Source organism: Amycolatopsis sp. NPDC051106, from assembly GCF_040682775.1.
Lineage (GTDB): Bacteria > Actinomycetota > Actinomycetes > Mycobacteriales > Pseudonocardiaceae > Amycolatopsis.
Genome location: NZ_JBFBBQ010000066.1, coordinates 1 through 47,237 on the forward strand (window position 1 = coordinate 1; position 47,237 = coordinate 47,237).

General features: G+C 69.7%; 47 protein-coding genes. 19 read left to right on the top strand and 28 right to left on the bottom strand.

Features of this window, described 5'->3' with window-relative positions; all coding sequences use genetic code 11:
* Positions 1–55: 55 nt before the first annotated feature.
* Positions 56–1,348, bottom strand: a complete 1,293-nt coding sequence (locus tag AB0M83_RS35225; RefSeq protein WP_364523789.1) for a PhoH family protein — start codon at positions 1,346–1,348, stop codon at positions 56–58.
* A gap of 724 nt (positions 1,349–2,072) precedes the next feature.
* Here AB0M83_RS35225 and AB0M83_RS35230 point away from each other — a divergent pair.
* Positions 2,073–2,321 carry a hypothetical protein gene (locus tag AB0M83_RS35230; protein WP_364523791.1) on the top strand — a complete coding sequence of 83 codons (249 nt, stop codon included), beginning with the start codon at positions 2,073–2,075 and terminating at the stop codon, positions 2,319–2,321.
* 49 nt (positions 2,322–2,370) lie between these two features.
* On the opposite strand, the gene AB0M83_RS35235 is transcribed toward AB0M83_RS35230, so the two are convergent.
* Complete coding sequence (locus AB0M83_RS35235; RefSeq protein ID WP_364523793.1) at positions 2,371–3,147, bottom strand: isoprenyl transferase; 777 nt, start codon at positions 3,145–3,147, stop codon at positions 2,371–2,373.
* 80 nt (positions 3,148–3,227) lie between these two features.
* Here AB0M83_RS35235 and AB0M83_RS35240 point away from each other — a divergent pair, with 80 nt between their 5' ends.
* Positions 3,228–3,899, top strand: coding sequence for a hemolysin III family protein (locus AB0M83_RS35240; protein WP_364523795.1), 672 nt, complete (start codon positions 3,228–3,230; stop codon positions 3,897–3,899).
* A gap of 27 nt (positions 3,900–3,926) precedes the next feature.
* On the opposite strand, the gene AB0M83_RS35245 is transcribed toward AB0M83_RS35240, so the two are convergent.
* The 8 genes from AB0M83_RS35245 to AB0M83_RS35280 all read right to left on the bottom strand — a co-directional run bounded on the left by AB0M83_RS35245 (position 3,927) and on the right by AB0M83_RS35280 (position 10,460).
* Positions 3,927–5,162: a site-specific integrase gene (locus AB0M83_RS35245; RefSeq protein ID WP_364523797.1), complete on the bottom strand. Its 1,236-nt coding sequence runs from the start codon at positions 5,160–5,162 to the stop codon at positions 3,927–3,929.
* A gap of 25 nt (positions 5,163–5,187) precedes the next feature.
* Positions 5,188–5,373: a helix-turn-helix domain-containing protein gene (locus AB0M83_RS35250; protein ID WP_364523799.1), complete on the bottom strand. Its 186-nt coding sequence runs from the start codon at positions 5,371–5,373 to the stop codon at positions 5,188–5,190.
* Positions 5,374–5,385: 12 nt separating this feature from the next.
* Complete coding sequence (locus AB0M83_RS35255; protein WP_364523801.1) at positions 5,386–6,993, bottom strand: replication initiator; 1,608 nt, start codon at positions 6,991–6,993, stop codon at positions 5,386–5,388.
* Positions 6,993–7,379 (bottom strand): hypothetical protein, encoded by a 387-nt coding sequence (locus AB0M83_RS35260; RefSeq protein WP_364523803.1) that lies wholly within the window; start codon positions 7,377–7,379, stop codon positions 6,993–6,995. Before AB0M83_RS35260 ends, AB0M83_RS35255 begins: the two co-directional genes overlap by 1 nt.
* On the bottom strand, positions 7,376–8,929 hold the full coding sequence (locus AB0M83_RS35265; RefSeq protein ID WP_364523805.1) for an FtsK/SpoIIIE domain-containing protein: 1,554 nt from the start codon (positions 8,927–8,929) through the stop codon (positions 7,376–7,378). Before AB0M83_RS35265 ends, AB0M83_RS35260 begins: the two co-directional genes overlap by 4 nt.
* Before the next feature lie 333 nt (positions 8,930–9,262).
* Positions 9,263–9,514, bottom strand: coding sequence for an AMED_5909 family protein (locus AB0M83_RS35270; protein WP_364523807.1), 252 nt, complete (start codon positions 9,512–9,514; stop codon positions 9,263–9,265).
* Complete coding sequence (locus AB0M83_RS35275; protein WP_364523809.1) at positions 9,495–9,761, bottom strand: hypothetical protein; 267 nt, start codon at positions 9,759–9,761, stop codon at positions 9,495–9,497. The genes AB0M83_RS35270 and AB0M83_RS35275 overlap by 20 nt, the downstream gene beginning before the upstream one ends.
* Before the next feature lie 246 nt (positions 9,762–10,007).
* Positions 10,008–10,460: a hypothetical protein gene (locus AB0M83_RS35280; protein WP_364523811.1), complete on the bottom strand. Its 453-nt coding sequence runs from the start codon at positions 10,458–10,460 to the stop codon at positions 10,008–10,010.
* A 483-nt stretch (positions 10,461–10,943) separates the two neighbouring features.
* Between AB0M83_RS35280 and AB0M83_RS35285 the strand changes: the two genes are divergently transcribed.
* Positions 10,944–11,687: a DUF5919 domain-containing protein gene (locus tag AB0M83_RS35285; protein WP_364523812.1), complete on the top strand. Its 744-nt coding sequence runs from the start codon at positions 10,944–10,946 to the stop codon at positions 11,685–11,687.
* Between the two features lie 8 nt (positions 11,688–11,695).
* Positions 11,696–12,166: an NUDIX domain-containing protein gene (locus AB0M83_RS35290; RefSeq protein WP_364523814.1), complete on the top strand. Its 471-nt coding sequence runs from the start codon at positions 11,696–11,698 to the stop codon at positions 12,164–12,166.
* A gap of 621 nt (positions 12,167–12,787) precedes the next feature.
* On the opposite strand, the gene AB0M83_RS35295 is transcribed toward AB0M83_RS35290, so the two are convergent.
* Together AB0M83_RS35295 and AB0M83_RS35300 are read right to left on the bottom strand one after the other, a co-directional pair.
* Positions 12,788–13,690 (bottom strand): hypothetical protein, encoded by a 903-nt coding sequence (locus AB0M83_RS35295; protein ID WP_364523816.1) that lies wholly within the window; start codon positions 13,688–13,690, stop codon positions 12,788–12,790.
* A 644-nt stretch (positions 13,691–14,334) separates the two neighbouring features.
* The gene (locus AB0M83_RS35300) at positions 14,335–14,808 is read right to left on the bottom strand and encodes a carboxymuconolactone decarboxylase family protein (RefSeq protein ID WP_364523818.1); all 474 of its coding nucleotides are present in this window, start codon (positions 14,806–14,808) and stop codon (positions 14,335–14,337) included.
* 295 nt (positions 14,809–15,103) lie between these two features.
* Between AB0M83_RS35300 and AB0M83_RS35305 the strand changes: the two genes are divergently transcribed.
* On the top strand, positions 15,104–15,940 hold the full coding sequence (locus AB0M83_RS35305; protein ID WP_364523820.1) for a PRC and DUF2382 domain-containing protein: 837 nt from the start codon (positions 15,104–15,106) through the stop codon (positions 15,938–15,940).
* Positions 15,941–15,983: 43 nt separating this feature from the next.
* Here AB0M83_RS35305 and AB0M83_RS35310 read toward each other — a convergent pair whose 3' ends face one another.
* The gene (locus tag AB0M83_RS35310) at positions 15,984–17,873 is read right to left on the bottom strand and encodes an acyl-CoA dehydrogenase (protein ID WP_364523822.1); all 1,890 of its coding nucleotides are present in this window, start codon (positions 17,871–17,873) and stop codon (positions 15,984–15,986) included.
* 151 nt (positions 17,874–18,024) lie between these two features.
* Between AB0M83_RS35310 and AB0M83_RS35315 the strand changes: the two genes are divergently transcribed.
* Together AB0M83_RS35315 and AB0M83_RS35320 are read left to right on the top strand one after the other, a co-directional pair.
* A complete protein-coding gene (locus AB0M83_RS35315) occupies positions 18,025–19,149 on the top strand; it encodes a DUF6745 domain-containing protein (protein WP_364523824.1) in 1,125 nt (374 codons plus the stop codon).
* Positions 19,150–19,167: 18 nt separating this feature from the next.
* The gene (locus AB0M83_RS35320) at positions 19,168–19,611 is read left to right on the top strand and encodes a hypothetical protein (protein WP_364523826.1); all 444 of its coding nucleotides are present in this window, start codon (positions 19,168–19,170) and stop codon (positions 19,609–19,611) included.
* 122 nt (positions 19,612–19,733) lie between these two features.
* Here AB0M83_RS35320 and AB0M83_RS35325 read toward each other — a convergent pair whose 3' ends face one another.
* The 11 genes from AB0M83_RS35325 to AB0M83_RS35375 all read right to left on the bottom strand — a co-directional run bounded on the left by AB0M83_RS35325 (position 19,734) and on the right by AB0M83_RS35375 (position 29,529).
* The gene (locus AB0M83_RS35325; RefSeq protein ID WP_364523828.1) at positions 19,734–20,291 is read right to left on the bottom strand and encodes a hypothetical protein; all 558 of its coding nucleotides are present in this window, start codon (positions 20,289–20,291) and stop codon (positions 19,734–19,736) included.
* Between the two features lie 86 nt (positions 20,292–20,377).
* Complete coding sequence (locus tag AB0M83_RS35330) at positions 20,378–22,345, bottom strand: thioredoxin domain-containing protein (protein ID WP_364523830.1); 1,968 nt, start codon at positions 22,343–22,345, stop codon at positions 20,378–20,380.
* A 22-nt stretch (positions 22,346–22,367) separates the two neighbouring features.
* Positions 22,368–23,090, bottom strand: a complete 723-nt coding sequence (locus AB0M83_RS35335; RefSeq protein WP_364523832.1) for a hypothetical protein — start codon at positions 23,088–23,090, stop codon at positions 22,368–22,370.
* Positions 23,090–24,235 (bottom strand): hypothetical protein, encoded by a 1,146-nt coding sequence (locus AB0M83_RS35340; RefSeq protein WP_364523834.1) that lies wholly within the window; start codon positions 24,233–24,235, stop codon positions 23,090–23,092. The genes AB0M83_RS35335 and AB0M83_RS35340 overlap by 1 nt, the downstream gene beginning before the upstream one ends.
* A gap of 1 nt (position 24,236) precedes the next feature.
* Entirely contained in the window at positions 24,237–25,508 is a 1,272-nt protein-coding gene (locus tag AB0M83_RS35345) for a hypothetical protein (RefSeq protein WP_364523837.1), read from the bottom strand.
* 16 nt (positions 25,509–25,524) lie between these two features.
* Positions 25,525–26,397: a hypothetical protein gene (locus AB0M83_RS35350; protein WP_364523839.1), complete on the bottom strand. Its 873-nt coding sequence runs from the start codon at positions 26,395–26,397 to the stop codon at positions 25,525–25,527.
* Positions 26,398–27,945 carry a hypothetical protein gene (locus tag AB0M83_RS35355; protein WP_364523841.1) on the bottom strand — a complete coding sequence of 516 codons (1,548 nt, stop codon included), beginning with the start codon at positions 27,943–27,945 and terminating at the stop codon, positions 26,398–26,400. It lies immediately after the preceding gene.
* A 14-nt stretch (positions 27,946–27,959) separates the two neighbouring features.
* Positions 27,960–28,109, bottom strand: a complete 150-nt coding sequence (locus AB0M83_RS35360) for a hypothetical protein (protein WP_284750608.1) — start codon at positions 28,107–28,109, stop codon at positions 27,960–27,962.
* Positions 28,110–28,168: 59 nt separating this feature from the next.
* Positions 28,169–28,585, bottom strand: coding sequence for a hypothetical protein (locus AB0M83_RS35365; RefSeq protein WP_364523843.1), 417 nt, complete (start codon positions 28,583–28,585; stop codon positions 28,169–28,171).
* A complete protein-coding gene (locus tag AB0M83_RS35370) occupies positions 28,582–29,058 on the bottom strand; it encodes a hypothetical protein (RefSeq protein ID WP_364523845.1) in 477 nt (158 codons plus the stop codon). The genes AB0M83_RS35365 and AB0M83_RS35370 overlap by 4 nt, the downstream gene beginning before the upstream one ends.
* Before the next feature lie 48 nt (positions 29,059–29,106).
* On the bottom strand, positions 29,107–29,529 hold the full coding sequence (locus AB0M83_RS35375) for a minor capsid protein (protein WP_364523847.1): 423 nt from the start codon (positions 29,527–29,529) through the stop codon (positions 29,107–29,109).
* 124 nt (positions 29,530–29,653) lie between these two features.
* Between AB0M83_RS35375 and AB0M83_RS35380 the strand changes: the two genes are divergently transcribed.
* A complete protein-coding gene (locus AB0M83_RS35380) occupies positions 29,654–31,021 on the top strand; it encodes a 3' terminal RNA ribose 2'-O-methyltransferase Hen1 (protein ID WP_364523849.1) in 1,368 nt (455 codons plus the stop codon).
* Positions 31,018–33,504: a polynucleotide kinase-phosphatase gene (locus AB0M83_RS35385; RefSeq protein ID WP_364523851.1), complete on the top strand. Its 2,487-nt coding sequence runs from the start codon at positions 31,018–31,020 to the stop codon at positions 33,502–33,504. The genes AB0M83_RS35380 and AB0M83_RS35385 overlap by 4 nt, the downstream gene beginning before the upstream one ends.
* Positions 33,505–33,668: 164 nt before the next feature.
* Here the strand turns inward: AB0M83_RS35385 and AB0M83_RS35390 are convergent, their stop codons facing one another.
* Both AB0M83_RS35390 and mca read right to left on the bottom strand, forming a co-directional pair.
* Positions 33,669–34,001: a hypothetical protein gene (locus tag AB0M83_RS35390; RefSeq protein ID WP_364523853.1), complete on the bottom strand. Its 333-nt coding sequence runs from the start codon at positions 33,999–34,001 to the stop codon at positions 33,669–33,671.
* Positions 33,998–34,909 (bottom strand): mycothiol conjugate amidase Mca, encoded by a 912-nt coding sequence (gene mca, locus AB0M83_RS35395; RefSeq protein WP_364523855.1) that lies wholly within the window; start codon positions 34,907–34,909, stop codon positions 33,998–34,000. The genes AB0M83_RS35390 and mca overlap by 4 nt, the downstream gene beginning before the upstream one ends.
* A 136-nt stretch (positions 34,910–35,045) precedes the next feature.
* Between mca and AB0M83_RS35400 the strand changes: the two genes are divergently transcribed.
* From AB0M83_RS35400 to AB0M83_RS35410, 3 genes are all read left to right on the top strand, one after another.
* Positions 35,046–35,489, top strand: a complete 444-nt coding sequence (locus AB0M83_RS35400) for a DUF4307 domain-containing protein (RefSeq protein WP_364523857.1) — start codon at positions 35,046–35,048, stop codon at positions 35,487–35,489.
* A 195-nt stretch (positions 35,490–35,684) separates the two neighbouring features.
* Positions 35,685–36,188: a transcription elongation factor GreA gene (gene greA, locus AB0M83_RS35405; protein ID WP_020641255.1), complete on the top strand. Its 504-nt coding sequence runs from the start codon at positions 35,685–35,687 to the stop codon at positions 36,186–36,188.
* Between the two features lie 49 nt (positions 36,189–36,237).
* Positions 36,238–37,050 (top strand): MBL fold metallo-hydrolase, encoded by an 813-nt coding sequence (locus AB0M83_RS35410; protein WP_364523860.1) that lies wholly within the window; start codon positions 36,238–36,240, stop codon positions 37,048–37,050.
* A 56-nt stretch (positions 37,051–37,106) separates the two neighbouring features.
* On the opposite strand, the gene AB0M83_RS35415 is transcribed toward AB0M83_RS35410, so the two are convergent.
* Complete coding sequence (locus AB0M83_RS35415; RefSeq protein WP_364523862.1) at positions 37,107–37,580, bottom strand: Lrp/AsnC family transcriptional regulator; 474 nt, start codon at positions 37,578–37,580, stop codon at positions 37,107–37,109.
* A gap of 121 nt (positions 37,581–37,701) precedes the next feature.
* On the opposite strand from AB0M83_RS35415, the gene hppD reads away from it, so the two are divergent.
* The 6 genes from hppD to AB0M83_RS35445 all read left to right on the top strand — a co-directional run bounded on the left by hppD (position 37,702) and on the right by AB0M83_RS35445 (position 45,535).
* Positions 37,702–38,901 (top strand): 4-hydroxyphenylpyruvate dioxygenase, encoded by a 1,200-nt coding sequence (hppD, locus tag AB0M83_RS35420; protein WP_285476518.1) that lies wholly within the window; start codon positions 37,702–37,704, stop codon positions 38,899–38,901.
* A 124-nt stretch (positions 38,902–39,025) separates the two neighbouring features.
* Positions 39,026–39,577, top strand: coding sequence for a YbaB/EbfC family nucleoid-associated protein (locus AB0M83_RS35425; RefSeq protein ID WP_364523865.1), 552 nt, complete (start codon positions 39,026–39,028; stop codon positions 39,575–39,577).
* A 10-nt stretch (positions 39,578–39,587) separates the two neighbouring features.
* Positions 39,588–39,896, top strand: coding sequence for a type VII secretion target (locus tag AB0M83_RS35430; RefSeq protein ID WP_364523866.1), 309 nt, complete (start codon positions 39,588–39,590; stop codon positions 39,894–39,896).
* Positions 39,896–43,837, top strand: coding sequence for a hypothetical protein (locus AB0M83_RS35435; RefSeq protein WP_364523868.1), 3,942 nt, complete (start codon positions 39,896–39,898; stop codon positions 43,835–43,837). The genes AB0M83_RS35430 and AB0M83_RS35435 overlap by 1 nt, the downstream gene beginning before the upstream one ends.
* Positions 43,838–43,862: 25 nt before the next feature.
* Positions 43,863–44,687, top strand: a complete 825-nt coding sequence (locus tag AB0M83_RS35440; RefSeq protein ID WP_364523870.1) for a hypothetical protein — start codon at positions 43,863–43,865, stop codon at positions 44,685–44,687.
* A gap of 2 nt (positions 44,688–44,689) precedes the next feature.
* Complete coding sequence (locus AB0M83_RS35445) at positions 44,690–45,535, top strand: ferredoxin (RefSeq protein WP_364523872.1); 846 nt, start codon at positions 44,690–44,692, stop codon at positions 45,533–45,535.
* Here the strand turns inward: AB0M83_RS35445 and ilvA are convergent.
* Positions 45,520–46,722 carry a threonine ammonia-lyase gene (gene ilvA, locus AB0M83_RS35450; protein ID WP_364523874.1) on the bottom strand — a complete coding sequence of 401 codons (1,203 nt, stop codon included), beginning with the start codon at positions 46,720–46,722 and terminating at the stop codon, positions 45,520–45,522. The two genes, AB0M83_RS35445 and ilvA, sit on opposite strands and share 16 nt — an antisense overlap.
* A 95-nt stretch (positions 46,723–46,817) precedes the next feature.
* Here ilvA and AB0M83_RS35455 point away from each other — a divergent pair, with 95 nt between their 5' ends.
* On the top strand, positions 46,818–47,090 hold the full coding sequence (locus AB0M83_RS35455) for a hypothetical protein (RefSeq protein WP_364523876.1): 273 nt from the start codon (positions 46,818–46,820) through the stop codon (positions 47,088–47,090).
* The last annotated feature ends 147 nt before the right edge of the window (positions 47,091–47,237 follow it).

Below are 47,237 nucleotides of genomic sequence, written 5' to 3' on the forward strand. Positions count from 1 at the left end.
TGAAGGCCTCCTTACCGGCCTTGAGAGCCGGTAAGGAGGCCTTCACGGCTTGGGTCTAGCCGTGGTCCTCCAGCATCTCCGTCACCAGGGCGGCGATCGGCGAACGCTCCGAGCGGGTGAGGGTCACGTGCGCGAACAGCGGGTGGCCCTTCAGCTTCTCGATCACCGCCGAGACGCCGTCGTGCCGGCCGACGCGCAGGTTGTCACGCTGGGCGACGTCGTGCGTGAGCACCACCCGCGACGCCGTGCCGAGCCGCGAAAGCACCGTGAGCAGGACGTTCCGTTCCAGTGATTGCGCCTCGTCGACGATGACGAACGTGTCGTGCAGCGAGCGGCCGCGGATGTGGGTCAGCGGGAGCACCTCGAGCATGCCGCGGTCGAAGACCTCGTCGAGGACGTCCTGGCTGACCAGCGCGCCGAGGGTGTCGAACACCGCCTGCGCCCACGGCTGCATCTTCTCGCTCTCGGACCCGGGCAGGTAGCCGAGGTCCTGGCCGCCGACCGCGTAGACCGGGCGGAACACCACGACCTTGCGGTGCTGACGGCGTTCCATCACCGCCTCCAGGCCGGCGCACAGCGCGAGCGCCGACTTGCCGGTGCCGGCGCGGCCGCCGAGGGAGACGATGCCGACGTCGGAGTCGAGCAGCAGGTCGAGCGCGACGCGCTGTTCGGCGCTGCGGCCGTGCAGGCCGAACGCCTCGCGGTCGCCGCGGACCAGCCGGATGCGCTTGTCCGCCGTGATCCGGCCCAGCGCGCTGGACGTGCCCGCGAGCAGCCGCAGCCCGGTGTGGCAGGGCAGTGCGGCCAGCTCGTCCATGCCGTACTCGACCGGGTCGACCGTGCCGCCGCCGAACAGCGTGTCCAGCACGTCCTGCTCGACGTCCACGTCCGCCATGCCCGTCCAGCCCGACGGGGTGACCTCCTGCGCGCGGTACTCGTCGGCCTCCAGGCCCACGGCACCCGCCTTGACCCGCAGCGGGATGTCCTTCGTCACCAGGGTGACCGCCGGGAACTCCGCCGCCAGGTTGAGCGCGCAGGCGAGGATGCGGTGGTCGTTGGAGTCGGTCCGGAACCCGACCGGGAGCACCGTCGGGTCCGAGTGGTTCAGCTCCACCTGCAGCGTGCCGCCGTGGTCCCCGATGGGGAGCGGCGCGTCGAGCCTGCCGTACTGCCGGCGCAGGTCGTCGAGCATGCGCAGGGACTCCCGGGCGAACCAGCCGAGCTCCGGGTGGTGGCGCTTCGCCTCCAGTTCACTGATGACGACCAGCGGAAGCACGACGGCGTGCTCGGCGAACCGAGTGACCGCCCACGGGTCCGACAGGAGGACCGACGTGTCGAGCACGTACATGTGCTGCTGGGATTCGGGCGAGGTCGAGGCTTTCTCCGGGCCAGGAACGGCACCGGTCGAAGAACGGCCAGAGGCCTTACGGGGCAAACGCTGCGCAGTCACGACGGCATCTCCCTCGAGGGCGTGTGCACCTCACGCCCGCACTCGCTGGGCCGGGCACCTCCCTGGCTGGACCACTCCCTCTGACCGGTGGGTCAGGTGGCGCGGCCACGAGGGCCGGGTGCCGGCCCCCTCGTGCGTCTCGTGGGCGGCTGCGCCGCCCCCTCGATCACCGTCACGACCAGGGCCTCCCGCGAGGACCCGCACTGATCGCGCGCCCTCACTTCGGAAGGTACCCACGAATGCCGGATCGCGCAGGGAGCCAACACGGTGATTCGCCAGATCGTCACCTCACTGTCGGTCGCCCGACATCGACACCCCGTGACAGTCACTCTGCGTCATCGACCTCTCGATCGATACCAACCCGCCGAGATGATCTTGGCGAAATTGCTGACCCGCTGTATTCACAAGATCGTTTGAACGGCTTCTACCACGGTTTGTCGCAGCATGCATTTTGCTTCACCGAAAGAGGACCGGTCCGAGTGAAAGCACCTGCATCCGACTCACACAATCGGCGTACAAGCCGTACGAGCCGCCCGATAGGCGGGTAATTTTCTCACTACGGGACACACCGCCGGTTCACCCGGTGCCCGGACCCCAACAGTTCTACCTAGGAGTGTGCCAAGTGCTGAAGAAGGCTGGTTTCGTCGCCGCCACCGCTGCGGGCCTCATGATGGTCGGCAGCACCGCGTTCGCCGCGACGAGCGACACGACGGGCACCCCGGACCCGACGTTCGGCGACGCCTACGCGACGTTCATCGAGGGCGGCGGCGCCCTGGGCTACGGTGCGGCCTCCCTGGTCGCCGGCGCCTACACGGGCATCGCGACCACCCCGGCGCTGATCCTGCACTCGCTGGAGCACCACCACCACTGAGTGCGGGTCGCGAAGGGCCCCGGAGTTCGCTCCGGGGCCCTTCGGCGTTTCACGAACCGAATCGCCGGTGGCGCCAGGCGTAGTCGCGGATGGCGCGCAGGAAATCCACGCGGCGGAAGGCCGGCCAATACGCTTCGGTGAACCAGAATTCCGAATGTGCGGACTGCCAGAGCAGGAATCCGGAAAGCCGTTGTTCGCCGGAGGTGCGGATGATGAGGTCCGGATCCGGCTGCCCCGACGTGTAGAGGTGTTCGGAGATGTGGTCGACGTCGAGGATTTTCGCGAGCTCGTGAATGGTCGTGCCCTCGTCGGCGTGCTGCAGCAGCAACTTGCGGACTGCATCGGCGATTTCCTGGCGCCCGCCGTAACCGACCGCGACGTTGACCTCCATCCCGGTCCGGCCCTCGGTTCGCGCGGCGGCTTCGCTGAGTCGCTTCGCGACCTCGGCGGGTAGCAGGTCGAGGGCGCCGACGATGCGCAGCTGCCAGGTCTTGCCGGGCGCGGCGAGTTCGTCGGTGACGTCGGTGATGATCTTCAGCAGCGGCGTGAGCTCGTCCGGATCGCGGTTGAGGTTGTCGGTCGAGAGCAGCCACATGGTGACGACCTCGACGTCGGCCTCCTGGCACCAGCTGAGGAAGTCCGCGATCTTCTTCGCCCCGGCGCGGTGGCCGTCCGCTACGTCCGAAAAGCCCGCTTCCCGAGCCCAGCGGCGGTTGCCGTCGAGCATGATGGCGATGTGCCGGGGATGCCGCCCGGCCGCCTGCTGGATGAGGCGCCGGCCGTAGGCGCTGTACACGACGTCGGACAAGAACGAGCGAACACTCACGTCGAGGAAGAGTACGCACCCGGTGTGAGGCGCGTGACTTGACCGCTGCCGGGCAACCTACGTCGCCGTAACCTGGAACGGTGAGCTCGACGACCGAACCCCGGCCCCTGGTGGACCCCCGCCCCCGCCTGCGCGGGCACATCCACTTCTGGACGTTCTTCGGCGCCCTCGCGGCCACGGCGGCGCTGATCAGCATGGCGGCGTCCACAGTGTCCCCGATCGCGACCCTGGCGACGTCGGTGTACGGCCTGACGGTGCTGGGGCTGTTCGGCGTGAGCGCGCTGTACCACCGCCGCCTGTGGAGCCCGCGCGCGTACAAGTGGATGAAGCGCGCCGACCACTCGATGATCTTCCTGTTCATCGCGGGCACGTACACGCCGTTCACATTGCTGGCGATGTCCAAGCCGACGGGGTACGTGATCCTGTCGATCGTGTGGGGCGGCGCCATAGCCGGCGTCGCGCTGAAGATGCTGTGGCCGCACGCGCCGCGGTGGCTCGGGGTACCGATCTACATCGCACTGGGCTGGGTCGCGGTGTTCGTGTTCCCGGAGCTGCTGACGCACGCCGGGGTCGCGGCTTTGGTGCTGCTGTGCGTGGGTGGCCTGTTCTACACGCTGGGTGCGGCTTTCTACGGCTTCAAGTGGCCCAACCACTGGCCGGATACTTTCGGGTACCACGAGTACTTCCACGCTTGCACCGTGCTCGCGGCGATTTCCCACTACATCGCGATCTGGCTGGCCATGTACGTTTAGCTGCGGTTTTACCCTTGTGGATCTTCCTTAGGCCGCCGTCAGGCCGTCTCGGAACAGGGCGTCGACGGCGTTGCGGGTCCGCTCGTGGCTGGTCGGCAGCAGGTGCGTGTAGACGCGCAGCGTGAAGCCCGGGTCGGAGTGGCCGAGGTAGCTGGACAGGGCCTTTATGGACTCGCCCGCGTCGAGCAGCACCGAGGCGTAGAGGTGACGCAGCGCGTGCATCCCGTCCGCCCGGGTCGGCTTCTCGATGCCGGCCTTCTTGAGCGCCGGTAGCCAGACGCTCAGCCGGAAGCCGCCGCGCCGGAACGGCAACCCGTCGTAGTCGACCATCAGCAGCTTCACGGTGACCGGCTTGCCCCCGGGGTGGACCCACGGGAGCGTGATCTCGGTCGCCGGGAACTGCTCGGCGTACTCGTCCAGGGCGGACAGCAGCTCACCACCGATCGGCACCTCACGAGTCTTGCCCCGCTTCGGCGGCGCGAAGCACAGAATGTTGTCGACGATCCGGACCTGACGCTCAATCTGGGCGATGTTCCGGTCCCGGTCGACGTCATCTAGGGAGAACCCGAACACCTCACCCTGCCGCAGCCCGAGCCCGGCGGGAATCCGTACGACAGGCTTGAACCGGACAGACAGCGCGTTCAAGACGGCTTGCGCCCGCTCCGGACGCCAGGGCTGCACTTGCCGCAGATCCGCCCGAGGACGAGTCACGCTCGACGCCTGGGCCGGGTTGCTCACGATGAGCTTGTCCTCCTTCGCGAAGCTGAGAATGGACACGAGGTGGGTGAAGTACAGAACCCGCGAGCGCGTACTCACGCCGCGATCCTGGAGCCAGCGGAGCCACGCTTGGACGTCGCTGGGCTTGATCGCCCCGATCGTCTTCGCCTTGAAGAACGGCTTGTGGTGGTTGGCGAGACGGCTGATCACCCGCTCTCGCGTCGTGTGGTCGAAGGTCTGCGCAGCGACCCACCGATCCGCGACGACGGAGAAGAGCACGCGGCCGGCCTGCGGGTCGACGTACTTGCCCTCCCGCTTGTCCGACTCGACCTCGATGAGGAAATTCTCCGCGCGCTTCTTCTGCTTGTCCGCGAACGACTTCGAACGCTCGTTGTTATCCGGATCGAGGTACCGCACCTTGTACCGCAGCCCGATGCCGTACAGCTCGGACCGCTCCATGACCGGCTTGTCCTTGTCGTTGAAGAGCAGCCGTCCGGTTTCCGGGTGCCGCGCCTGGCGGTACCACCTGTCCTGAATATGTCCCATGTGGACTCTCCTTTCTCGAAACTGGTTACGCGGCTTCGGTAGCCCAGGCCCGCACGGCGGCCGGGTTGTAGCGCAAGTGCCGGCCGATCTTCTTCACCGGCGGACCGTCGCCACGCCATTTCCACTGGTAGAGCGTCTTTACCGGAACCCCGAGGTAGTCCGAGACGTCCTCGACGGACCAGAGGCGTTCGATGCTGTGGACGTTGTTCATTGCTCCCCCTTGTCACGCTGCGAGCTGAGTTGCCGAAGTTTCTGGATCACTCCCCGGTGGCCCAGCGGCCGCGAGTAGTGCCCGGTCGTACTCGGCTCTCCACGTGATCCGCTCCGCGATCGCCCGCATGACCAGGTGCGGCCGGGGCGGGACCTGCGGATCTCCCGGTTCGACCTTCCGCCAGACCAGCCGGGCCGGGTCCGGTTGCGGCTTCTCGATCCCGATCGCCGCCAACGCCTGCGCGACGAACGCCTTCCGGTCGGCTTTGTGGTCGTCGAGGGTCTTGCCCGACCACTTCCGGGAGACCAGCACCCTGCGGCCGGGCAACCCGAGCGTGGTCCGGCGGTGAGCGCGTCCCTTGCAGTGGCCGGGCGTGGTCTTGCTGCCCGCGCCCTTGGGCTGGACCCCGTAGAGCAACCAGACCGCGCAGCGCGGCGAGCACGGCGTGACCGACAGTTCAGCGTGCAGCCGGTCGTGATGGTCACGCAGCCGCGCCGTGTCCGCCTCGACGACCTCACCGGTGGACTTGGTCAGGTACTTCGTGAGGTAGCCGATGTGGCGGCCGGCCTCTTCGGTGCCGCCGAGGATGCCCTTGGAGTGCACCTGTCGCCCGAACGTGACGGCGTGAGCCGGGTCCTCGATCTGGTCCACGGCGTCGTCCCAGGTGGTCAGCGGTTCCCGGGTGTCCGGGTCGAGGAACGCTCGGGCGTCTGGGTCCCAGGCCGGCAGCCGATCGACGTAGATCACCTGGTCGTGGTTGGGCCACCAGACCTGGTGATAGGTCGCTTCGGTGACCTGCCGGATGACGTCGTGCGGGATCGCCCCGCGGATCGCCGCGTGCAGGTGCGGAGCGGTCCGCTTCTGCGGCTCGACGGTGGCGAAGTACTGCGCGTCCCAACCCACGACCCGCCGCAGGTTCTGCCACCACCGGTCCACCAGCGCCGAGAAGTGCACCGCGTCCCGGGCCGCCCGCCGGTAGTCATATCGACTTGGGTCGACCGGTGAGCCGTCGCCACGGACCGGGCCGTAGGTGTCGCAGGTCAGGGTCACGAACATGGACGGCCGGAACTTACCCGCGTACTCCCGCCCGACCGTCGTCTTCGCCACCTTCCGCCGAGGGAGGTCCGGAGCGTCCTGCCGACGCCGGGTCGACCGCTTCACGGTCCGTTTCGTGGGCACGTCGACCGCTGGCAGGCGTCCGCGCATGCCGAGTTGCCGAAGTTCCGCATCCACTCCCGTGATCTCGTCGCGCAGATCCTCGGCTTCCGCCTGGTCGTGCTCGACCACCTCTCGGTACGCGGCTACCAGGTCCGCCCGGTAGGTCAGCAGCTCCTTGTGGTCCTCCGAGGGCGGTTCCGGGGTGAGGTTGGGTTCTTCGGTCAGGTGCCAGCCTTCGCGGCACTGGACTTGTCGCAGCGCCTTCGCCTTCCGCGCACACGGCAGGCACACCGACTCGACGGTAGAGCCGCACGGGACCGGGACGTACCGGAGTTCGCCGGTCGTGGTGTCGCCGACCTCCATCGTGAACGGGCGGACGCAGACGCCGTGCTTCTCCGCCACTGCCCGGATCACGTCGGCAGCCAGCGGGGTCCGCATCCGTTCCGCGCGTGTCTCGGTCATCAGGCCGCCACCTCCTCGGGCATCGACCAGCCGCGCAACAGGTAGACCGGCATGTCCTGCTTCGTTCCGGCTGGGAGGTCGGGGAACGTGCTCGGTTCGAACCGGACCACTCCGTACACCAGGACGGGGATGCCGCAGGGTGTCCGGCCGGTGATCGAGATGTGCACCCACTTGCCCTCACACAGCCGCCACAGCCGCGCCGAGACGTCCTCGAGCGTCTGCGCCCACACCAGCAACGCCCGCGCGACCTCCGGCAGGCCGTCCACGTCCAGCTGGACCGTGATCGGGCTGGACCAGGAATTGACGTCGACCGAGGCGGCCGGCGGAAGCTGGTGGGAGTCGAGGTGATCACGGATGGCGTCGAGGAAGATCATCAGCCGGTTCACGCGGCCACCCCCTCACCGCCGTGTCGCAGATCCGCGACACCGCCGTTGGTCACGTACGCCTCCAGCGCCTTCACGGTGCTGTCGGAAACCCAGCCCGCGCGGATGCGCAGCGGTTCGCGGATGCCTTCGCCCCACACGTAGCCCACGCCAGCCTCCGTGTCACCAATCCGGTTCGCCCAGGCCCCGCGCTCGTATGCGCCGTCACCGAGGACCATCCCGACGTGCGTCTTGGACGTGACCCGCAGGCACACCCGCCGGGTGAACAGCTCCCGGACCGGGACGGTGTCCTTGGTCGGTTCCTGGACGTAGCCACGGACCGAGATCCCCAACGCCCGGCCCTGCGTCGTCAGCAGGGCGACGCGTTCCACAATGGCCTCACGGGTCTTGCGGTCGGTGTACTTGGTCAGCGCGCCGATCTCGTCGAACTCCAGCAGCTCCAACGGATACTCCCTTGACACCGGGATCGTGCGCAGCCGACCAGCGAAGGTCCGCTTGCGGGATTCCATCTCGTCCACCAGGCCGTCGAGGACTTCGACCGCGTCCTTGCCGCCGACCGCGTATCGGGAGAAGATCCCGCGCCCGTAGGCCAGTTCCATGCCCTTCGGGTCGATGCCGGACATGCGCACCACCCGGGCCCGGATCGCCGGAGCAGCGGCCACCAGCGGGCACCACATCACCGAGTTCTTGCCCGCACCCGACGCACCGGCCGTCAGGCAATGCGCACCCGAGCCCACCAGCGGAACGCGCCAGTCACGCCCATACTCCGTCCGCCCCGCCCAAACGTTGCGCAGGTCCACGCTGGTCCGGTCGACGCCGTCGGGGACCTGGGGGCCGGCCACTCCGCCGCTGAGCAGGTCACGGCGCTGGAAGTCGATCGACACCACGTTCGGGGCCAGCTCGCGGACCTGGCAGCGAGCGACCTTCCGCGCGACAGCCAGCGCCCGGGCCGCCTCGTCGAAGTCCTCCGGTTTCTGCCCCGGCACCAGCTCCACCCGCACCTCATCCCACGAGGCACCAGAGCGGACGCCGAGCACCTTCGGCATCCGTGTGCCGGACCGGGTCGACGTCGAGCGGGAAAGAGCACGACGACGGCCGACGAGGTTCACGTTCACCACCACGGGCAACGCCTCGTCCCGCACCGACAGACCGCAGGCGTGCAGCCACTCCGGCAGCTTCCGCCCGTAGACCGCCCACCGTGCCCACCACGAGCGCAGGAACCACCAGCACCACTGGTCGAACGAAACGGCGTCGATCGCCCACCACGCCGCCAAGGTGACCGCGACGCTGCCCAGAATCAGCGCCAGGGAGAGCCAGCCCAGCAGTTCGCACCAGGCGTAGACCGCGACGACGGCGAGGCTGGTCCGCCACCGCGTGACGACCTGCGCAAGCATCCAGACGACGGCCTTGCACAGCCACCACAGGGCCACGAACACCACGGCCGCCGCAGCCAGAGCTTCCAGGATCGAAGCCAGGGCACGGCCGACCTTGTGCAGCACCCACACACCGAGCCCCAACCCAGCCAGAGCCACCACCGCGAAGCCGGGAGACATCACCGACCACCCCGCTTCACCCGCAGGTCCAACGGCAGCATCCCCAAGCACGGGGCGCACTTGGTCTCACCGGGCAGCAGTTTGGCGAATCGTTTGCAGGAGGCGCAGCGCGTTCGGGTGACCCCCGTTGACGCTCGCCCGTTGTAATCGTTTAGCGTTGCCATTGTTCACTTCCGCTGGTTGTGGACAGCGCAGGAGCGGCAAGGTTGGTAGCCAGGCACCGCTTCTGCGCCTTAACGGATCACACGCACCCACATCAGGACGTGCTTCATCGCCGCACGTCATAGCGTGCGTTTTGGGTAATACTGTTGACTTTCGGTCGTCTACATGCGACTAATCCGCGGACTTCCCTTCCCCCTGAAGGTTCGCCGAGATCTCACCTGCCTGCCGTTCCTCGTATCCGGCCCAGTACAACGCCTCGTGGTGATGACCCCGGTCGACGTCCGCGACGGCCTTGTACAACCGCGCGTTGCCGAGCCGGAACGCCAGCCACACCGACGGGTTCGCATCGTTCGGCGGGCGACGGTCCATCACGATCTCGTGGGCGTCCCGCAGCGTTTTCGGCTCAGCTTTGCGCACGGTCACGCCTCTCCGCGCGGGCTTCCAGCAGCGCCGCCAGGTCCTCGGCGTGGTCGCGGAGCTGGCGAAGAAACACCGCGCATCCCGTCCACGCGGCCTGGTCCTCCGGTGGAACCAGCGTCACCACGCACAGCCCACCGGCCAGCACCAGAACCGGCGGATGTGACGCGCCCGTTCCGGTCTCCTCCACCGTCACCTCGGTACCCGCGCCCACCGTCCAGCGCAGCCCCAGCCCGTCCCACGTTGCCGTCATGCGATTCCCATTCCCGGGCCAAGTCGGCGAACCCCTCGGCCGCCGACTCCAACGCCGCCACACACCACCACGGCAACCCGCGCACCTGCGCCAGCTCATGCCACGCCAGCGACACCCGCCGAGCAGCATTCGCCGTGTTCGTCGCACTCACCGGCGACAGCACCGCACGGCCGTGCTCCCACGCGGCCATGTAGTCCCGATACGCCCGCTCCCACGCCTCGACCCGCTCGCGGAAGCCCATCCCTGTCACGCGGCCTTCGCCGTCTCACTGGCCCCACCGGACCGAGACGGCTTCGCGTTGCTGATGGCCTGCTTGAATCCGATCGCGCGGAAGACGTAGGACTGGTACTTGAACTCGCCCTGCCCAGCGACGCGCGGTTCGGCGGTCAGGCCGTCCAGCTCGATCGGCCGCATCCCCGGCAGCGCCTCCAAGGTGGTCGGCACCGGCTGAACGTCGGCGAGAAGCGTGATCTCGAACGAAGCGCGCTTCGCCCGCGTCTCCGCCGGGTCGGTGACCATCACCTTCCACTGCCGCTTACCCGTCACCTCGTCAACCCGCTGCCGCACCGGACGATTGGCAGCCCGGTCCTCACGCGACTGATACTCGTTGTCCGGCGACACCTCACCCACCATCACCAAGCCCTGCGGAAACGCGTCGTCGAAGTCGATCCCGAACCGGTGTCCCTTGTCGATAGCCATGCTGAATCCCTTGTGTCGCCTGTTAGTCGTTAGCTTCTAGCGGTTCTCCGCCTCGTGCCGCTGCGGCGTCCAGTACTGCGCTCACCTCGTCCAGTTCCCTCCGCAGTACGGCGATGGCGTCCGAGTCCACGAGCAGGACCACCGGGAACGCCTTGCCGAACCGGACTTCCGCGCGATTTGCGTACGTCAGCGCCCTAACACGAATCGGCAGATCAGCCGTGACGTGGATCTGAACCGTGTCGCGCATGCCACGCCGCGCCTACGCCGCACATCGGCGAGAGACCGCCCGCTTGTCCCAGCCAGCCGGCCGAACGGCAGTTTCAATGATCACGCCTACCTCCTCGGTGTCCCGGCACCGGGCCTGCCCCGGCAACCTGACACCCAATCTCCGCCAAAACGCGGGACGTGATCACCACGTGGCGGGACATCCCGGGACGTCCCTGGTACCGTCGAAGACGTCCCTACACGTCCCAAGGGGTGACGATGCCGAACGAACGCCTGCGTGACGCGCTACTGCGCAACGGCCTGACCTTGGAGCAGGTAGCCAAGGCCGTCGGCGTCGATCAGAAGACCGTCGAGCGCTGGATCACCAAAAACCGGACGCCCTACCCCAAGCACCGGCACAAGATCGCCGCCATGGCGCGCGAGTCAGAGACCTACCTGTGGCCGGACTCGGTCGCCCCGGAGCGCAAAGCCGAAACGGCCGCCGCCGAGCTGGTGCAGGTCTTCCCGCACCGCAACGCCGTCCCCGTCGAGCTGTGGGACCGGCTGATCAAGGAAGCATCGGAGACCGTCGAGATCCTCGTCCACGCGGCGCTGTTTCTGGTGGAACGCCCGCGGTTCATCAAGGACCTGACGGCCAAGGCAGCGGCCGGCGCTCGAATCCGGCTCATATTCGGAGACCCGGAAGGCGACAGCGTCGCTCTACGCGGAGAGGAAGAGCAGCTCGGCGACGGCACGCTCGCGGCGCGCATCCGCAACGCGCTGGCGTCCTACCGTCCGCTGACTGGGGTCGACGGGGTAGAGATGCGGTTCCACAACACGACGCTCTACAACTCGATCTTCCGCTTCGACGACGAGATGATCATCAACACGCACGTGTACGGGTTCCAGGGAGCTCACGCCCCGTCCCTCCACCTGCGACGACTGTCCGCCGGGGACCTCTTCGAGACGTACTCGGAGAGCTTCGAATCAGTCTGGAACCTCGCCAAGCCAGCCACCTTCTAGGAGGCACCATGACCCGAGTCGACTACTACAACGACCCCAACGCCCCGAAGGCCAACAGCATCGCAGTAGCGGTCTCGGCGTTCATCCAGGACGACGAAGGCCGGATCCTGATGATCAGGCGCACCGACAACGACCTGTACTCCATCCCGGGCGGACAACTGGAACTCGGCGAGACGCTGGCCGAAGCAGCGATCCGGGAGGTTCGCGAGGAGACTGGCATCGAGAGTGAGGTCACTGAGGTAATTGGCCTGTACTCAGACCCGAAGCACGTCATTGCCTACGACGACGGCGAGGTTAGGCAAGAGTTTTCAATCTGCTTTCGCGCCAAAGCAATTTCCGGAGAGCTACACACCAGCAACGAAAGCAAGGAAGTACTCTGGGCTACCACCGAGGGCTTAAACAATCTCAAAATCCATAAGGCAATTAAACTGCGGATCAATCACGCACTATCCAGTGTCGGCAACACTTATTTCAGCTAGACGGAAAAAGATCAGTGACAGCGACCGAGTTTTCATCTCTAGTTACTTCTATATCATCGGCCGCAACTATCTTCACCACCGCCCACAGAAGCCAGAGAAGTCTCATCGCAGAGTGCCCCAGCAGGACGAGCCCTGCCTCCATCAACCACGGGGCAACCAAGTGCCCAGAGGTCAGCTGAGTAACACATGCCAACAAGCTAAGGAAGGTTGCCGCAAAAGGCTCAGCTACAACAGTGAGCCAGAGCCGTTGCAGTGGCTCACCCGCGCGAGTCCGAAATTGACGAATTCTTTGCGCCGGAGAACCCACAGCGAACACAAGCACAACACCCGCAAACCCTGCAATGATTGCAGACGCGGATGCAAGACCAAGGTAGATTGTTATTGGATTACTCGAATTCGGGTCCACGAATGACTTGTAAGGGTTTAGCCATTTTAACCTAATGCTAGATACAGCGTGCGTAGCAACTAAACCAAGCAAGATTGATAGACCAATTTGCGGGCGATCCCGAAAAAAGCCAACGACACGTCGCGACTTCTGGATAGTTGATCTCCGAACAGTCACTCCACGCTCCGGCACGTGCACCCTCCAAGTCGCCCCAGGCCGCGGCAGGACACACCCGCCTACGAGAACTCCCGGCGGAAGCTCTCGATCGCCTCATCTATACCAGTGAGGACCGACATTTCCGAGGGAGGTAAGTCTGCTGGGATGTCGAAGTTCTGCACAGACGTGAACACTTCTTCGATGAGGTCGTACCTCTCCCGCGTGAAGCCGTCTCCGTCCGGCAACTCTAGCGTCACTTTCGCCTGCTTCACCCAGTCAGAGCGAACCCAACGGGCAGCCCCGAGCATCTCCGATTTCGTCTCCGGCGTGCCATGGCGATTCCCCAACGACCAGCCCAATTCGATCATGGTATCCGTCGAAACTTGCCTCGCAACGCGCGCAGCCTCCCCAATGACACCACCACCACTCTCGGGAATCTCCGCGTCAGCTTGTACCTTCACCCGGAAAGCCATTGCCCCTGAAGCTTGCTGAAGTCTTTCAGCCACACGCCGGTTAATGACCGGGATCAATGCATAGCCGTCAATTCCCGACTGCCGGCCCGAAACCCCACTTACCCACGTCTCCAAGGCCGAAACCCGAGGCGAAGAGAACGACATGGAAAGAACAGCAATCTGATTACTCACACCGAAGGGGACCATAAAGGTAGGCTCAATGAGATCTGCGTTCACATCGACCGTCTTGAGGGAGTCAACCTGACCGGTGTCGTCATTGATTGCGTCAGGCCATTCGGATCTGTTCCTTACACCGCCGACATAGAAGTACTTCTTTGCCGGCGACTTACTCTCTCTGCACTCACCGTACAGCTTGCGGCCGCGCGTAGAAATCTTCCTATCCTCATACTGAAGGTTCCCAACCCGAGCACCTAACGCGGCCCAGAAATCACCCTTCACGTCAACCAACGTCTCAACGCCGCGATCTTTCTTGATGCAACGAAGTTCGTAGAACCTCACCGTCTTTCGCATCGACCCTCCCGTACACGTTGCCGAACTTGGCTCTATGGGATCAAGGGCGCGCCGCCGCTGGCGGCGCGCCTGTCGCCTACGTAGCCCCTCGCCTGGGCGGCCGCATCCGCTTCCGACACGGCGGGCTGCCGCTCCGCTTCGCCTGCCGGCCGGGCGGTGCGGCCGCCAGCGGGTCACCTGGCGCAGCGCCGCGCGGCGGCGGCACACGAGTCCCCTGAGCCATCCGGCCTCCTCGACGAGCTACGAGCGGTGGTTACATTCGGGTCGCTTGAGAGTCGATCTCTGTTACGGACCGTCGTAAGAGACCTCCATCCCGACGCCTGATCGTGACAACGGCCGGTAGCACCGCGTCAAGACGATGAAGCGTGTCTTGACCCGGCACCACCGGCCGCGTGGAGGCTTCGTATCGGGATGCAGGGCAGGGTGTGGCGGGGTCCGCCAGGCCGTCTCCAGGCCGTCAGAGGTCAGGAAGAGGCAAGCACCCGCGAGAACTGATGACAGACAAAACCGCAGCTCAGCGTACCTAGAAGTCACCCAAGCGCAGGTCGAGAAGAACCCCAGAGCAGATCATCGCGATCTGGCTGGCCATGTACGCCTAGGCCGCCGCTGGGGACCTCCCCCTGGAAGTCCCCAGCTCGCACCACTCAGCCGAACATCCCCGGCTGGTACTCGCCCGCCGGGTTGCGGACGATCACGTTCAGCCGGTTCCACGTGTTGATCTCCGCCACCAGGCAGACCAGCGCGCCGATCTGCTCGTCGTCGTAGTGCTTGCGGACCTCGGACCACGTCTCGTCGGTCACGCCGGTGTGGTTGTCCGCCAGGCGGGTTCCCTCCTCCGCCAGGGCGAGGGCCGCGCGCTCCGCCTCCGTGAACACCACCGCTTCGCGCCACGCCGCCACCATTGCCAGGCGGACCGCCGTCTCGCCCGCCGCCGCCGCGTCCTTCGTGTGCATGTCCAGGCACATTCCGCAGCCGTTGATCTGGCTCGCGCGGATCTTCACCAGCTCCTGCGTCGCCTTCGGGAGGGACGACTCCTCGATCGGGCGGGACGCCGCGATCAGGCGCTTGAAGAACTTGGTGGTGACCTCGTTCTCGAACATGTTGAACCGTGCTTCCATGACCGTTCCCTTCGTCGGTTTCACCCCCTTGACGACCCGCGCGCTCGCGGTGTGACAGCACCGGACGTGGCGCCGGTCACATGTACACCTTCGCGCCATCACCCGCGCGGCCGATCACGGCGTACACACCCCGCTCGACCTGCGGGGACCTGCCTCGCCTTGCCAGCGGGCGACGGGCCAAACCACCACTTTCCGGGGTCACCCACGGGAGCACCACGACGGTTGCCGTGATCACCAGCGCGGCCGACGGTGGGGCTCAACCGAAGATCCGACGCGCGAAAGGAGCAGCACCGCGATGGCCAAGACCATGCAGCCCCAGGAGCTCATCGACAGTGCCGTGGTCGACCCGGCCGGGAACAAGCTCGGGAAGGTCGGCAACGTCTACCTCGCCGACGCCACGCACCAGCCCGAGTGGATCACCGTCAAGACCGGCCTGTTCGGCACCAAGGAGAGCTTCGTCCCGCTCTCGGGCGCGCACACCGACAAGGACGGCGTGCACGTCCAGGTCGACAAGGACGCCGTCTCCGACGCGCCGCGCATCGACGCCGACGGGCACCTTTCGCCCGAGGAAAGCACGCAGCTCTACCAGCACTACGGCCTGCCCGTGCCGCGGACCTCGGCGGACGGCCGGATGGGCGACCGGACGCAGGGCCGCGACCCGGCCATGGGCGGCACCGGCAAAGGCAAGGCCGGAATGGCCGACGCGGGCCAGGGCATGGCCGGCCGTGGTAAGGCGGCCGCGGGGCGTGGCCGGTCCGAAATGGACGACGACCGCACGATGACCCGCTCCGAGGAACGGCTGAACGTCGGCACCGAGCAGGTCGAGACCGGGCACGTGCGGCTGCGCAAGTACGTCGTCACCGAAGAGCAGCAGGTCACCGTCCCCGTGCGGCACGAAGAGGTGCGCATCGAGCGTGAGCCGATCAAGGACGGCCAGCGCGGCGCCGAGATCGGCGAGGCCGAGCAGGACGTCGTCCTCCACGCCGAGAAGCCTGTGGTGCGCAAGGAAACTGTGCCGGTCGAGCGGGCGCGCCTGCGGACCGAGACGGTCACCGACGAGCAGACCGTCTCGGGCAAGGTCCGCAAGGAGCAGTTCGACGTGACCGACGACGACGGCAAGCACCGCAAGTAGGACCTCGGTGGGTGGCCGGCCCCCGACGCCGGCCACCCACCGGTCAGGACCGCAGCATCGGCGCCGCGAGGAACTGCTCCGGGATCGCGAACGCGTCCACCAACGCCCGCGCGTGGGGGCGCAACTGGGCGCACAGGCCGTTCACCGCCGCGGTGACGGCCTTTCCGCGCGACGCCGTCAGGCGGCCGTGGCCCAGGAACCACGCCAGGTCCTCTTCGATCGCCGACAGCGCGTAGAGATCGCAGACGCGGTCGAGCAGCGTGCGGGCGTCCGGGTCTTCGCACCGCTCGATGGCCGCCGCGAACGCCTCCAGCACCAGCCGCTCCACGTGGACGCGGCCCGCGCGCAGCACGTGGTCCTGGGCCGAGTTGAACACCCCGAACGGGTCCGAAGCCGCCTTGCGCAGGCGCTTCGCCACTCCCTCGACGACGTGCTCCTCGCGGTCTTCGAACAGCTTCAGCTGCCACTCGCGGCGGAAGAAGACGTCCGCGTCGGATCCCTCGGTGAGCGACTCGAGCGCCTTCCGCACCGAGGTCCGCTCCAGGATCGCGCTCATCACCTGGTCGGTGAAGAACCGGGCCGTGGCCAGCGGCGACAGGTCCTCGAACTCCTGCTTGTAGTTGGTCAGCAGGCCCTTCGCGACCAGCTGCAGCAGCACCGTGTTGTCGCCCTCGAACGTCGTGAAGACGTCGGTGTCGGCCTTCAGGCCCGGCAGGATGTTCTCCGCGAGGTACCCCGAGCCGCCGCACGCCTCGCGCGCCGCCTGGATCGTCGCCGTCGCGTGCCAGGTGTTCAGCGCCTTCATCCCGGCCGCGCGCGACTCCAGCTCGCGCTGCTCCTCCTCGGGCGCCGACGAGTCGATGTCGTGCAGCTTGGAGACCAGCTCTTCCTGCGCGAAGGACAGTGCGTACGTCTTCGCCAGCGCCGGCAGCAGCTTCCGCTGGTGCCCGAGGTAGTCGAGGATGACGACCTCGTCGCCGTCCGGCGTCATGAACTGGCGGCGCTGCTCGCCGTAGCGGATCGCCAGGGCCAGCGCGCGTTTCGTCGCGCTGCCCGCGCTGCCGCCGACGCTCACCCGGCCGCGGATCAGGGTGCCCAGCATCGTGAAGAACCGGCGGCTGTCGCTCTCGATCGGGCTCGAATACGTCCCGTCCTCGGCGACGTCGCCGAAGCGGTTCAGCAGGGCCTCGCGCGGGATCCGGACGTGGTCGAAGCTCAAGCGTCCGTTGTCGACGCCGTTCAAGCCCGCCTTCGGTCCGCAGTCCTCGATGGACACTCCCGGCATCGGCGCGCCGGCGTCGTCCCGGATCGGCACCAGGAACGCGTGCACGCCACGGGATTCACCGCCGGTGACGAGCTGGGCGAACACCACCGCCATCCGGCCGTCGCGGGCAGCGTTGCCGATGTACTCCTTCTGCGCCATGGCGTCCGGGGTGTGGACGACGAAACCTCCGTCCACAAAGGTCGCGGTGGTGCGCAGGTGCTGGACGTCGGAGCCGTGACCGTGCTCGGTCATCGCGAAGCAGCCGAGGAGGCTCAGGTCCATGATCGCGCGCAGGTGCGCCGCGTGGTGCCGCTCGGTGCCGAGCAGCTGGACGGCGCCGCCGAACAGTCCCCATTGGACGCCGGCCTTCACCATCAGCGACAGGTCGCCGTAGCCGAGCAGCTCGAACGACGTCACCGAGGCGCCGACGTCGCCACCGCCGCCGTACGCCGGGTCGAAGCCCAGGGCGGGCCGGTCGGTTGCGGCGAGGGCGCGCAGCTGGTCGAGCACCTGGGCGCGGTGGTCCTCCACGCCGAGGTCCACCGGGTCCCGGAACTCGGCGTCGCTCATCTCCGCGCGCACCCCGCGGCGCAGCTCGGCCCAGCGGCCGTCGAGGACGGTGGTCAGCGCGTCCGGATCCACCTTCGACGGCACTTCGGGGATGTCCACGGCTACCTCCGGAAAGGACTTGCTACTCGTTGGTAGTAAGCCTGCCGCAGCCGCGTCGATCCCGCAGGTTCAGTTCGCACTTGCGTGGCGCACGGAACACCTGCCATCCTCGGCTCATGTCGATTCGAAAGGGCGTGCGCGCCCTCGCGCGTTGAGCGCCTCGCGGCGGCCCGGCCGCCGCTTCCCCGATCCCGGACTCTGGTCACGGGCCCTCGAAATCCGGAATTCCTGGCTGAGCCACGCGCTGAGCACCGAGCCGGCCGATCGTCCCGCCGCGGAAGCGGCCATCACCCGCCTTTACGCACTGGCCGGCGCGTCGCCGCCGACGTTTTCGTGGAAGGCTTCGCCGGCCGCCGCGATCGCGGTGATGCCGCCTGCGCAAGCGCTTTCCCTGGGTTGTGATCCGCCGGTCGAAGCGCGCCTCGCGACCCGGGTGACGTCCCTGCGCGAGCGGCTCGACCGGCGGACCGGCGCCTGGAGCGACCGGTACCGGCCGCCGCCGGATCCGACGGCGGTTTCCGTGCGGGCATTGCTGAACGACAGCCTGGGACCCGCGCTGCGGCGGTCGATCCGGGACTGCGTCGCCGGGGTCGTGCGCGGTGAGCTCAAGACGGGAGCCGGGCTGCACTGGCGCGGTCAGCACGAAGCCCACTGGGTCGCGCTGTACGACCTCCACCGCCGGCTGGACGGCGCGCGGTTCGACCCGGACGACGTTCTCGAACTGGATCTGTGGGCCACGCTCGCGCGGTCGTGCGGCTGGTGGTGGCCGCGGGAGGGCGTCTGCGTCGTCGCCGAACGGCCGCTGGTCATGCGCACCGAACGCGTCGACGACCCGCACGGCCCGGCCCGGCTGCACCACGCGACCGGCCCCGCGGTGGCGTTCCCCGACGGCTGGACCGTGCACGCGTGGCACGGGACGCGGGTGCCGTCCTGGGTGATCGACGCGCCGGCGGCCGACCGGATCCTGGTGGAGCGCAACGTCGAGGTGCGCCGGTGCGCGATCGAACGCGTCGGCTGGCCGGCGTTCGTCGAAGGGGCGGGGCTGAAGCTCCTCGACCGCGTCGGCGATCCCGGCAACCCCGGGTGCGAACTGCGGCTTTACGACGGCTCGACGACCCGCTTGTTGCTGGTGGTCAACGGCTCCGTCGAGCGCGACGGCACGCGCCGGCACTACGGGCTGCGCGTCCCCACCGAAATAGACCGTCCTCTGGACGCCGCCGGCTGGACGTACGGGCTCACCGGAGCCCAGTACGCGCAGCTGCGGCGCCGGACCTGAACTCCTCGAGGTGATCCCATGTTTCTCGCAGAACTGCTCGACCGGACCGGGCTGGACGTCCTCGCCCACCTGGACCGGCAGGTCGACGTCCCCGTGATCGACGGCCTCCAGGCTCAAGGTGACCTGATCGTGGTGCCGTCGGCGATGGCCGGCACGGTGCGCTCCCTCGGCGGCTGGCACGCGCTGCCGGCGGAGGGTGCCGAACTCGTGCGCGGCGGCGACGGCACCAACCCGCACACGCTGGTCGGCTCGTGTGAGCTGACGACGCAGGTCGCGGACCCCGAGGGGCTCGCGGTCGCGGCGATCGACAACGCGGCGCCGGTGTACCTGGTGCACCCCGAGCACGGGGCGACGGGCATCGCGCCGGGCCGCTGGATCGTGCGGCGGCAGCGGGAGGCCAGTGGCTTCCGGCGGGCCGGGGCGAGCCTTTACCAGGGTGGGCCGGTGCTGATCGCCGACTGAGGGGCGTGGGGTGCCGCCGAGGGGGCGGCACCCCACGGCCGAAGCCGCGGTTGGCCAGCGGATCGGTCGTGAGTGGGAAAACAGTGTTCCAACCCTGTTCCCCACTCACGACCCTGCCGCGTTCAGGCCAGGTCGGGGCCCTTCGCGCGCAGGTCGTCGACCTTCGTCATCGCTTCCCGCAGCTCGCCCAGCCAGCTGTCCGCGTGCTCGCCCACCAGCCGCACCGCCCAGGCCAGCGCGTCCGAACGGGACCGCGCCACTCCCGCGTCCACCAGTGTGTCCAGCACCAGCCGCTCCGGCTGGCGCAGCCGGGTCATCACCGGGGCCGAATGCGTCGTGAACAGCGCCGTCGTCCCGCCCAGGCGCGCGCCCCACGACACCTTGCGCTGGTAGCGGTGCTCCGCCTGGCGCGCGATCTCGATGCGCTCGTCGCGCGTCTCCTCGCGGTAGCGGCTGATCCGGCCCTCCTCCGCCGCCGCGCGGGCCGCGTCGTCCGCGTACTCCTCCGTCAACGCGGGCAGCTCGCCCACCACGATGATCTCTTCGCGGTCGGCCGTCACCTCCGGCGCGCCGGTGAACCACCCGTCGGGCAGCCGCCCGCCGAACCAGGCCGCCGCGTCGTCCGCCGGGGGCACTTCGGCCTGCTGCCAGCCGCGGCCGCCCTTCCAGCCTCGTCCCATGACTCCACCTCCGCGATTACATGATTACAACGCTGCTGACGCTACGCCGAATCGTCGCGGAAGAGCACCGCGTTCACCCAGGGCGATCAGAGCTGGGCGGCCAGCTCCTCGGCCGTCGTCACCGGCCGGTCGCAGACGTACCCGCGGCAGACGTAAGCCGCGGGCGACCCGTCCACCAGCGGGCGCTCCGCCAGCAGCGGGACGCCCGGCGCGTCCGGCTCGCCGGCCAGCACGATGCCGCCGCCGTGCACGCCCCGCGCCGCCGCCAGGCGCAACGCCGGGTCCGCGCCCACCACCGCGACCTGCACCGGGCCGGCCTGCAGCGCTTCCGCCACCGACAGCCAGTGCCCGGCGAACCGCGGCACCCGCCCGGCCAGCACGCCGACGCGCCGCAGCGCCTGCTCGGCGGCCTCGCGGTACCGCGCCGAGTCGGCGTGCCCGGTCAGCGCCGACGCCGTCAGCAGCGCCCCGGCCAGCGCCGACGCCCCGGCCGGGCTCGCGTTGTCGCCCGGGTCGGCCGGACGCTGGACCAGCGTCTCGGCGTCGTCGGCGGTGTCGAAGTACGCGCCCGGGACGTCCGGGGACGCGAAGTGGGTCAACGCCAGGTCGAGCAGCCGGGTCGCCTCGGTGAGCCACTCCGGCGAGCCGGTCGCCTGGTGCAGGGCCAGGAACCCGTCGGCGACGCAGGCGTAGTCCTCCAGCACCCCGGCGGACTCCCCGACGACGCCGTCGCGCGAACTGCGCCGCAACCGGCCGTCGACGAGGTGCACCCGTAGCAGCAGCTCCGCCGCGGAGACCGCCCCTTCGATCCACTGTGGACGATCCAGCGCGACCCCGGCCTCGGCCAGCGCCGTGATCGCCAAACCGTTCCAGGACGCGATCACCTTGTCGTCCCGGCCGGGCTGCGGCCGCTTCGCGCGTGCCTCCAGCAACTTGACCCGAAGGGGTTCCGGCAGGTCCCCGAACAGGCGCAGCGTCGACGCGCCCTCCTCGAACGTCCCCTCCTCGGTGACCCCGAACAGCTCAGCCGCGGAATCGTCACCGACGACCTCACGCAGCTGCGAAGGCGTCCACACGTACGTCAGACCTTCGACGCCGTCGGTGTCCGCGTCCAGTGAAGACGCGAAGCCACCCTCGGCCGTCCGCAGATACCCGAACAGGAACTCCGCGGTCCCGGACGCGACGCGCAACGCCGTCGCCGAGCCGGTGCGCCGCCGGAGGTGGGCGTAGAACCGCAGGAGCAACGCGTTGTCGTACAGCATCTTCTCGAAATGGGGCACGATCCACGAAGGGTCCACGGAGTACCGCGCGAAGCCACCGGCGAGCTGGTCGTAGAGACCGCCCCGGGCCATCGCCTCGGCGGTCGACTCCACCAGGGAGAGCGCGTCGGCCGAGCCGGTCCGCTCGTGGTGGCGCAGCAGGAACTCCAGCACCATCGACGGCGGGAACTTCGGCGCGCCGCCGAACCCGCCGTTGACCGGATCCGCCTCCTGCTTCAGCTTCGCGACCGCACCGGCGAGCACGGCTTCGTCCACAACGGACTCCTGCAGCGGGCCGGTCTGCTCGGCGATGTGCGCGACGATCTGCTTCGCGCCGTCGAGCAGCTCGTCCGGCCGCTCCCGCCACGCCCCGGCGACCGCCGACAGCAGCTGCCGGAACGACGGCATCCCCGGCCGCGGCGACGGCGGGTAGTAGGTGCCGCAGTGGAACGGCTCGCCGTCCGGGGTCAGGAAGCACGTCATCGGCCAGCCGCCCTGCCCGGTCATCGCCTGCGTGGCGGCCATGTACACGGCGTCGATGTCCGGCCGCTCCTCGCGGTCGACCTTGATGTTGACGAAGTGCTCGTTCATCACCGCCGCGGTCTCGGCGTCTTCGAACGACTCGTGCGCCATGACGTGGCACCAGTGGCACGCCGCGTAGCCCACCGAGAGCAGGATGGGCACGTTCCGCCGCCGCGCCTCGGCGAGCGCGCCGGCCCCCCACTGCCACCACTCGACCGGGTTGTCCGCGTGCTGGAGCAGGTACGGGCTGGTCGCATCGGCGAGACGGTTCATGCCTCCCAGCGTAGGTCCGGGTTCACGTCTGGCGCTGGGTGGCGTCCATCGCGACGCCTACGACGTTGCCGGTGCCGGACGTCCGGCGGTAGTTCACCGCGACCCGCACCTCGCCGGCGTAGGGCCGCCCGGGCAGGGCGTACGGGCCCCGCCGGTTGCGGCCGAGGCCGGGCCCCAGCGACCACGACTCGGCGACGCTCGCCTGCCCGGCGGCGTCGGTGATGACGACCTGGCCCTCGCCGTTGGTCGCGCCTTCGCACCCTTCGACGGTGAACAGCTGGATGAACGGGTGCGTCTTCTGGAAGTTGGCCTCCCACACCGTTTCGAACGAGGCGCTGGTGATCTTCGGCCAGTCGCCGAACCGCACCTTCTCGAACGACACCGGGATCCACGGCCGCGCCAGGCCGCTGCCGGACACGGCGTCGTCGGAGGCGACGATGTCGCTGCCGCCGTCGGTCAGCGCCCAGAACTGCCGCCCGCTGTCGGTCGTGTACGTGTACATCACGTCCGAGCCGCCGTCGCGGCGGATCCGGATGATCTGCTTGCCGTCGGTGCCCGGCCCGAAGTAGAGGATCAGGTGCCCGTCCTGGTCGACCATCCGGATCACGCCGTTGTCCTGCACGGTGAACGTGCCGCCGGAGATGGTCGCGTTGCCGATGCCGACGCGCTTGCGCAGCTCGTCGACCTCCCGGCGCAGCGCCACGACCTGGTCGATCAGGTTCGACGGCTGGTTGATCTGTGCCATCAGGCCGCGTCCTCCAACAGGGGGTTCATGGTCAGCGCCACGCCCTCGCGCCCGTCGTCGCCGACGGTGACGTCGAGCGCGACGATCCGCATCAGCGTGTCGAGCCCGCCGGCGTGGAAGTCGTCCTTGATGACCACCCGCGCGTCGTCGCCCAGCCCGATCTCGGCGACGGTCGGCGGGAGTCCACCGTGGACGGTCAGCGTCGGCAGCACGACGGGCAGCCTGCTCACCGCCTGGTCCGACCGCGCGTGCGAGGCCAGCTGGTCCGGGTCGGTGACCGAGCTGTAGCCGTACTCGGTCTCCAGCAGCGGCCAGCCGTCCGGGTACCGGACGCGGTCCTCGGCGACGGCGACGAGCATGCCGGTCTCGATCCCGTCGCCGGAGGCGAACGTCCGGGTGGCCATCCGGGTGCCGTCCGACGGCCAGCCGTACCCGAGCAGGTTCCCGCCGTACTCCCAGACGTGCGCGGAGCCCTGCTGCCCGAGCCTCGGGGTGCCGAGCCGCATGAGCCGGGTCGGGCGGCCGTCGCGGTCGGGCGGGCCGACGTCGAACATCACGTCGGGGCCGTCGTAGAGCTGGGAAAGCTTGCGCAGCGCGTCGCCGACGCTGGCGTTCTGGTAGCCGAAGTACGTCCGGTCGAGCCGGATCCCGGAGAGGTCGCGGTCGGGGAAGGTGACGCCGATGTTCCCGCCGGGGTGCGACTGCGCCAGCTCGACCAGGTTGCGCGCGATCGTGTTCTGGTCGGTGTTCTTCCACTCGACCTTCTGCTTCGCGACGAAGTGCGGGTCTTCGAACGCGGCCGCCGGGAGCACCGGCAGCACCTTGCGGTGCTCGAAGTACGACCAGAAGTCCGCGCACCCCAGCGAGATCTGCTGGGACTCGGAGTCGAACTTCCGCGTCCACACCAGCCCGCCCCACACCGGGCGGCTGTCGCGCAGCACGTAGACGACCCGGCGGCCCGGCGTGCTCAAGTCGTACGGGTCGATCGCGCGGATCCGCGCGTCGCCCAGGCTCAGCGTCGCGGACAGCGTGCCGGACGCGCCTAGCTTCTTCGAGTACTTGACGCCGGTGAGCGGCACCTCGGCCAGGGTCCGGTTCGTCACCAGGTCCGAGATCAGGTAGGTGTGGACCGGGGCCTGCGCCATCTCAGGCCCGCAGCCAGGTCAGCGAGACGTGGTTGATGTTGGCCCACTCACCGCTGTGCACCCGCCCGGCGTTGTCGGTCCAGAAGATCACGCTCACCGTGGTCCCGGCCGCGAAGAAGTTCGTCGTGGCGCAGCTCATCGTGGCGGGCGAGGTGGCGTACCAGCGCGACATCGTGTTCGTGTAACGGATCGCGGTGTTCGCGCCGTCGCTGATCGCCATGTAGGTGTGGTACTCGCCGCTGCCCATCGGGGCGATCATCCGGAAGGCGGCGTCGATGCTCCAGATGCCGGCCCGGTTGAGCGTGAAGGTGTCGTTGTTCGCCGAGGGCGTGATATCCGGGGACGCGTAGACCGTGGTGGGGAACCTGCTGCGCGTGTCCGTCCCGGAGGGGAAGGTCTGGACGTTCCCGCGTGTCTCGTAGCGCGCCTCGTGCCGGGTGGCCGTCGGGGTGGTGCCGACCGCTCCGCCGCCCGTGGCGACCGAGCCGATCCAGTCCGCGCCGTTCCACCGGTAGACCAGGTTGTCCTGCGTGCTGAACACGAGCTGGCCGGGCAGCGGGTCGGTGATCATCGCGCGGATGTCGGCCAGCGACGTGCACACGGGCAGGCTCGGCACGCGCCACTTCTCGCCGTCGTTGATCTCCAGCCAGCGCTTGTCCTGCCGGTAGGTGGTGATCCCGTTGTAGCTGTGGACGCCGTCGCGGTCGCCGACCCCTCGGCTCGGCATGATCCCGCCGAGCCCGACCACCCAGCCGGGCCGGCGGTCGTCGATCAGGTCCGTCGTGATGGTCCTGGTCCCCGCCGGGACGCGCACCCGCGCCAGCTGCATGTAGTCGCCGCCGGGGGTCGGCTCCCCCGGCGTCGACGACGGTTCGCCGACGATCTGCTTGACCACGAAGCCGTTGGACGTGTCGCCGTAGAACTTGTCCGTCTGCTGGGCGACGATCAGGTCGATCCGCCCGTTGGAGGAGTGCGCCGGGTTGTCCTTGAGCAGGTCGAGCGTCTTGACCGCGTCCAGCGTCTGCACGTAGCTGCCGACCCCGCGGCTCGCGCGCATGAACATCTGGAACGGCTGGATGGTCACCGTTCCGTCCGGTGTCGGCGACGCCGCGGCGACCAGGCCGGGGTTTCCGGCGGTGGGCCGGAGGCCGTTGCGGGACAGCACCGGGCCCGGGCCGGACTGCAGGGCCGCGCTCAGCGCCAGCCGCGCGTCTTCGGTGGTGATGACGCCGTTCGGCGAGTCGGACACGGCCCACGAATTGCGCTCGGCCATGGTGTTCCCCCTCCAGTCAGATGATGGCGTGCCGCCAGCGCCCGGTGAGCGACGCCTTCGGGTCGTAGGACGCGGCGGTGAAGTCGACCTGGACCGCGCCGTTCGCGGGGATCGGGAACCAGCCGCGGGTGAGCAGCCGGTCGCTCCGGTTGACCCCGTTGAGCAGCACCGTCCGCGCGTCGGTGTCGATGGTCAGCACCTGCTCGTCCCCGACGGTGAAGGTGTCGTCGAACACCAGCCGCTCGCCGGTGTCCCGGTTGGCGATCACCGGGCCGGTGACCGGGCCGCGGATCTCCCACACCGGCCAGCTGGCCGCGCCGCCCGCGTTGACCGCGCGCAGCCGGCCGCCCTGCTTGCCGGTGCCGAACACCAGCCGGAAGGTGAGCGGGAACGGCAGGCCGTCGGCCGGGGGCGACGGCAGCGCGGTGACGTCGCGCTGCTCCGCGACCGAGTACAGCCGCGGATCCGTGGCCTGCCACTGGATCGCGCCGGTGGTGTAGCCGAGCGCGTAGTACTTCTCGACGTTGATGGTCCGCCGGACGCACCGGGCGTTCGCCAGCCAGCTCTCGCCGTCGAGCCGCACGACGAGCGGCTCCTCCAGCGGCCGCTCCGCCGGTGCGGTGATCGTCCGCAGGGTCGTGACGACCGCGCCGAACTCGGCCGCCGGCACGCCCTTGACCAGGTAGGACAACGTGACCGTGCGCTGACCGGCCAGCTGGTTGCCCTGGAACCCGCCGTGGCGGCCGGGCCGGTCGGGGTTGTCGGCGCGCATCTCCGGCAGGTCGAGCCAGCCTTCGAGCTTGCTCATCCGGAACGGGCTGCCCGAGCCGAGCAGTGTGCCCCGCCACTCCAGCTGGCCGTCGGCGGTGATCAGGTCCCCCGCGCTCACTCAGCCACCCCCTCGGGACATCCAGTCCAGGTCACCCGCGATGTCGGCCGGGGTCTGGCTGGGTGTGGCGTAGAAGTTCTCGATGTGCACCACGGCCCGGTCCGGCCGCGGCACGTCCGCGGCGAACCCGGCGCCGGCGAAGGCCAGTGCCCGCGGCTGGACGGTCGAGAGGTCCCCGAGCCGGCTCGCCACCAGGCCGGCCAGCTGGGTGGACGCCCGCGCCACCGCGCCGCTGGTCTGCTCGATGCCCTGCGCGAGCCCCAGCGGCACCCAGCGGCCGAGCTCGGCGGCCACCTTCGACGGGGAGTTGATGCCGAGGATCGACTTGATCGGGCCGGGGATGATGTCCTTGATCAGCCCGATGATCTTGTCCTTGATCCACGTGGCCGCGTTCTTGATGCCGTTCCACAGGCCCTCGAGGATCGACCGGCCGACGTCGAGCAGGAGGTTCCCCAGGTTCCCGAGCGCGCCCAGGATCATCCCGGGGAGGCCGCCGAGCCACGACAGCAGCTCGCCGAGCTTCCCGACGGCGCCGCTGGCGATCGAGCCGAACCAGCCGAGCACCATCCCGGGCAGCCGGCCCAGCCAGCCGATCGCGGCGATGACGCCGTTGATCGCGACCTGGATCGCCGCGACGATCGCGTTCCACACCATCACGAGGAAGTCCCAGATGGCCTGGAACGCGGCCTTCGTCCACGCGACGATCGTGTCCCAGTTCGCGATGATCAACGCCACGAGCGCGACGACCGCGGCGATGATGAGCGGGATCGGCCCCATCGCCAGCAGCCACGCCGCGGCCATCTTGGCCCCGGCGATCAGCGATTCGACGCCCATCATGATCCAGGCCCCGACCACCTGGGCGGCGGTGGCGAGCGCGGCCCAGCCCATCAGTCCCCATTGGAAGACCTGCTGGATCATCGTCCCGAGGGAGATCGCGCCGGAGATCGCCGCCTGCGTCGACATGGCGATCCAGGAAGCCACGGTCGTGGCCGCCGAGACCACCGCCGAAGCGGCCATCGTGGCGAACGAGGCGATCATCCCGGCCGCGGCTATCGCGGCCTGGATCCCGACTTGGACGAGCGCGGGCAAGAAGAACGTGAGAAGCGCGCCGCCCACGATCATGATCGGGGTCTTGTTGGCCTCGATCCAGCTCGCCAGGGCCTGGAACACCGGCACCACCGTGCCGGAGATGAACCCGGAAACCGCGGCGAGCGCCGGCTGGAAGTTCTGGGAGATGAAGCCGAGCGCCGCGTTCAAGCCGGCTTGGATTCCCTGGCCCAGCAACGCGATCACGGGTCCGCTGAGGATCGACAGCAGCCCGCCGCCCAGCGCCGTCGCGGCCTGGATCCCGATGTTCGCCGCGGTGCCGACCACCGGGCCGTGCGCCGCGCTCAGCCGCTGCGACACGCCCGCGCCCCAATCGTCGGCGCTCTTGAGCATCAAGTTCTTGGCTTCGTCGAACTTCTTCTGCATTTCGCCGAGCACGGCCTTGAACTGCTCGTCGTTGATGCTCAGGTTCGCGGTGAAGTCACCGATCGTCAACGCCATCGCACACCCCCTCCCTACAGGTTGCCGATCACCGAGCGGGCCGTCTCCCCGTCGACCTCGACCGGCTCGTCCTTGGTCACCTGGCGCCACACGCTCTCCGGGGACAACCCGGAAACGAGCGCGGCGAACTCCCACCAGGACAGGCCGTCGTCGAGGTCGGCCATCAGGTCGCGGCCGTACTCGCGCCGCCAGTCCGCGTAGAGCAGCCGCCAGTGGCGCAGGATCAGGCGGATGGCGTGTTCGCCGTCGCCCCCGTCACGCTCGGCGCGGGGGCCTGACCGTTTCCCGGGTTCTGCTGCCGGTTCTGGTAGAGCTGCTGGCAGGTGCCGAGCACGTCGGGCAGGTCGTCGATCTCCAGGCCGCGGTTGAGGATGTCGACCAGGTTCTGCTCGCCCAGCAACGCGGAAAGCATGTCGAACGCCTCTTCGGCGCTGACCTCGTCCGCGGCCGCCCGGCCGTTCTTCTTCGCGGACACCGCGAACAGGATCAGCTTGGCGGGCAGGGAATGCGGCAGCGTGTAGACCTTGCCGAGGATGCGGATGCGCGGCGCCACGCGGGCCGCCTTGCGCTCGCGCCAGGCCTCGTCGAAGTCGTAGTCGACGGTGAGCTGGGCGTCCGGGACGCCGGTCGGCTCGGTCATTCGCCGTCCTCCGCGACACTCGCGCTGACGGCCGCGGTGGCGGACGGGCCGGACCGGGTGACCGTGGCGACCCAGGCGTACTTGTCGTTGTTGCCACCGCCGTGCTCGCCGAGGCTGAAGGTCGCGTTCCAGACCTTCCACTGCGTGTCCACCGGGTGCCGGAAGCGGATCTTGCCGACGCTGGCGAACCCGACCTGCGTGGCCAGCGCCTCGACGCGCGCCTGCCCCGGGTCCTGCGAGCCGTTCGTGGGGTCCTTCAGCAGGAACCCTTCCAGGGCGAGCGTCGCGCCGCGCTGGATGACCTCCTGCTCGTAGTTGCCCGCCGAGTCGAACGTCGTGGTGTCGACGACTTCTTCGTTCTCGCCGGCGTTCGGCACGGCGGAGTTGAGGCCCCCGATCGGCGTCCAGGTGGTGCCGTTCGTCTCGGCGACCTGGATGATGATGTCCCGGGCGTTGATCTTGACAGTGGGCATCGACGCTCCCCTTTTCGATACTGCTTGTGCGATGCGGAAAAGCGAGGTTCAGGCGCGGTTGCCGACGGGCCGGTGCAGCTCCATCCGCAGCGCGACCGACCATTCGTCGCGGTCGCCCGCGTCGCGTCCGACGTAGACCGGGCCGGCCTGCGTGCCGACGCTGGAGACGAGCCAGGTGTTCCCGGGCAGCCGCCGGTTTCCCAGTCCGTGCACGGCGTCATAAACGGCCTGGGCCTTCGCCTCGGCCGCGACGGCGTTCTTCGCGACACCGCGCACGCGGATCTGGACCACGGGTTCGTCGTAGGGAAGCCGCGCGTCGGACTCGGCGCCGGGAAGCCGGCTCAGGACGAGCGCGGCGTCCGGGGTGGCGGGCATGGCGAGCAGGAAGATGTCCCCGCCGGTTCCGGTGGATTCGTAGTTCCCCAGCCCCAGTTCCTCAAGCAGCGCAGCGACTTCTTCGAGAAACGTCAACTTGGCCCCCCGGCCTCTCCCCCAGTGCTGACGCCAGCTTGCCCGACGTCCGAAGAATCGTCAACTGTCCGTTTCTGCCAAAAAACGGGACGCGCCGGAGACGGTCATCGTCCACACTGGGCACGTGCTGCTCACGATCTCGACGACCCGGAACCCCGCTACCGACTTGGGTTTTCTCCTGCACAAGCACCCGGAGAAAGCGCAGTCGGTCGCGTTGTCGGCCGGTTCGGCGCACGTTTTCTACCCGGAGGCGTCGGAAGATCGCTGCACCGTCGCCTTGTTCGTCGAAATCGACCCGGTCGCGCTCGTGCGCGGGGGCGGGACTTCGCTGACGCAGTACGTCAACGACCGGCCGTACGCCGGTGGCTCGTACCTCGCGGTCGCGCTGCGGGGCGCGTTCACGACAGCGCTCGCGGGCCGCTGCGCCGCGCGTCCGGAACTCGTCGACGAGCTTTTCGAACTGGAGATCCGGGTGCCGTCGCTGTCCGCGCGGGGCGGTGCCGAAGTGGTGCGCAAATTGTTCGAGCCGCTGGGCTGGCGCGTCGCGACCGCGCCGATCCCGCTCGATCCGGAATTCCCGCAGTGGGGCGAGAGCCGCTATGTCGACTTGACGCTCACCGGCACGCACCGCGTCGCCGACGCGCTGCGCCACCTCTACGTCCTGCTGCCCGCGCTCGACGGCGGCAAGCACTACTGGGTCGGGCAGGACGAGGCCGACAAGCTGCTGCGCGCCGGCGAAGGCTGGCTCGCCGGGCACCCCGAGCGGACGCTGATCACCACCCGCTACCTGGAGCGGCGCCGCCCGGTCGTGCACTACGCGCTTTCGCGGCTGGCCGAGGCCGACGACGTCCCGGCGGAGGCCGAGGCGGTGGTGACCGAGGTGCCGGACCGCCCGGAGAGCCTCGCGTCGCAGCGCCACGGCAGCGTGCTCGCCGCGTTGCGGGCCGCGGGCGCGCGGCGAGTCCTGGACCTGGGCTGCGGCACCGGCGCGCTGCTGCGCGTGCTCGAGCAGGACCGGTCGTTCACCGAGATCGTCGGCGTCGACGTCTCCGCGAGCGCCCTGGACGTCGCCGAGAAGCGGCTGAAGGACGGCTCCCGCGTCACGCTGCGGCAGTCCGCGCTCACCTACGCCGACCCGGCGCTGGCCGGGTACGACGCCGCCGTGCTGATGGAGGTCGTCGAACACGTCGACGTGGAGCGGCTCCCGGCCCTGGAACACGCCGTGTTCGGGGTCGCGGCGCCGCGGACGGTGCTCGTCACGACGCCCAACGCGGAGTACAACCGGCTGTTCGAGTTCCTGCCGATGGGGCATTTCCGGCACTCCGATCACCGGTTCGAATGGACGCGAGCCGAGTTCCGCGCCTGGGCGGACGGCGTCGCGACCCGGCGCGGCTACGACGTCCGGTACCTGCCGATCGGACCGGAGGACCAGGAATCGGGACCGCCGACCCAGCTGGCGGTCTTCACCACCCACGAGGAGGTGACCGCGTGAAGCTGACCGTTCCCGACATGTCGCTCGTCGTGCTCGTCGGCGCTTCCGGCTCCGGCAAGTCGACGTTCGCGCGCACGCACTTCGCGCCGACGCAGGTGCTCTCCAGCGACTTCTTCCGCGGGCTCGTCGCCGACGACGAAAACGACCAGTCGGCGTCGGCCGAGGCGTTCGACGCGCTGCACTACGTCGCGGCGAAGCGGCTCGCGGCCGGGCGGACGACCGTCATCGACGCGACGAACGTCCAGCGCGCGTCGCGGGCGAGCCTGGTGAAGCTCGCGAAGGACCACGACGTGCTGCCGACGGCGATCGTGCTCGACCTGCCGGTCGCGGTCTGCGCGGCGCGCAACGCTTCCCGGCCGGACCGCGACTTCGGCGACCACGTGATCCGGCGCCAGCGCGGCGAGCTGCAGCGGTCGCTGAAGTCGTTGGAGCGTGAGGGTTTCCGGCGCGTGCACGTGCTGCGCGGCGAGGCCGAAGTGGCCGAGGCGGAGATCGTCTTCGAGCCGCTGCGCAACGACAAGCGCGAGCTGACCGGGCCCTTCGACGTGATCGGCGACGTCCACGGCTGCGCGGCCGAGCTCGAGGAGCTGCTGGCCGAGCTGGGGTACGTCGACGGCGTCCACCCGGCCGGGCGGACCGCGGTGTTCGTCGGCGACCTCGTCGACCGCGGCCCGGACACCCCGGGCGTGCTGCGGCGGGTGATGGGGATGGCCGCGGCCGGGACCGCGCTGGTCGTGTGCGGCAACCACGAGCAGAAGCTGGTGCGCGCGCTGCACGGGCGGAAGGTCAACGCCGCCCACGGGCTCGCGGAGTCGCTGGCGCAGCTCGACGCCGAGACGGAGGAGTTCCGCCGGCAGGCGCACGAGTTCTGCGACGGGCTGATCGCGCACTACGTCCTCGACGGCGGCAACCTCGTCGTCGCGCACGCCGGGCTGCCCGAGCGGTACCACGGGCGCGCGTCCGGACGGGTGCGGAGCATGGCGCTCTACGGCGACACGACCGGCGAGACCGACGAGTACGGCCTGCCCGTGCGGCTGCCGTGGGCCCGGGACTACCGCGGGTCGGCGATGGTCCTCTACGGGCACACCCCGACGCTCGAACCGGAGTGGGTCAACAACACGATGTGCCTCGACACGGGGTGCGTGTTCGGCGGGAAGCTGACCGCGCTGCGCTACCCGGAGCGGGAAGTCGTCTCCGTGCGGGCGCACCGCGTCTGGTACGAGCCTTCGCGGCCGCTCGACGCGTCGCGGCCGCTGGGCGGGCGCGAGCCGGCGGTGCTGGAGCTGGCCGACGTCACCGGGAAGCGGATCGTGCAGACCGCGCACCACGGCCGCGTCGGCGTCTCGGCGGAGCAGTCGGCGGCGGCACTGGAGGTGATGAGCCGGTTCGCGGTCGACCCGCGGTGGCTGGCCTACCTGCCGCCGACGATGGCGCCGTGCTCGACGTCGTCGCACTCCGACTATCTGGAGCGTTCCGAGGAGGCGTTCGCCGAGTACCGCGCGGCGGGTGTGGAGTCGGTGCTGTGCGAGGAGAAGCACATGGGCTCGCGGGCCGTGGTGCTGGTGTGCCGGGACAGCGGCGTCTCCCGGTTCGGCATCGAGGGCGGCGGCGCGGTGTACACGCGCACCGGGCGGCCGTTCTTCCCGGCTTCGCAGAACGATGCGCTTCTGACCGACGTGCGCACCGCGGCGGCCGGGCTGTTCGACGAGCTGAAGTCGGACTGGCTGCTGCTCGATACCGAGCTGCTGCCGTGGAGTGCGAAGGCGGGCTCGCTCATCTCTTCCCAGTACGCCTCGGTGGGGGCGGCCGCCGAGGCCGTGCTTCCGGCGGCGGTCTCGGCGTTGACGACGGCGTCCGCGCGGGGCATCGACGTCTCGGACCTGTTGGCACGCACGTCTTCCCGGTCGTCCACAGTGGAGTCCTACCGGGACGCGTACCGGCGGTACTGCTGGCCGACGTCGGGGCTGGACGGCGTGCGGCTGGCGCCGTTCCAGCTGCTGGCGTCGGAGGGAGCGACCTACCACGACCGGCCGCACTCGTGGCACCTCTCGGTGCTGGACGGCCTCGCGGGCCCGCGCTTCCAGCGGACGCGGACCCTCGCGGTGGACCTGCTGGACGCCGCGTCGGTGGCCCAGGGGGTCGCGTGGTGGGAGGAGCTGACGGCGTCGGGCGGCGAGGGCATGGTCGTCAAGCCGGCGGCCAACCTGACCCGGGGCACGCGCGGGCTGGTCCAGCCGGGGGTGAAGGTCCGCGGGCGTGAATACCTGCGGATCATCTACGGGCCGGACTACACGCTGCCGGAGAACCTCGAGCGGCTGCGCAAGCGCGGGCTGAACCGCAAGCGCATGCTGGCGCTGCGCGAATACGCGCTGGGGCTGGAGGCCCTGGAGCGCATAGCGCGGGGCGAGCCGCTGTGGCGGGTGCACGAGTGCGTGTTCGCGGTGCTCGCCCTGGAGTCGGATCCGGTGGACCCGCGGCTCTGAGCAGCGCCCCAATGTGGCCTTCGGTGCGTCCAACGCACCCAAGGCGGCCTTCGGTGCGCTGAATCAGCACTGCGGCGCGTAGCGCCTCCGTTGAGGGTGGCGGTGGGGGCATCGGTGGAGCAACCAAGGCCGCCTTGGGGCGCCGGCCGTGGTTGCGCTGTGAGCTAGCTGTCGGCTTTGGTGGCCGGGGAGTCCGCCGAAGCGGGCTTCTCGGCCGCCGCCGGCTCGTCGGCCTTCGCCTCGGGCTGCTCCGCGGCGGTCTCCTCCGCGGGCGGGTCGTCGAAGCTGGCCGGGACGCGCTTCAGGTGCTTCGTCATCGAGCGGACCAGGAACGCCACCGCGATGAGGAACAGGATCAGCACCAGGAAGCCGACCGGAGAGGACTTGCCGAAGTCCTCTCCCTGCCCGCCGTTGTCGCCGTCACCCGGCTGCTGCGTCAAGACCAGGGCCGACGCGGTCACCGGAAGCGCCACGCCGGCCGGCAGCGTCAGACTCATGTGTTCACCTTCTCCTCGATGCCGATGCCGGCGAACAGGTCGTCCTCCGGCAACGTGCTGTCGACCTGCGACTTGACCAGCTCGTACTCCTCGGTCGGCCAAGTCTGGCGCTGGATCTCCAACGGGACGAAGAACCAGCGGCTGTTCGGGTCGATCTGCGTGGCGTGCGCCTTCAGCGCCTCGTCCCGCACCTCGAAGTATTCACCGCACTCGACGCGGGTCGTCACCCGCTCCATCACATCGGCGCGGTCGGGGTCCCACTTCGCCAGCCACTCGGTGTACGGCGACTCGAGCCCGGCCTCCTTCAGCGCCTCGTCGAAGGCCATCATCCGGGCCTTCGAGAAGCCGTGCATGTAGTACAGCTTCAGCGGCTGCCACGGCTCGCCCGCGTCGGGGAAGCGGCTCGGGTCCGGCGCCGCGTCCCACGCCGCCATCGACACCTCGTGCGTGCGGATGTGGTCGGGGTGCGGGTAACCGCCGTTCTCGTCGTACGTCGTGATGACGTGCGGGCGGAACTCCCGGATCACGCGCACCAGGGCCTCGGTCGACTCCTCGAGCGGCACCACCGCGAACGAGCCCTCGGGCACCGGCGGCAGCGGGTCGCCCTCCGGCAGGCCGGAGTCGACGAAGCCCAGCCAGCGCTGGCTCACCCCGAGGATCTTGGCCGCGCGGGCCATCTCCTCGCGGCGGATCTCGCTCATGTTCGCCAGCACCTCGGGCCGGTCCATGGCCGGGTTGAGGATGCTGCCCGCCTCGCCACCGGTGCACGTGACGACCAGCACCTCGTGGCCTTCGGCGGCGTAGCGCGCCATCGTGGCGGCGCCCTTGCTCGACTCGTCGTCCGGATGCGCGTGCACGGCCATCATCCGCAGGCGCGGCTTGGCGGTCTTCGTCAGCTGGTCCACCATGCTGCGAACGACTCCTTCTCTACCCGTATTCCGCGACCCACCTGCGGGCCGCCCACCCAGCGGGCGGATACTCGAAGCCGTACCCGCCCCACCATTGTCCCCACGGGTACGACAAGAACGAGCAGGAGGCCCCGCGTTGGCAGGCGGACCGGCGGAAACGGCAGCGCCCGTGCTGCCCGAAGGCCGGTACGGCACCGCGCGGGCGAAGGCGCCCCGGCGCTGGCGCCGGTGGCTGTTCCTGGCCATCGCTCTGCTGGTCAGCGGCGTGATCGCGTGGGTCGCGTACGTCAACCTCGGGTCCACGCCGATCGATGCCGAGCGCGTCGCCTTCAGCGGCGAACCGGGCAACGCGATGCAAATCACCATCAACGTGACGCGGGACGACGACAACCGGCCGGGCGTCTGCATCGTCCGGGTCCGCGACAAGACCGGCGCCGAGAGCGGCCGCAAAGAGCTCCTGATCCCCGCCGGCGCGAAGTACAGCAGGATGACCACGACGATCAAGAGCATCGGGGAGCCGGTGACGGCCGACGTGTACGGCTGCTCGTACGACATACCAGACTACCTGTCAACCCCATAGCGGCCAACGGGGTGAACCGCGCGCCCAACGCCCACGGCGCGCGGAATTAACGGGCGTCGACCTGTCGCGCCGTGATAGTCTGACCCCTCAGCACGGCCCACGACGGGCCGTGTTTTTCCTTTATCTCAGCCACGCGGGCACCTAGGCCCGTGTGGGCCGGCTTGAACACGCAAGCCTGGCAGGCCCGACGAGGAGATGGTGACCGTGAGCGACACCAAGGTGACCTGGCTGACCCAGGATGCCTACGACCGGCTCAAGCACGAGCTCGACGAAATGATCGAGAATCGTCCGGTCATCGCCGCGCGCATCAACGACAGCCGCGAAGAGGGCGACCTCAAGGAGAACGGCGGCTACCACGCCGCCCGTGAGGAACAGGGCCAGGCCGAGGCGCGCATCCGGCACCTGCAGGAGCTGCTGCGCTCGGCCAAGGTCGGCGAAGCGCCCGCGAACGACGGCACCGCCGGCCCCGGCAAGGTCCTCACCGTCCGCTACGAGGGCGACGACGAGGACGAGAAGTTCCTGCTCGCCACCCGCGAAGAGGGTGCTGAGGGCGAGCTCGACGTGTACTCCCCGGAGTCGCCGCTGGGCAAGGCCCTGCTCGGCGCCAAGGAGGGCGAGTCGCGCGAGTACGAGCTGCCCAACGGCAAGCTGCAGAAGGTCACTTTGGTCAAGGCGGTTCCGTACGCCGACACCAAGTAGTCACGGCTAGCGTGTGCTCCCAGGATTCACATTCTGGGAGGACATTGTCGTGAGCACCGAACCGATTTGCCTGGCCTGCGGCATGCAGTACGCCGTGGCCCGCGACGACTGCCCGGTCTGCGAGGACGAACGCCAATACGTCCCGCAGTCCGGGCAGCAGTGGACGAACCTCGCTTCGCTGCGTGAGAGCGGCACGTACACGCCTCGGATCGAAGAGCAGGGCCCGGGCATCATCGGCGTCGGCTCGAACCCGGGCTTCGCGATCGGCGAACGCGCGCTGCTGGTGCGGGCGCGGTCCGGCAACTTCCTCTGGGACTGCGCCGCCTACCTCGACGACGCGCTGGTCCAGCAGGTTCGCGACCTGGGCGGCATCTCCGGCATCGCGATCAGCCACCCGCACTACTACACGACGATGGTGGAGTGGGCGCACGCGTTCGACGTGCCGATCTACCTGCACGAAGACGACCAGCAGTGGATCGGCCGGCCCGACCCGGCGATCAAGCTGTGGTCCGGCACGACCCTGGACGTCGCGGACGACCTGCGCCTGATCAACCTCGGCGTGCACTTCACCGGCGGGACGGTCCTGCACTGGCCGGACGGCGAGGAGGGCCGCGGCGCGCTGCTGTCCGGCGACATCGTGCAGGTGATCCCCGACCGCACGCACGTGGGCTTCATGTACAGCTACCCGAACCTGGTTCCCGAGCGCCCGCACATCGTGCGTCGCGCGGCCGAGCTGCTGGCGGGGTACCGCTTCGAAGCGATCTACGGAGCTTGGTGGGACGCGATCGTGCGCACCGACGGCTTCGAGGTGGTCCAGCGCTCGGCGAAGCGCTACCTGGCCCAGGTCATCGACGAAGCCTGAGCAGTCTGCCGCGGCTGGTCGTGAGTGTTCAGTCAGGTTCTGACCCGACTCAGCACTCACGACCGCGCGGTGCGCTCCAGCAGGGGTCGGACCCGCGGCGGCACCGGGGTCGACAAAGCGATCGACGTCGACGTCCGCAGCACGTCCGGGACCCCCACCACCTCGTCGATCACCCGCTGCAGGTCGTCGTTGCCCCGCGCCACCATGCGGACGAACAGGTCGCCCACGCCGGTCGTCGCGTGGACCTCGCACACCTCGTCGATCGCCGAAAGCGCTTCCGCCACCTCCGCGCGGCGGCCCTGGGCGATCTCCAGCACCGCGAACGCCGTCAGGCCGTAGCCCATCGCCGCCAGGTCGAGCTCCGGCGGGAAGCCGCCGAGGATGCCGCGCTCGGTCAGGCGGTCCAGCCGCGCCTGGACCGTCCCGCGCGCCACCCCCAGCCGGCGCGCGCTCTCCAGCACCCCCAGCCGCGGGGAGTCCGTCAGCAGCAACAGGAGACGCGCGTCCAATGCGTCGAGGTTCTCCGACATCGCTCTCTTCCCTGCACAAGTTGTCCACGATGACAGCCGATGTCCGGCATCCACTGAGCATATTGTTTAGCGAAATCTGAGTCCATTGCGCATTTTGCCGTACAGGATGATCCTTCGAGGTATGACCCAGACTGCCGAACCTCAGGGCGCGCTCGACGACGTCAGCTATGACCAGCTGCGTCAGCTCGTCGGGCTCGTCGACCACGACGCCTCGACCGACCCGTTCCCGGTCAAGGCCATGGACGCGGTGGTGTTCATCGCCGGCAACGCCACCCAGACCGCCTGGTACTACCAGATCGCGTTCGGGATGCAGCTCGTCGCGTACTCGGGCCCCGAGACCGGCGACTTCGAGCGCAAGTCCTACGTCCTCAAGTCCGGCTCGGCCCGGTTCGTCATCACCGGCGGCGTGCGGCCGGACTCGCCGCTGCTGGACCACCACCGCAAGCACGGCGACGGCGTCATCGACCTGGCGCTCGAGACCACCGACGTCGACAAGTGCGTCGAACACGCCCGCGCGCAGGGCGCGACCATCCTCGAGGAGCCGCACGACGTCTCCGACGAGCACGGCACCGTCCGCATGGCCGCCATCGCGACCTACGGCGAAACCCGCCACTCGCTGGTCGACCGGTCGCGCTACACCGGGGTCTACCTGCCCGGCTACGAGCCGCGCGAGAGCACGATCAAGCGGCCGGAAGGCGCGCCGAAGCGGCTGTTCCAGGCCGTCGACCACTGCGTCGGCAACGTCGAGCTCGGCAAGATGGACTACTGGGTCGACTGGTACCACCGCGTCATGGGCTTCGTGAACATGGCGGAGTTCGTCGGCGACGACATCGCGACCGAGTACTCCGCGCTGATGAGCAAGGTCGTCTCGAACGGCAACCACCGGGTCAAGTTCCCGCTGAACGAGCCCGCCGTGGCGAAGAAGAAGTCGCAGATCGACGAGTACCTCGAGTTCTACGGCGGCGCCGGCTGCCAGCACATCGCGCTGGCCACCAACGACATCATCGCCACGGTCACCGCGATGCGCGCCGCCGGCGTCGAGTTCCTCGACACCCCGGACTCCTACTACGACGACCCCGAGCTGCGCGCCCGCATCGGCAACGTCCGCGTGTCGATCGAGACGCTCAAGGAGCACAGCATCCTGGTCGACCGCGACGAGGACGGCTACCTGCTGCAGATCTTCACGAAGCCGATCGGCGACCGCCCGACCGTCTTCTACGAGCTGATCGAGCGCCACGGTTCGCTGGGCTTCGGCAAGGGCAACTTCAAGGCCCTGTTCGAGGCGATCGAGCGTGAGCAGGAGCGTCGCGGCAACCTGTAGTTTCACGAAACGGCGAAGGCCACCATCGGGCACCTCCGGGTCCCCTATGGTGGCCTTTGGCGTATTCGGGAACCGCGGGCGGCTCGGATCCGTCAGTGGGGAGAAGCAGAGAGAAGGGGCCGGGATGCCGGACAGCATCGACGCCAGCGACGCGATGATCGACAACTGGACCAAGCGGCTCGAGGAGAACGCCGCCCGGTACCAGGCGCTGGCCGATCGCATGCAGGGCCAGTCGGTCACCGAGCGGTCGAAGGACGGCACGGTCCAGGTGACCGTCGATTCGCGCGGCCTGCTGAAGAACCTCGTCATCGCCGAGACGGCGGCCGGCAAGCGGATGGCCGAGGTGTCGGCGCAGGTGATGCAACTGGTGCAGCGCGCGCAGGCCCGGATCCCGGAACTGCTGCAGCAAGCCATGACCGAGACCACCGGCACCGGCGACCAGGCCGCGGTGGAGATCGTCCGCGAGGCGCAGAGCACCTTCCCGGAACCACCGCCGGAGCCCGAGCCCGCGTTCCCGGAGCCCGACCGCGTCCGCCGGTTCCTGCCGGAGGACAACGACGAGCAGCCGCCGCCGCGCACTCCGCCAGCACCTCCGCAGCAGCAACAGCCACCGCGGCGCCGTCGCCCGGTCGACGACGGCGATGACGACGACTTCGGCGGACCGATTCTTTCCTGAGGGGGAACCGATGACGGATGTGGAACTCAGCACCGACCTGACGGCGCACGCGAAGCAGCTCGACGCCATCGGTGACGGGCTGCAGCAGGCCGTCGACGCGGCGAACCAGGTCAGCATGCCGACCGACGCGTACGGCATCCTCTGCCAGCCGTTCCGGATGATGCTGGACCCGGTCGAGCAGTACGGGATCGACGCGCTCAAGGACGCCGTGCAGGCGATGACCGCCGTCTCCGGCAAGGTCCGCGAAGCCGCGGCGGCCTACCACAAGTACGAGGCCGGGGTGGCCGACGACCTGAACAAGTCCGCGGGCGGTGCGTGATGCCCGAGGGCAACCCGCTCGTCGCCGACGCCAAGCAGGACCCGGACGGGCCGGGCGCGTTCACCGCCGGCAACGGTGACTACGGCTGGGCCGGCGGAATCGGCATCGCCGAGTCGTCGATGGACGCGTTCAACGGCATCAAGGACGGCGACTGGGTGTCCGGCGGGCTGGGCGTGCTCAGCCTGGCCGGGGAGATCGCGGGCGCCGCGATCGACCCGTTCGGCTACCTGATGTCGTCGGTGGCGTCGTTCCTGATGGAACACATCCAGCCGCTGAAGGACATGCTCGACTCCGTCGCGGGCAACCCGCCGGTGATCCAGTCCTACGCCGACACCTGGGGCAACGTCTCGAAAGCGCTGGGCGAGCGCAAGACCGACTTCGACAACGCGGTCAAGAACGGTACGGCCGGCTGGACCGGCCAGGGCGCCGACGCGTACCGGAAGTTCGCCGCCGAGCACAGCGACGCCCTTTCCGGTGCGGCGACGGTGGCCGGCGCGATCAGCACGGTCACGATGATCATGGGCCAGGTCGTCTCGTTCGTGCGCGAGACCGTCCGGCAGCTGATCGCGGACCTGGTCGGCAAGCTGATCGCCTGGGTGATGGAGGAGGTCTTCTCCCTCGGCTTCGGCACGCCGGTCGTGGTGGCGCAGGCGTCGGCCGCGATCGCCAAGTGGGGCAAGAAGATCGGGGAGCTGCTCAAGAAGCTCACCGACACGATCCGCAAGGTGTCGCCGCTGCTGTCGAAGCTGGTCGACCTCTTCGAGAAGATCGCCAAGGTCTTCGGCAAGGTGCTGGGCAAGGTCAGCGGCCTGGATGGGTTGAAGGTCAAAGAAGGCGGCTTCGTCCACAAGGTCCCCAAGGGCGAGGGCGGCGTCCACACGCGTGCTCACGGCGACGGTTCTTCCGGTGGCGACGGCGAAAGCTCGCACTCCGGCGACGGGGACGGTTCGCCGGACGGCGACTCGCCGAGCTCCGACCCGATGAACACCGGCTCGTCGCCGGATGCGGCCTCCCGCCGGAGTTCGAGCGGTGACGGAACCCGGTCGGACGGCTCACCATCGCACGCCGGGGACGATGCGCCGTCGGCGCACAGTGGTGACGGCTCGCCGGACAGCAGCCCCTCGGCGGTGCGCTCGGGTGAAAGCTCGCCTTCCCACACCGGGGGCTCGAGCCCGTCGCACGCGGCCGACGGCAGCCCTTCGCCGACGCGATCTCCTTCCCACGCAAGCGATTCGAGCCCATCGCCGACCCGCGGCAGCGACAGCACGCCCTCGCACGCCGGTGACAGCAGCCCCTCACCCACCCGCGGCGCTGACAGCACCCCGTCCCACGCGGGCGACAGCAGCCCCTCACCCACCCGCGGCAGCGACAGCACGCCCTCCCACGCAGGCAACAACTCACCTTCGCCCACCCGCGGCGCCGACAGCACGCCTTCGCACGCTGGGGACAGCAGCCCGTCACCGACGCGCGGCGCCGACAACACGCCGTCGCACGCCGGCGACAGCAGCCCGTCGCCTACTCGCGGCAGCGACGGCACGCCCTCCCACGCAGGCGACAACACGCCTTCGCACGCCGGAGACAGCTCTCCTTCGCGCGGGGGCGACAACAGCCCGTCCCCCACGCACTCCGGTTCCTCGCCCGCCGCGCGGTCCGACGCGCCCGGCTCGCACGCCGGCACCGACACCCCGAGCAACGCCGCCGCACCACCACGCGCCGACGGCACCACCTCCGCCAGCGGCACCGCGCCCACCGCTCCGCGCACCGGCGACCCGGGCACGGTCCCGTCGCCGCGGGGCGGGGACGGCGCCGCGTCCGGCGTGCCGCCGCAGGGTGGCGCGCCGATGACGGGCGGCGGCATGCCGCCCGGCGGGGCACCGGGTGGCGGCGCACCCGGTGGCGGCGGCTCCCCGCGCACCGGCGGCGGCCCCGGCTGGACCGGCACCCCGGGTAGCCCGGGCGCGCACGCCCCGCACGTCGACGCGCCCCGCGCTCCCCGCACCGGCGGCGACCTGCCCGCGGCCCGTCCACGCACGCCGGACGCCCCAGCTCCGGCCGCCCGCGGCTACGGCCCCGGCACGCACGCCCCCGACAACCGGCCGCACACTCCCGACGGCGGCACCCACCGCCCGCACGAGAACGCCCCCCACGAAACCGGCCCGCACGACCCGGACGCCGGCGGCCCGCCCCACCACGACGAGCCGCTGACCCCGGACGAGGTCAACGCGCGGCACTCGGAAAGCACGCCGTCGGGCAGCTCGTACCACGCCGGCGACCCCGACATGGGTGACCTGCCGCACCGCGTGCAGCCCGACCCGGACGGCCGCTACACCGTCGACGTGCACGTCACGCCGGACGGGCACGCCCGCATCGGCGACCGCCTCTACACGCCGGAGGAGTTCGCGGACATCCTGCGCCGCAACGGCGACTACGACGGCCGCCCGGTCCGCCTGATCGGCTGCGACGCGAGCTCGAACGACTTCGCGCACCGGCTTTCGCGCGAGCTCGACACCGAGGTCATGGCCCCGACGAAGCCGGCGTGGACCGACTCGCACGGCCGCGTCTTCTCCTCCGACTACGAGATCGGCCCCGACGGCCGGATGCGCCCGCGCATCCCGCCGGACGGCGAGTGGAACACCCACCACCCGGACGGTTCGACCCACCGCGCCGGCGACGACGGCTTCGCCCCGGACAGCCACCACGGCGACGCGCACGACGTCGACGCCGACAGCGCGCTCGCCCGGGGCAAGGACCACCCGGACATGCACGACCTGGACGAAGGCTGGCAGGAACCCGAGTTCAAGCGCCACGAGGACGTCACGCTCGGGCGGCACGAGCGGTTCCACGACCCGGCGAACCCCCGGCACCTCGAACCGAACACGCGCTACGAGGTCACGGACCCGGACGGGCGGTTCACGCGCGTCTACACGAACGGGGACGAGCCGCCGCGGATCACGCACGTCGACGCCGACGTGCCGAACACCCGCGTCGGGAACAGCAGCGTCGAGGTCGGCAACCCGGACGTGACCCACCTGCACGGCGACGTCGACTACCGGGTCAACACCGGCGAAGGGCACTTCGAGTTCCACACCGACGCGGACGGCCGTCCCGAGCTGGATATCGACCACTTCGACCCGCCGATGACCCCGCCCCCCGTCGAACGCCGGATCACCGAGTACGACCCGAGCCACAACGGCGACGGCCCCTTCGGCGCCACGCCCCCGGAAGACCTCAAGCCGAACAGCCGCTACGAGATCTACTCGAAGGCGCCCGACGGCACCGACCAGTGGCACGGCACCTTCTACACCAGTGGCGACAACCCGCCGGAGTTCACGCACATCAAGACGTGGCACGACAACGAGCGCGGCATGATCAACCCGGAGACGGGTGACAAGCACACGATGCACGACCAGCACGCGGGCCGCGCCGACGGCGTCCCGGTGCGCGGCGCGAAGTACGAGATCGGCGACATGCACTACCACGCCGACGAGCACGGGAACGCCGCCGTCTCGTGGGAGCCCGACTACACCAGCCCGGCGACCAAGCGCGTCAACACCGACGTGCAGGACCGGGTCGGCAAGATCGGCCAGGCCGACGACGCCACCAGCACGGTGAACCGCGGCGGCCACACCGCCGACCACCGCTCGGGCGGCCTGCAGGGACGGCTGGGCATGGTGCCGCAGGACTACTACCAGAACCACAGCGTGAGCGCGGACCCGGACAACTGGCGGCGGATGGAGATCGACCGCCAGACGTTCGAACGCCACGGCGGGGACCACGGCCCGGTGCGCGTTTACGCCGACGCGCCGTCGACCGGGGAGACTCCCGACCGGCTGCACGTGATGTCCGAGAGAATCCACCCCGACGGCACCCGCACTTACAACTACAGGAGCTTCCCGAATGTCGCGAACCCAGCCCCCGTGGTACCCCCCACCCGGACCTGAGCTCCGGGAGGCGGACGAGGACCAGGTGGTCCGCTGGATCGGCGGCTGGCTGATGGACGCCGCTCCCGAAGGCTGGCGGCGGATCGACATGACCGTCCGGCTGACCACCGCGGCCGAGGAGATCTCGCTGGCCGTGGTCATGCCGGACGGCGCCGCGGCGCGCATGGAGCCGCCGCCCGACGTGAGCCCGCTGCTGTTCGAGCTGCGGAACAAGAAGTACATGCGCGATCGCGGTACCTGGCTGTCGCTGCGGCTGGTCATCGAGCCCGACGGCGATTACCGCGTCTCCTACAACTTCGACCTCGATCCGCTGTGGGACCCGCCGCTCGACGCCGCCGTCTGGGACGAGGACTTCGAAGCCTTCTTCCGCGACGAGGAGTGGACGCCCGCCTGGTACCGCGAGGGCGTCAAGGGCGAAACCGGCGGGAAGCGAACCCCCGACGAACCCAACGCGCTGCTGAAGAACGTCGCCGACTACCTGAAGTTCACCCTGCCCGCGGGCTGGGACTACGTCCAGCTGCAGTACCGGGCGGTCGGCGACCACGAGGAGTCCGGCGCGGTCGTCCACTCGATCACCGGCACGGTCTACCCGTGGACCCCACCGGAGCAGGTGATCGACCTGCTCCGGCGCCACCGCGCGGCGTCGCTGTCCGACGGCCGGGGCACCTGGGTGAGCCTGAAGTACGAGATGAGCTTCCCCGAGTCGGTCAAAGCGCAGTTCAACGCGAACGAGGAGCCGGACTTCCGGCAGCGGCCGCCGGCCGAGGCGTTCGCCGAAGAGCTGCGCCGCTACCCGCGTTCCGAGCGGCGCACGCCGGACTGGCTGCGCCAAGGCGCCGAAGGGGCCTGACCATGACCCAGCCACCGGGACCGTTGCGGCCGGAGCAGCGCCACGAGCTCGTCCGGCAGATCGGCGCGGCGCTCACGGCGCAGGTGCCGCCGGGGTGGCAGCAGCTGCGCGTCGAGTACCGCGCCGCCGGCCGGCACGTCGAAACCGAGCTGCTGGTGACCGGCCCGGACGGGCTTCCCCGGCCGGTGCAGCCGCCGCCGGAGGCAGTGCGCCTGCTCGGGCTGCTGCGGTCGGGCATGTACCAGCCCGGGCTCGGCACCTGGCTCGGCGCGATCTTCGTCTTCGCGCCGGGGCAGCCGCCCGACGTCGACTTCGTGCGGCCCGACCTCGAACCGCCGTTCCGGCAGCAGCCGCCGCCGATCGGGTTCCAGGACGAGCTGCGCTTCTTCCCGCGCGCCGACGAGCACATCCCCGGCTGGCTGCGTGAGCGCGCCGGGCTGACCCCGCCGGCCTCCGGCGGCGAAGTCCGCACGCCCCGGATCTACGACGGCGTCGACGCGTCGGGCAAGCCGCTCGTCCGCCGTCAGCAGCTGATCCCGGCCGAGGCCGAGCGGGTGCTGGCGTACCTCGACGCGGCGCCGGTCATCCTGGCCTCGCGCAGCAACGGCCCGGACGCGTTCGCCCCGGACCGCGCGGACGCGGTGCCGATGAACTTCCGCACCGACGGCGCCTGGGCGTGGCCTGGGGCGGTGGCGTACTACCTGCGCGAGCACGGGGTGCCGCCGGATCCGGACCTGGTCGCCCACATCCGGGCCCGCCGCTTCACCGCACCGACGGACGTCCCCGAACCGGCGAAGGACCTGGCCCTCGCGGCGATCACCGGAGAACAGCCTCAGACAACCGTGTAACCAGCGTTCGTCAACGCGATCTCGAGGTCCTTGCAGTGCTCGGGACCCCGAGTTTCGAGCGCCAGGACGACATCTGCCTCGCCGAGGTCGAGGCTGCCGGAGATCCGCGAGTGCTCGACGTCGAGGACGTTCGCGCCCAGTTCGCTCACGCAGGACAGCACGCCCACCAGCGACCCCGGGCGGTCGGGGACCCGCAGGTGGAGGCGCAGGTAGCGGCCGCCCGCCGTCATGCCGTGCTGGATGATCTGCAGGAGCAGCACCGGGTCGACGTTGCCGCCCGAGAGGATCGCGACCACCGGGGGCTCGAAGACGCCGGGGTGCTGCAGCAGCGCCGCGACCGTCGCCGCGCCCGCCGGCTCCACCACCAGCTTGCGGCGCTCCAGGCAGAGCAGCACCGCGCGGGAGAGGGACTGCTCGGAGACCGTCACGACGTCGTCCACCAGCGACGCGACGTGCGCGAAACTGACCGGGCCCGGCTCGCCGACCGCGATCCCGTCGGCCATCGTCGAGGTCGAGCTCAGCCGGACCGGCGCGCCCTGGGCCAGCGACGGCGGGTACGCGGCCGCCTCTTCGGCCTGCACGCCGACGACGCGGACGTCCGGGCGCACCGCCTTGACCGCCGACGCGACCCCGCCGACCAGCCCGCCGCCGCCGGTCGCGACCAGGATCGTCTTCACGCCCGGCACCTGCTCGAGGATCTCGAGACCGACGGTGCCCTGGCCGGCGATGACGTCCGCGTGGTCGAAGGGGTGGATGAACACCGCCCCGGTCCGCTCGCCGAACTCGATCGCCGCGGCGAGGGTCTCTTCCAGCAGTGCGCCGTGGAGGTGGACATCGGCGCCGTACCCGCGGGTGGCGGCGAGCTTCGGCAGCGGCGCCCGCAGCGGCATGAACACGGTGGACTGGGCGCCGAGCAGCGACGAAGCGAGCGCGACGCCCTGCGCGTGGTTGCCGGCACTGGCCGCGACGACGCCGCGGTCGCGCTCGGCCTGGCTCAGGCCGTGGATGCGGGTGTAGGCGCCGCGGATCTTGAACGACCCCGTGCGCTGCAGGTTTTCGCACTTCAGGTGCACCGGACCGCCGTGGAGCTTGCGCAGGTCGCGCGCGTGCTCCATCGGCGTCACCCGGGTCACTCCGCGTAGGAGTTCCCGGGCGGCCTGGATCCGCTCGATGGTCACGAGTTCCATGGCCGGAGGTTATGCCACTCAGGAACTCCACAGGTTGACCGGACCGGAGGCCGGGTACTCTGGGCGTGTCAACACACGGTAAACAGGGAGCAACCATGGCACGGGGGAACGACGCGGACGCCACCCGGCGGAGTCGCGCGACCCGGTCGGCCGGCCTGCTCCCGCTGGTGATCGGCGTGGCCTCGGCGGCCGCCCTCACCGGAGCGGCGTACTTCACGGTGGACAGCGCCTCGTGCGGCTCCCCGGCCCAGTACATCCGCCACGACAGCCACGTGGAGCTGGTGGGCGGCTGCGTGGACGGCGCGACCCTGCCGGCGACGGGCACCCCGAAGTCGGGCGGCGTCGTGCACGGCAACTACAACCCCTGACCGCAGGCTTTCCGGCGCCAACCGCCGGCCGAGCTTCGCCCCGGCCGGCTCACCTCGCTGTGCCCCGTCACCCAAGCGCCCCAATGTGGCGTTGGTTGCGTCCCACGCACCCAATGTGGCGTTGGGGGGGGGCGGCGCATCGCGACC

Excerpts from the sequence above, each read along its gene's own strand:
- AB0M83_RS35225 (WP_364523789.1), bottom strand. The coding sequence starts at position 1,348 with ATGTACGTGCTCGACACGTCGGTCCTCCTGTCGGACCCGTGGGCGGTC.
- AB0M83_RS35245 (WP_364523797.1), bottom strand. The coding sequence starts at position 5,162 with ATGGGACATATTCAGGACAGGTGGTACCGCCAGGCGCGGCACCCGGAA.
- AB0M83_RS35250 (WP_364523799.1), bottom strand. The coding sequence starts at position 5,373 with ATGAACAACGTCCACAGCATCGAACGCCTCTGGTCCGTCGAGGACGTC.
- AB0M83_RS35255 (WP_364523801.1), bottom strand. The coding sequence starts at position 6,993 with ATGACCGAGACACGCGCGGAACGGATGCGGACCCCGCTGGCTGCCGAC.
- AB0M83_RS35265 (WP_364523805.1), bottom strand. The coding sequence starts at position 8,929 with ATGTCTCCCGGCTTCGCGGTGGTGGCTCTGGCTGGGTTGGGGCTCGGT.
- AB0M83_RS35275 (WP_364523809.1), bottom strand. The coding sequence starts at position 9,761 with ATGACGGCAACGTGGGACGGGCTGGGGCTGCGCTGGACGGTGGGCGCG.
- AB0M83_RS35280 (WP_364523811.1), bottom strand. The coding sequence starts at position 10,460 with ATGGCTATCGACAAGGGACACCGGTTCGGGATCGACTTCGACGACGCG.
- AB0M83_RS35285 (WP_364523812.1), top strand. The coding sequence starts at position 10,944 with ATGCCGAACGAACGCCTGCGTGACGCGCTACTGCGCAACGGCCTGACC.
- AB0M83_RS35290 (WP_364523814.1), top strand. The coding sequence starts at position 11,696 with ATGACCCGAGTCGACTACTACAACGACCCCAACGCCCCGAAGGCCAAC.
- AB0M83_RS35295 (WP_364523816.1), bottom strand. The coding sequence starts at position 13,690 with ATGCGAAAGACGGTGAGGTTCTACGAACTTCGTTGCATCAAGAAAGAT.
- AB0M83_RS35300 (WP_364523818.1), bottom strand. The coding sequence starts at position 14,808 with ATGGAAGCACGGTTCAACATGTTCGAGAACGAGGTCACCACCAAGTTC.
- AB0M83_RS35305 (WP_364523820.1), top strand. The coding sequence starts at position 15,104 with ATGGCCAAGACCATGCAGCCCCAGGAGCTCATCGACAGTGCCGTGGTC.
- AB0M83_RS35320 (WP_364523826.1), top strand. The coding sequence starts at position 19,168 with ATGTTTCTCGCAGAACTGCTCGACCGGACCGGGCTGGACGTCCTCGCC.
- AB0M83_RS35325 (WP_364523828.1), bottom strand. The coding sequence starts at position 20,291 with ATGGGACGAGGCTGGAAGGGCGGCCGCGGCTGGCAGCAGGCCGAAGTG.
- AB0M83_RS35330 (WP_364523830.1), bottom strand. The coding sequence starts at position 22,345 with ATGAACCGTCTCGCCGATGCGACCAGCCCGTACCTGCTCCAGCACGCG.
- AB0M83_RS35335 (WP_364523832.1), bottom strand. The coding sequence starts at position 23,090 with ATGGCACAGATCAACCAGCCGTCGAACCTGATCGACCAGGTCGTGGCG.
- AB0M83_RS35340 (WP_364523834.1), bottom strand. The coding sequence starts at position 24,235 with ATGGCGCAGGCCCCGGTCCACACCTACCTGATCTCGGACCTGGTGACG.
- AB0M83_RS35345 (WP_364523837.1), bottom strand. The coding sequence starts at position 25,508 with ATGGCCGAGCGCAATTCGTGGGCCGTGTCCGACTCGCCGAACGGCGTC.
- AB0M83_RS35355 (WP_364523841.1), bottom strand. The coding sequence starts at position 27,945 with ATGGCGTTGACGATCGGTGACTTCACCGCGAACCTGAGCATCAACGAC.
- AB0M83_RS35360 (WP_284750608.1), bottom strand. The coding sequence starts at position 28,109 with ATGGCCGACCTCGACGACGGCCTGTCCTGGTGGGAGTTCGCCGCGCTC.
- AB0M83_RS35365 (WP_364523843.1), bottom strand. The coding sequence starts at position 28,585 with ATGACCGAGCCGACCGGCGTCCCGGACGCCCAGCTCACCGTCGACTAC.
- AB0M83_RS35370 (WP_364523845.1), bottom strand. The coding sequence starts at position 29,058 with ATGCCCACTGTCAAGATCAACGCCCGGGACATCATCATCCAGGTCGCC.
- AB0M83_RS35390 (WP_364523853.1), bottom strand. The coding sequence starts at position 34,001 with ATGAGTCTGACGCTGCCGGCCGGCGTGGCGCTTCCGGTGACCGCGTCG.
- mca (WP_364523855.1), bottom strand. The coding sequence starts at position 34,909 with ATGGTGGACCAGCTGACGAAGACCGCCAAGCCGCGCCTGCGGATGATG.
- greA (WP_020641255.1), top strand. The coding sequence starts at position 35,685 with ATGGTGACCGTGAGCGACACCAAGGTGACCTGGCTGACCCAGGATGCC.
- AB0M83_RS35415 (WP_364523862.1), bottom strand. The coding sequence starts at position 37,580 with ATGTCGGAGAACCTCGACGCATTGGACGCGCGTCTCCTGTTGCTGCTG.
- hppD (WP_285476518.1), top strand. The coding sequence starts at position 37,702 with ATGACCCAGACTGCCGAACCTCAGGGCGCGCTCGACGACGTCAGCTAT.
- AB0M83_RS35425 (WP_364523865.1), top strand. The coding sequence starts at position 39,026 with ATGCCGGACAGCATCGACGCCAGCGACGCGATGATCGACAACTGGACC.
- AB0M83_RS35430 (WP_364523866.1), top strand. The coding sequence starts at position 39,588 with ATGACGGATGTGGAACTCAGCACCGACCTGACGGCGCACGCGAAGCAG.
- AB0M83_RS35435 (WP_364523868.1), top strand. The coding sequence starts at position 39,896 with ATGCCCGAGGGCAACCCGCTCGTCGCCGACGCCAAGCAGGACCCGGAC.
- AB0M83_RS35445 (WP_364523872.1), top strand. The coding sequence starts at position 44,690 with ATGACCCAGCCACCGGGACCGTTGCGGCCGGAGCAGCGCCACGAGCTC.
- ilvA (WP_364523874.1), bottom strand. The coding sequence starts at position 46,722 with ATGGAACTCGTGACCATCGAGCGGATCCAGGCCGCCCGGGAACTCCTA.
- AB0M83_RS35455 (WP_364523876.1), top strand. The coding sequence starts at position 46,818 with ATGGCACGGGGGAACGACGCGGACGCCACCCGGCGGAGTCGCGCGACC.